Consider the following 56,682-nt stretch of genomic DNA (forward strand, 5'->3'; position numbering starts at 1 on the left):
TTGAGCTAGAAACCCTTTGGCAGGCATAATAATGCTGAATGCATGGATATATCTAGTTTACCATTTATGCAATTGAAATGTGGAACAGCTTATCTCACCCAGCAACCATCTTTACTGATGGTTTCGTGGTCTTTAACGGTTCTATCCGCTACTTTTAGATACGCAGCCGGGAGAATGATTGATTTATCGCCGTAGATTCCCTTGCCAAATCCTGCGCCAGCGTCTTTACCAGAAATTAGAGTTGACAGAGCCAGAAAATGGTTCTCTGGGTGCTTATTATTGGTTCCGAATAACGTTGCGGTCATATTTTTAGTAATTGTTGGGTAGTTTGTAAGGTTGTTGCCAGAAATTGGTTTGGTGAAACTAAGTTTTCTGGCAGTTGTTAGCCGTTTTTTGGCTAGTAATTTCTTTTACCCGGCTTCTTCCATGTCACTTTCGTAATCAAAAACTTGGGTTACTGAAAAATCACGAAAACCTCTGTTTAAGATCGTGGTGACAAAAGCGCCAGGGGACATTCCATGCTCTTTTGAGAGTGCTTTTATCCACAGTTGGTGACGTTTCTTGATTGAAATTTGAAGTCCCTCTTTCTCAAGGATCGTTACTGATTCTTGAGAGATGCTTAATTTCCAGTCAAAGATGATTGCATCTAACAGCAGGTTTACGGTATCTGAAGTTGATTGGTGCAAAGCGAAGGCGGCTCCAAACAGGATGTCAGTTAAGGATGGGTCTAATTTGATTTTCATTAGTAATTCGTAGTTGCTTTAGTTATTAGCTAGTAGCTGCCTAAGCCTTAGCGTGTAAGGGTTTAAGGCAGTTGCTAGCCGTTGGATTGGGCTAGTAATTGTCAGCTATCTTGAGGGTTCTTTACCTGGGCTTGCCTTGTGCTATGCCCCCTACTCGCCGAACAGTCTTGAGTTACTGCTGGAACTTTGCGTTTTTGGGTTGATATCTATACTGTAATCGAAATACACTGAATTAGCAATACATTAGCAATACAATATTTTATTGCTTGATTGAAAACGATAAAATAACTGTATGTACAATGTATTGCTAATACTTTTGCATTGGTTGTACAATGCTGGAGTATGAAATATAAATATAAGGAGAGAGAAAAAAATGTTTTGTGAAGCCGTAATGACAGAAAGAAGACGCTTATCTACTACTTACAGGCTTGATAGCTGGGTTACAGACCAACTTGTAGACTTAGCCGCTCAAGCAGACGAAAGCGTAAATGCTTATGTGGAAAAAATCTTATATGCACACTGCATAAAAAATTTACCCGAAGATCGACATATAGAACCGTTAGGAGATTTAAGACGCACCGCTACTAAAAGAGGAGATAAGGAAGCTAAATGATATTCAACTTCTCTCCGCAGAGATCGGTTTCACTATAAAACTAGAACTTAGAAAAAAATTTTATAGCAATTTTCCAAATTGGTGTAAGATAAAACCTATTCCAGAAAACAGCTATCATTCAGCTATTTCTCTTAAGTATTCTTTTTTAATCTGTATCATCACGTAACTCAACTAGGGCGAAGAATTGTTCCAGCTAATGTTTTATATGAAGATGAAACAGGTTTTGTACGTCACAATCCGCAGAAACTAGCACGAGTGTTATTGCGGTGGTACGGTAGAGGTCAGCCCCTTCGGGGAATTCAAAATTCAAAATTAAGGAAGATGACTAATGACTAAATTATGAAAATTTTTCTTGCAGATGCAGAAGCGACGCTACGCTTAGGTATTACTCTTGGTGAATCCCTAACCCCTGGAAGTGTAATTTTACTAGAAGGTGATTTAGGGGCTGGCAAAACTACCCTAGTTCAAGGTATTGGCAAAGGTTTGGGAATTGTTGAACCTATTGTCAGTCCTACTTTCACGGTGATTAATGAGTACACAGAAGGACGGCTCCCCCTTTACCACCTGGATTTATATCGTTTAGAACCACAAGAAGTTACAGCCCTGAATTTAGAAAGTTACTGGGAAGGTGTTGAATTCATACCAGGAATTGTGGCAATTGAATGGGCTGAACGATTACCCTACAAGCCAGATAGTTATCTGAGTGTGAGTTTGACCTATGGAGATGGGGGTACTCGTCAAGTCGAACTCGTACCATTCAATTATGATATTAGCAAAGTCATTACTGTGATTTAAGCTTATAGCGCAATACGGTTCTCATTCACGTGAGGAACACCCGTAGGGGCAATACCCTGCGGGAAGCCGCAACTCTTGGAGACGCTTTTCTCTACGAGAGGCTTGTCTGCGACACGCTCCGCGAACGCCAACGCGAACGCGTCTACATGAATTGCCCCTACACCACTTTCGCACTATGGTAAAAGCCCCGCCCGAAGTCAAGCGGAATCTTTTAATGTGGGAGAAGGTTGATACCCTAACTCAGCACGGGCTAAACGCCCCGCTACCGCTAACGGAACTCAGCACTCTTCATACTCCTCCTATCTGCCACTACCACGTTCACCACTGTAAGTTATTAACATTGTTATCTCAACTAAAAAATCTCAAATTGACTTTTCTTCAATCGACAATTGGTAGTCAGAAAAACTGACGCCAGTTACTATAAGTTTGGAAAAGTTCGTAACGCATTGGCTCTCTTTCAAAAGGGAGACTATTTTTCCCTTCATAACCTTAAAAAGCGAGTCAATCTAGGCTGAAGTATCTTATCCGAATAGTATTGAACCTACAGGATTCTTAACTGAACGGGATATATATTCAGGATTTGGCATCTAATAGCTTTATTGCTGTAATAGGAGCAGTTAAAAGCTGATTTAGATAGGTGTACGAATCAAGCAAGCGTAAATAAACTGTTGTTGGGGTAAATGAGAGTTTTTACAGAATTTAGTCAGTTTCGTTGAACCAGATTAGTTCCTGACTGTCATTCAAAGAAGCAATCTGAATTCATCTAGCAACGAAATCTAGTAGAGAAAAATTAGACAATAATAAAGTTCTGTATACATCGCTTAATTTTCCTTACACTTAGTATTCCCAAGTTAAGTTCACAATCTATACATAAAAGAGACTAATTTGTAATTTGTTAAATTAGTTTGAATACTTATAACTAGCAAGAAAATACTATATTCACATCTGTAATTAGCACTTATGTCAAGAAAATATTAACTAAAACATCTCGTATTTCTACGATAATTCCTGTAGAAATACGAGATGTTTTATCCTAAATTAGTTGAGGTTAATATACCTACGTGAATGCACTGTAGTCTGTCAAGTTGAAATTATTGATAGTCAACAGGTTTGTAGTAATGACTTTACTACAAAACCTCAAAGCCAACTTGACAAATTACTAGTTATCTCTAATGAAAGAGGCGATCGCCTTTTTGACCGGAGAACCAGAGTCATCTCTGGTATAATACGTAAGACCTCGATCAATGAATGCAGAGGTAGTATCTATTAACTGCTGAAGAATCTCGGAATTAGTATTATCTATTTCTTCAGTGACTTTTTCTCCTGTAAATCGGTTTGTTCGATCTTCTGGAGGTAATACAATGCGAGGATCTCTATAAGTCTCTTCTGGCTTAGGTTTAAATGTCTCATTTAAATCAAACTGAAGACGTAAGTAACGTTTAGAATCATATCCACCCATAATTTGTCGGCAAATCGTACTACCAATCTCAGATGTAGGTTCCATAAAGATGTTAGTAAGATTTTTTACCCAGTCTAAACCTCTCCAGTTTTTTATTTGCTCATATTGATATGGTTCACCAGTTTGACCTGTTCCAATAGAAAGGATAGAAATATCTTCCAATCGCAGATTATCCAGTTTATATTGTTCCTTGATTGTTCGAGGGACTGAAGACTGACTGACCCTCATAACTAGACTTAAAGCGGCCAGAGAAGGGTTATTAGCAGAAACTCCTCCGTCAATGTGTGGGAATTCCCAATCACCAAATTTTTGTTTATCTACAGGTTCTAATTTATATGGTGGGAAAAAAGTGGGTGCTGATGCAGAAGCGGTACATATTTCCCATAAATAACAGTCATCGTACCATCGATCTCCTAAGTCGGGATGACAATTTGTAAAAAAGGTTGTGTTGCGATATAGGGTATCGTAAGCAAGAATCAAAATAATGGGTTTTTCAATATCCTTGATTCTTTTATAATTATATGCCTCTTTGAGGACGTTAGTAATTCCATCATGAGAATATTTCGATGCTGAAAAGACCTCAAGAATTGATCTGATGATAGACGGAAAGTTTTTATAGCGCTCTTTTCTATCCGGTGGGAATATATCTTTACCCCGATCTCTATACAGTTGAATTAGTTCATCACTCGTCTTACCGACAGCAATTCCTCCTGTTAGTATTGAACCAGTAGAAGTGCCGGCAATCAGGTCAAAATATTCGTGTAAAAACTCTCCTTTACCCTGATTTCTAATTTCTTGTTCTACTTGTTGAAGGATTCGTGCTGCAACGATTCCACGAACACCACCGCCGTCTAAAGTCAAAATTCTGAAGGACATAGCAATTCTCCTTGATGATTTCTACGGTTATGTTTCCGGGCATAGTTTCTGGGGAATACATTACCTGGATTAAATGAGATTAATTGCAATACAATCTCATTTTGTTTACTTCTATCCGACTGAAAAAATACCTAAGCTTTTTTACGAACCACCTTCTCTACGAGAGGCTGACGCCAACGCGCAACGTCTCGTCAGAGAAGGACGCCAAGCAGGGGAAAGAAAAATAGGTAATCTTAAATAGTGGAAAGAGAGTAATTATTGAAGATTTGACTTGAAACACTTATAAATAAACTCAGTGTTTCAAGTTGCAATTTTTGATACAGGGACAAGTCAATACCCTTTGGTTAAAAGGGTAAAGGGGGAAAAACAAGGATTTTCGCCTTTTGGTTTTAACCAAACCACATTGGTTTAGTCTTGACTCTGGATAGATGAAAATCTTGCCAGTTCAAGTATGACTTTGATGTAAAATTATTTGTCTACTACGTAAGCTTAAATAAATATTTGCTATAAGAAAGTTAAAGCTTGACCCCGTACTTGCGTATTTACCTGGCCTTTGTCATAAACTATTTCACCGCCGACGATGGTGGTTTTAGCCCAGCCGGTGAGGTTCCAGGCTTCAAAAGGACTCCAATGGCATTTGGTTAAAAGTTCTTCGCGCCGGACTGGGCGGTATGTGTTTAAATCTACAAGTACTAAATCGGCATCATAGCCAGGTGCGATCGCTCCCTTATTGGGAATACCATAAGCCACAGCTACAGCTTTAGACATCCAGTTCACAACTTGAGCTACAGTACACTTTCCTTGCATCGCCGCAGTTAACATCAAAGCGAGGGAAGTTTCTACCCCAGGCATTCCTGAAGGAGTATTGGGGTATTCTTGAGCTTTTTCTTCTAAGGTATGGGGTGCGTGATCTGTGGCGATGAAATCAATCACACCATCGCGCAAAGCTTGCCAGAGAACTTCGTTATCGTGGGGCGATCGCAAAGGTGGATTCATTTGTGCTAATGTACCAATCTCCTCATAAGCGCTAGTATTCAACAACAAATGTTGTGGTGTTACCTCTGCTGTCACCCAGCTTGGCTTCTCCTGACGCAGCAAATCTGCTTCCAACGCCGTTGACAAATGGAGAATATGCAGCCGACGTTGATATTTTTGAGAAAGTTTTAATGCGAGTTGGGTTGCCAGCAACGCCGCTTGATCGTCTTGAATTTGCGAGTGAACGGCTGGATCGTGAATGTTGGCAAATTCTTGGCGGCGTTGGTTAATTCTAGCTTGGTCTTCGGCATGAACAGCAATCAAGCGATCGCCTTTCGCAAATATCGCCTCCAATGCTGTTTCACCATCAATTAGCAACTGACCATGCATCGACCCCATGAAAATCTTAATTCCCGGTGTTGGCTTTGCTAAAAGCAAATCTGGTAGATTCTCTGCTGTTGCCCCAATAAAAAAGCCATAATTAACCAAGGACTTCTGTGAGGCACGTTCTAGCTTGTCGTCTAAAGCCTGCTGTGTGGTTGTCAGAGGGCGCGTATTGGGCATTTCCAAAAAAGAAGTGACTCCCCCTTTCGCACAGGCACAACTGGCAGTAAATAAATCTTCCTTGTGTTCTAGTCCAGGTTCCCGGAAATGTACCTGCGGATCGATAACTCCTGGCAACAAAGTTAAGCCTTCTGCGTCAACTTCAGTGACTAGTGCTGTTTGGGATATTTCTGGCGCAACTTCGACTATTTGGCGATCGCGCGTCAACACATCCCCAACCATCAGTTCACCATTAGGTAAGATGATGCGAGCGCGGCGAATTAGTAAACTTTTTGGAGATGACATAGTGTTAACAATTCAAAATTCAAAATTCAAAATTAAAGAAATTTCAGACGAATAGAAGTGCCTTGCACGGGTTAAGAGCGTTGTGGCAACTGACGCTCCTCCGTCGCTCATAGCGTTGCCATACCGTTCGCGTTAGCGTCTCTGAAAGAGAAGGCTTTACGCTAACGGGGGATTTAAACTCCGACTGAAATGGATGCTACATGTAGATTGCAGGTTCTTAAACCCTTTAATTTACGATAACCAAGTTTAGACAGGAGGCTATATATTACAGAGAACCATGCTTTTAGGTTAAACTTATTCGCGATCGCAGTAACAAATTTTTGCCGCGCTTTAAAAAAAAGTTTATTTTTAACAAGAGAGGTATGTTGCGCTAGCTTCCCGAAGGGTACGAGAACCACTTAACTCTTATTGGGAAACGTAAGAACATGTTTCCCGCTTCATTCCAACGCAGGAGGGTCATTTCCCCCCGCTCCCTGCCTCCTACCTCCTACCTCCTTCAAAATCTAAAATTGGTAGTCAACATGCAAATATGACTAGGAAATTAAAAATTTCCCGTTAAGATTAACAGATAAAGTCTCACTAGGCGAGTTAATTACCTACATCTTTCGTTAAGTTAAGTAATTTCATGCATAATCAAGTGTCTGATAACAACTCTAGTCAACAACCTGATAATTCCTGGATCGCAGAGCTAGGTAGAACAATTGTATTGAGCATTGTTCTAGCTCTGGGAATTCGTACCTTTGTTGCGGAAGCACGCTGGATTCCTTCTGGATCAATGGAACCGACTCTGCATGGTACACCAAACCAGTGGGAAGCAGACAAAATTATTGTCGATAAGTTGAAGTATAAATTTGCTGACCCGCAACGGGGCGATATAGTAGTATTTTCACCTACAAAAGAGCTACAAAAAGAACAATATCAAGATGCTTTTATTAAACGTATAATTGCCCTACCTGGAGAAAAAATACAACTTAAGGATGGCAAAGTTTATATCAATGACAAACCCCTCCCAGAAGGCAATTACCTCAGTTCTGGACAAACTACAGTTATTGATGTTTGCCAATCAGGGCCACAGCCGCCTTTTTTAGCAAAACCCCAGACCATACCAGCTGATTCATATTTAGTACTAGGTGATAATCGTAACAGTAGTTACGACGGCCGTTGTTGGGGTCTTGTCCCCCGCCAGAATATTATTGGACGTGCTGTAGTTCGCTTCTGGCCTCTAAATCATGTTGGCGGAATCGATAAATCGCCAGTATATCCATAATTCAGAAGTCAGAATTCAGAATTCAGAATTCTGACACCAATCTTTAATCCAAAATCAAAATTGCGCTGGAAGCGCAACAAAGATTTGACCTAAAATCCAAAATTGCTATGACGCCTTACCTAGCAAAAATTTTATTGTATCCAGTTAAGTCATTAGATGGTGTTGAAGTTGAGAACGCTAGAGTTCTTGCCAGTGGGGCACTACAGTATGACCGAGAGTTTGCCATTGTTGACGAACAGGATAGATTTGTCAATGGCAAGCGTCATCCTAAAATTCTTTTACTAAGGGCACAATTTGCACTATTAGATAGAACTATCTCGTTGCAAATTCCAGGTGGTGACTCGCAACAAACTTTTCATCTGGATGAAGAACGGCAAGCATTAGAAGCAACTTTGAGTGATTTTTTTGAGTTTTCTGTCACATTGAGACAAAACTCTCTGATGGGTTTTCCTGATGATAAAAACTCACTTGGCCCAACGGTAATTAGTACGGCAACGTTGACAGAAGTCGCTTCTTGGTTTCCCGGTTTAAGTGTAGATGAAATGCGCCGTCGGATGCGTGCCAATATCGAAATTAGTGGTGTGCCAGCATTTTGGGAAGATCAGCTATTTAGTGAACCAGGTGATTTAGTCTCCTTTCAAGTGGGAGATGTACATTTTTTTGGGGTTAACCCATGTCAGCGTTGTATAGTCCCAACACGCGATTCGTTCTTAGGGGAAGCTTACCCAAACTTTCAAAAAATCTTTGCAACCCAACGACAAGCAACTCTGCCAAATTGGGTTTCTCCAACGCCTTTTAAGAACTTTTACAGCTTGAGTGTCAACACCCAATTACCCCCGTCGTCAGCCGGAAAAATTTTACAAATTGGCGATGAGGTTGACATACTTCCACAACAAAGTTAACATTTCTTAAAAATAGAAAATACAAAGTAAATTTTTTTGGATTTTTTTGTTTTTACTGTGTATTTGCATGACAATTTTAAAATTGTTGTAGTAAAAGATAAGTTTTTGCACAAGCCCAGAGGTTTTGATACCGGAAAATCAAGACATCAGCAATAAAAAATTCAATTTAGGATTGGGTGCTAATGGCGACCTGGATTTTAGAATGGCATACTGGAATCGGTTAAATCTCAGTTCATCTGAGAACATCTGTTGACACATTGCCAGATAAAAATGAATGAAGAGTGCTGAGATGAAAGACCGCCCACAAGGGGCGGGGTATCAACCTACTCCCAATTGTTGATTCCGCTTAACATCGGGCGGGGCTTTTACCATAGTGCAAAAGTACTGAGTATTCAATCTTCTTTACTCAGCACTCACTACTGAGTATGGTAAATTCAGGTGCGCGCGATCGCGTACCCGAATAACCTCGGCAGTCGCAAAGTTTGAAAATTAGGCATTGGAGGAACTCAGTTAGTAAAATAAGTACAATGTGTGCTTGTTTATACTTTTAGATGTTAGAATACACTATAGCTAAAGTGATAGTATGCCGTAATTATGCTGATACAAAATGTAGCTGATATGGCAGAAACCCCCTGGATATGCTAGGGAAGAATTAAACAACAATGTTATCCAAACTTCAGCCCGTCAAATCTATTAATTGCTTAGTTGGCAAAGTTTATGCCAAGATGCCCCTGCGGTATGTTCTGATTGTGCCCTTTATACTACAAATTTGTGGGGCGGTGGGACTTGTAGGCTATCTTTCATATCAAAATGGCCAAAAAGCTGTAAATGAGCTTGCTAATCAATTAGAAAATGAAATCTGCGATCGCATTGAACAGCATCTTGATAGCTATTTAACAACCCCGAAGCAAATCAATCAAATCAACTTAGATGCAGTTGAGCTAGGTTTGCTCAACCTTTCGGACTTTAAAACCACCGGCAATTACTTTTGGAAACAAATGCAGGTTTTCAATGTTGGCTACAACAGTTTTGCCAATCCTAAAGGTGAATTTATCGGTGTTGAACGTCTAGATAATGGCAAGCTCTTGATTAATGAAGTTAGTCAAAAGGGTGGTATAGGCAAACTTTATATTTATCCTACAGACAAGCAAGGAAATCGTCGCCATTTGCAGCAAGTCAAAAATTACGATCCTCGCCTAGAAGCTTGGTATACAGATCCAGTCAAGAGCGGCAAACGAGTTTGGAGTCAAATTTATCAATGGGAAGATAAACCAGAAATTTTATCCATATCTTCCAGCTATCCTGTTTACGATAAAAATCGCAAATTTGTTGGGGTGATTAGTGTTGATTTACTTTTATCACAAATCGGCAAATTTTTAGCCAACTTAAAAATCAAAGAGTCGGGTAAAACTTTTATTTTAGAGCGTTCTGGGTATATGGTGGCTTCTTCTACAAGCGAACCACCGTATACCATCATAAATGGTAAAGGAAAACGGCTATCAGCATTAAATAGTCAAAATTCTTTAATTAGACTTACAACACAGTCTTTAATCAAACGTTTTGGCAATCTTGGGTTTATTGGGGGGAAGCACCAGCTAAGTTTTACCGCCGATGGAATGCGTTATTTTGTGCAGGTAAAAAGCTGGAAGGACGAACTGGGTTTGGATTGGCTAATTGTGGCGGTGATTCCCGAAGGCGAATTTATGGAGGAAATTAACGCTAACACCCGCATTACTATTTTGCTGTCCATAGTTGCTTTTTTAGTAGCGACAAGAATTGGGATTTTGACTGCTCGCTGGGTAATTAAACCGATTTTACAATTAAACGCATCAGCGAAGAAAATTGCTCAAGGTGAATGGAAGCAAACACCAGAAATTCAGCGTTCCGATGAACTGGGGGAACTCGCAAAGTCATTTGAAACGATGGCAAAACAACTCCAAGCATCCTTCAGTGCTTTGTCAACAAAGAATGCCGAGATGCAGGTTTTAAATGAGGCCTTATGTCACAGTCAGAGTCGGCTAACTCAATTTTTAGAAGCCATGCCAGTAGGTGTTTTTATTATTGATGCAGAAGGTGAACCTTATTATATAAATCAAATTGGGCAGCAAATTCTTGGTCAAGAAGGGTTAGCAGAAGTTAATACCGAAAAATTATCAGAGGTATATCAAGCTTACCTTGCTGGGACAAATCAACTTTACCCCAGCGATCGCCTACCAATTTCGCGAGCATTGCTTGGGGAAAGCACCAGGATTGACGATATGGAAATTCACCGTTGTGGCAAGATTACTCCCATTGAGATTTTAGGAAAGCCAATTTATGATGAATCTGGGAATCTGGCTTTTGCGATCGCTACATTTTTTGATATCACCCAACGCAGGCAAACAGAAAAGTTATTAGCAGAATACAATCGCAACTTAGAGGCTCAAGTCAAAAAACGTACTGAAGAGTTTCAACACGTGATTAAGCAACTGCAAATTACCCAAGAAGAACTGATTGAATCGCAAAAAATCGCTGCACAAGAGCAACAAGCCGCTGTTAGAGAAGCCGCACGAAGCGCCGCCGCCAACCTTGCCAAAAGTGAATTTTTGGCTAACATGAGCCACGAACTGCGTACTCCACTCAACGCCATTCTGGGTTTTACCCAGTTTATGAGCCGAGATTATTCACTATCTGGCGAACATCAAGAAAACTTGGCAATTATTAATCGGGCTGGCGAACATCTACTTAACTTAATTAACGACATTCTAGAAATGTCTAAAATCGAAGCTGGCAGAATCACTTTAAATCGCAGCAGCTTCGACTTAATTCATCTGTTGAAGAACTTAGAAGAAATGTTGCACTTGCGTGCTGCATCTAAAAATTTAGAATTATTGTTTAAATATACACCAAATATTCCTAAGTACATAGAAACAGATGAAAATAAACTCTGTCAAGTCTTGATCAATCTCTTAGGAAATGCTATCAAATTTACTGATTCGGGGAGCGTGACATTAAGTGTGAGACTGGGGACTGGGAAGTGGGGAGGGGGGACTGGGGAGCGGGGACTGGGGAGTAGGAAGCAGGAAGCAGGGGTAGAAGAATTAATAACCAATCCCCAATTCCCAATCCCTAATCCCCAGTCCCTAGTCCCCAGTCCCCACTCCCTAATCTTCGAGATCCAAGATACTGGCTGTGGTATTGCACCCCAAGAAATTGACTTGTTGTTTGAGGCTTTTGAGCAAACTGAAATCGGTAGAAAATCGCAACAAGGGACGGGATTAGGTTTGGCGATTAGCCGCAAATATGTACAACTGATGGGAGGAGATATTACGGTCAGCAGTATACCTGGTGTTGGTAGTACATTTGCCTTTAATATTCAGATTGCTCTCACTTGCCCCAGAGAAATCCCGACAAATCAAATTAAATCCAAAATTATAGCTTTAACCCTTAGTGAGAAAGCATACCGTATTTTAATAGTTGATGACTCCAAAGAAAGCCGTCTATTGCTAGTTAAAATTCTCACATCTCTAGGCTTTGAAGTCCGGGAAGCTACAGATGGCCGAGAAGCGATCGCAAATTGGGAATCTTGGCAACCACACTTGATTTTTATGGATATGCGAATGCCAGTTATGGACGGTTATGAAGCCACAAGAGTGATTAAAGCTAGAGAAATCGGGCATGGGGCAAATACGTTGCGGAGGTTCCCAAAATTCAAACAACTGGCATCATCGGGAAGCCATTGTCTGACCGGAGGGTTAACCGATTCAGCTAACTCCGAGACAATCAAAGTTGTACGCAAAGCATCTCCCGTAGACGAAACAACTGGTATATCCACGTTCGCAAAGTTGATGCCAACAGCCTTGGCTTCTCCTTACAACTTCTCTGAAGCAACGCCAGATCGCTCCAATACACACACGATCATTATTGCCCTAACTGCTAGTGCCTTTGAGGAAGAACGCCAGAAAATTTTATCCATTGGCTGCGATGATTTTATTCGCAAGCCATTCACACAGGAAGTATTATTGGAAAAACTGAGCCAACATCTGGGTTTAAAATATACCAACCAAGTAGAATCTACAAACACAGTGTTTATGGATCAATCTACACAGGTGTTTGTCAGTGCTGCCGAACTCCTGAGACATTTATCACAAATGTCACCTGAGTGGCTCCAACAGATCCACTACGCCGCAGCCAGCTGTAGCGATGAACTGATTTTAGAGTTACTTAAGCAAATTCCATCAGATAATGATCAAGTTTTCCAAGTTCTTAGGGATTTAGCAAATAACTACCAGTTTGAGAAAATCATGGAATTGACTAGAAGCAACGTAGAATGAATTACGAGCATTTAGACCCTGATAAAAAAGATATTTTGATCATTGATGATATGGCGGATAACCTCCGAGTTTTATCCTCCATATTGACAAGGGAAGGGTATAACGTTCGTAAAGCCTTAAACTGGCAAATGGCACTGACAGCAACTCAAACAGTATTACCGGATTTGATTCTACTCGATATTATGATGCCAGAAGTAGATGGCTATGAAATTTGTCAGACATTTAAAGCTTGGGAACTAACAGCCGATATTCCGGTGATTTTTATTAGCGCTTTAGATGATGTTTTTGATAAAGTTAAAGCCTTTAGGGTGGGTGGTGTAGACTACATTACCAAACCTTTTGAGTTTCAAGAAGTTTTGGTACGCGTGCAAAATCAACTGGCATTGAGATCGGCGCGATTAGAAATATTGAAACTAAATGTCGAACTAGAAGATCGGGTAAAAGAGCGGACTAGTGAGCTAGAAAAAACTCTCCAAAAACTTCAACAAGAAATCCATTCCCGCCAGAAATTGCAAAGCCAATTGCTAGATATAGCATTGCATGATTCACTGACTGGATTACCAAACCGAGTTTTATTTATTAGGCGACTAGAAAATGCTCTTAATCGGGCGAAGCAAGAATCTAGTTATCAGTTTGCAGTCCTGTTTTTGGACTGCGATCGCTTCAAAGTTGTCAATGATTCTCTCGGTCATTTGGTGGGAGATGAATTACTAATAGGCATCGCCCGCCGCCTGCAAGCATGTTTGATTCCAATTGATACTCTAGCACGATTGGGCGGTGACGAATTTGGCATCCTCCTAGAAAATATCACAGATATCAATATAGCAATCCAAGTTGCCGAACAGATTTTGCAACAGCTATCCCTTGCTTTTAAACTGTCAAGATATGAAGTATTTATGAATGCCAGTATTGGCATTAGTTGGGGCAATAAAAATTACGATCGCCCAGAGTATTTATTGCGAGATGCTGATACAGCAATGTATCGGGCTAAGGCTCAAGGAAGAGGTAAATATCACGTCTTCAATCCGGCCATGCATCAGGAAGCTATTCAGCTTTTAGAGTTAGAAAATGACCTGCGAAGGGCTGTTGAAAGGCAAGAATTCCTCGTTTATTATCAGCCAATTGTTTCTCTGAATACAGGTAGAATTTCTGGATTTGAAGCCTTGGTGCGCTGGCGACATCCAATTCGTGGTTTAGTTTCTCCCACAGAATTTATTCCTGTGGCTGAAGAAACGGGTTTGATTAATGCCATCAATACTTGGGTATTACAGTCAGCTTGTCATCAATTAAGCATCTGGCAACATTTTCCAGTGACACCAGAACCTCTAAGTATGAGTGTCAATTTGAGTGCTAGATTATTTTTACAGCCGAATTTTGTACAACAAATTGATCGAATAATTTATGAAAATAAAATAAATCCGGCATATTTAGAATTAGAAATTACCGAAAGTGTAATTATGGAAAATAGTCATGCAATTAAAATAATTCTGCAACAACTCAAGCAGCGAAAAATTAAGTTAATTATGGATGACTTTGGTACAGGATATTCATCTCTGAGTTACCTGCACAGCTTTCCTTTTAATGCACTTAAAATCGATCAATCTTTCGTCAAACGTATGCAGGAGAATAAAGAAAATATGGGTTTAGTACCAGCAATGATTGGTATTGCTAACTCAATGGGGATGAGTGCGATCGCAGAAGGTGTCGAAACAGAAGAACAGTTAGCGCAATTGAGAAGTTTAAATTGTAATTTTGCTCAAGGATATCTGTTCTCTCAACCCATAGAGCAACAACTAGTTCTGAAGTTGCTCGCCGCAGCGCCTCAATGGTAGATATTAAATGATCGGGGATAAGGTAGGAGGCAAACTCCATGAATCAATTCAAAATTCAATTGTCTTAAAAAGTTGCTCCCCCTTAAATAAAGCTCATAACTGGCTAATAGCTTTTATATGCGGCAAAACTCTCTAGTCACCGTAGGACTTAAACTATAAATATAAGTATTTTGGTGAAGTTGGTCAATAAATTTTAGGGTGATTTCAAATAAGCATTTACTATCCTCAATCATTATACGCATAACTTCTGATAATAATGCATTTTAATCAAACTAACAATTACAAAAAAAATATTTTGGTGGTAGATGATACCCCAGATAATTTACGGCTTTTATCGGCGATGTTGACTGCACAAGGTTTTGAAGTTCGCAAAGCCTTAAACGGGAAAATGGCACTGACTGCATGTCAAATGGTTTTGCCTGATGTAATTTTGCTGGATATCAACATGCCAGGGATGGATGGCTATGAAGTTTGTCAACAACTGAAAGCTGACGAGAAAACTTGCGAAGTTCCAGTAATTTTTATTAGCGCCCTAGATGATGTTGTAGATAAGGTAAAAGCTTTTGATGTTGGTGGTGTAGATTACATAGCCAAACCGTTTCATGGGGCAGAGGTAGTGTTGCGAATCGAAAATCAGATTAATTTACGTTTGCTCCAAGTTAAACTACAAGAAAAAAACTTTTTACTCCAACAGGCTTTAGATAATTTACAAGCCTCTCAAGTTAAACAAATTCAGAACGAAAAGATGGTGGCGTTGGGACAGTTAGTAGCTGGGCTGGCTCATGAGATTAACAATCCGATCAGTTTCATTTATGGGAATCTCCAATATGCTGGTCAATATGTAGAAGACCTAGTAAATATGATCGAGGTCTATCAACAGGAGTATCCCAAACCCACACGAAAAATTCAGGAAATAGCCAAAGATATAGACCTGAATTTTATCATTAAGGATCTACAAAAACTGATAGGTGCAATGTATAGAGGCTCCGATCGGATTCGGGAAATTGTACTGGCGCTACAACACTTCTCTCGGCATGATGAAGCAGAGATGAAGCGAGTAAATATCCATGAAGACATTGAAAATACTTTAGTGATGTTACAACATCGGCTCAGAGAAACAGCCGATCGTTCGGCAATTATTATAGTGAAAGATTATGGTAATTTGCCTCTAGTAACTTGTTACGCGAGTGAACTAAATCAAGTATTTATGCATTTGTTGAATAATGCTATTGATGCAATAGAAGAGGGAGTGGAAAATAAATCTTCTACTCCCTATTCCCTACTTTCTACTCCCCAAATTCGGATTCATACAGAGGTGACAGACTTAAATATGGTCAAAATTGCGATCGCAGATAATGGTCTTGGTATTGAAGAATCATTGCGATCGCGTTTATTTGACCCATTTTTTACCACAAAACCTGTGGGTAAAGGTAGTGGGCTAGGATTATCCATTAGCTATCAGATTATCGTCCAAAAACACCGAGGAAATATTACCTGTAACTCATCTGTTGGCAAAGGAGCAGAATTTGCGATCGAAATTCCCATAGAGCAACCGGAGGTTTCATTACAGGTTTAAAGGGATTGGGGACTTTCCCCGATAAAATCTAATTAATCAACAATTCTGGTGCGACTAATCCTTTTTGGATAGCTAAAACTGCGGCTTGAGTGCGATCGCGTACTTCTAGTTTCTGTAAAATAGCATGAACGTGAACCCGTACTGTACCAGGGGCAATGTAGAGAATTTCAGCAATTTCTTGATTGCTTTTGCCAGCTGCTACTAATGCCAAAATTTCTTGTTCGCGCTTTGTTAAGGGATTTTCTAAGGATTCCTCAGTTTTTGCGGACTGTATCGCCATCGAATTGCCCTCAAAAGCGGCTCTAATTTCTGTGGTTGCCGTTTGATCCCACCAAGAAGCGCCCGCCGCAACCGATCGCACCGCCAATATCAGAGACTCAGCAGGAATACCTTTTAGACAATAACCTTGGGCCCCAGCGGCAATTAACCGCGAAATCAGGGGCTTTTCAGAACGAGATGTTAAAACGAGAATTGGTAAACTTGGGTGCTTCTGCTTGATTTGGCGACAAGCCTCAATCCCGCCAATTCCTGGTAAACCTATATCCAGCAAGACCAAATCCAGAGGATAGCGATTTGCTAATTCTACAGCTTGTTCCCCATCTTCTGCTTCTGCGACAATCTCCAAACTGGTTTCTTGTTGCAACCGCATCCGCAAACCAAGCCGAAATAATTCATCATCTTCAACGAGTAAGATTTTTGTCATTAGTAATTGGGCACAAGAGGCAGAAGGCAGGAGGCAGAAGGCAGAAGTTCTTTAATTTTGAATTTTGAATTTTGAATTTTGAATTGATTTCTCCCCTCAACTCCCCGGTGGTGGACAAGCAGGGAGTCGGAAACCAAAGAGTGCGCCGCGTGGTGAGCGATTCTCTGCCCAAATTGTACCCCCATGAGCAGTAATAATTTGCCTGGTCAAATAAAGTCCTAGTCCAGAACCGGAGACGTGGCGATCGCTATTTCCTTGATAAAATCTCTCAAATAAGTGGGGTAATTCTTTTTCGGTAATGCCGGAACCAGTATCGAGTATTTTTACCACTTGATCGCTAGAATAACCTTCAAATACTACTTCTACTTTACCGCCACGAGGGGTATGGTTAATACCATTACTCAGAAGATTGGTGAAGACTCGCCCAAGTTGCAAAGAATCGCCATTTACCCAGAGAAAGCTCCGAAAATCTGATTCACCATAGTGCAGAGAAATATAAACCTGACGTGTTCTCGCTAGTTCGCTCAGGGTAGCAATGATCTCCTCTGCTATTGTCACCAAGTTAACAGGTGATATCTGGAGTTTCAGCCCTTCGGCATCATTGCGGTAGACATCTAAAAGAGTTTGGACTAATTGTAGTGTACTCCGATGACTACGAGCCATTGTTTGCAAGACTTTTGCTTGCATAGGTGTGATTTCACCAAATTGCTCATTTTGAAAATATTTCAGCGTTTCAATTGCTCCTAATAGGGGTGTTTTCAAATCATGCGTTAGGGTAGAAACGAAATCTTCACGCATAATCGCTAGTTGTTCTTGAGAGCGTAATTGTGCTTGAGTATAAGCGATCGCTTCTTCATGACGGTGGTTGCGATCGCTTAACCAACCTGTTACTACCAATGCCAATACTGCAATCAACCGATTTGCCAACGTTGGCAGAGCAATTATTTCTCCTCCTGGGACAAACAAATTCAATAATGTTAATCCTGTAGCGGCAAGAGTGATCCCCAAAACTGCTTTCCGATTCAATCGGGAATCTGCTAACAAAATTGTCCCTGTGTAGAGATAGCCAAATACATACTCAGGGGGTGTCAAATATTCCAGCACTATGACAATCGCAAAGGCGATCGCTATTAGCCCATAAGTCTCCCCACGTTCATTGATAGCTTCTTTTATAATCAATAATCGACTTAACATTTATTAATTTTTAATTTTTAAGTCCGCTTGCGGTAATAGTAGTCTGTCAATAAATAATTGATGGATAAATTGTTTGTAGAGACGGCGATTTATCGCGTCTCTCTAACCGTCAAAATGAAGTTACTAGTTTGATTCAGGCTGCGGGAGTGTCAGAAATTGCCAAATTACCCATACTGCAAAAGTTGGTGCGCCAATTGTCGCTGCTATTAATAACGGCTCTAGTCCATTTAGTAAGGTAACGATGGGAAACAAATATAGCACGTCTTCAATATCAAACCCGGCGAAATTTGGTTGACGGTTAGCCTCTTTACCTGAACGCTGTTCTATTTGGTTTCGCAAATGGAAGATGCAGGCAACAGACACGCCAGAGACTATCCCCATCAGCAATGCCCACCAACCAAATCTTCCTTCCCTAAGACCATATCCAATACACACAAACAAAAGAATATGGATGATGGCATCACTAGCAAGGTCATACTGATGTCCCCATTTGCTGCTTTTTCCACTCAAACGGGCTAATTCACCGTCTGTATGATCTAGAAAGTTGGATAAAGCAAACAGTGCTGCTCCAATGTTAGCCCAGATGACATTGCTAACTGCGTAGGTGTAGCCGGTTGTAGACATCGCGATGGCAGCTGCTAACCCAGTTACAAGTCTGACTGTGGTGAGATGATTAGGGTTTACCCAACTATCTTTTAAAGGTTTAACTAGCCTGTAAGCAAGTTGAGCATCCCAAGGCTTTGTGGTCATAGATAAACTTAGATTTGATTTGGCCTTGAAATATCATAGCGGTTCTCATTTGGATGAAACACACCGTAGGAGCGCTTGAAAATTACTGACCGAAAATGAAGGCTTGTGTCATCTCGTTCCCAGTCTGAAGACTGGGAATGTATTCTCAGAGGCTCTGCCTCTGGTCAAGCCACTGGAGGCGGAGCCTGCCAAAATCGGTTCCCAGCCTCCAGGCTGGGAACCAGTCAGTCTAAGGGCTGTGTCTTAAATTAGTGCCATTAGATACAGAGCAACTAAATTTATTTATAGAGATCATTAATTTTTAATTCGGAGCAAAGCGACGTGACTGGTGCTGAAACTACACTCTTCGCCTCTAACGCAGCTGCAACCCGTAAAATTAATGCTTCATTATATGGTGCTGCAATCAATTGCACACCTAAAGGTAAGGCATTTTGGCGCTTAATTGGTACTGATAAAACAGGTAAACCAATGAAAGATAATGGTTGAGTAAATAACCCTAAATGAGGACGGACAAGAATTTCTTCGCCATCCAAAATCATGGTTTGTTGACCCATTAGCGGTGCTGCAATTGGTGTAGTTGGGGCAAGAATGACATCGACATTTTGAAAAACTTCCCGCACGCGATCGCGATACCATTGTCTAAATCGTTGTGCTTGGATATACCAGCTACTTGGAATTAACGCCCCAGCCAAAAAGCGATCGCGTGTTGCTGGATCAAAATCTTCAGGACGACATTGCAACTGATGCAAATGCAGATTTGCACCCTCGCTGGCTGTAATCACAAAGGCTGCTGCACGGGCGCGGTGCGTTTCTGGTATAGTTACGTATTCAGTGACATTTAAAGCATCAGCTACTTTTTGCACTGCTGCTAAAGCTTCGGTTTCTGCACCTTTAACAAAGTAATCAGCTGCAATGGCAATTCTGATATTAGAAATATCTGGTTTAAGTCGTGGTAGAACCAATTCAGGCGGACGCTTTGTACAAACTGGATCGCGATCGTCTTCTCCCTGAAGCACATCAAACACCGTAGCAATATCTTGCACCGAACGCGCAAAAGGGCCAATGTGGTCAAAACTGCTAGAAAATAAAGCTACCCCAGCACGAGATAACCTTCCATAAGTCGGCTTGAAACCAAAAACGCCACACAACGCCGCCGGAACCCGAATTGAACCATTAGTATCAGAACCCAATGTCAATGGTACTAACCCAGCCGCAACCGCCGCCGCCGAACCACCCGATGAACCACCAGCAACTCGCTGTAAATCATGGGGGTTGTGAGTAGCACCGTAATAAGAGTTTTCCGTGACAAACCCATAGGCGTACTCATCCATATTCAAAGCGCCAATTAGTATTGCACCCGCTTGTTTCAGCTTGGCTACTGCGGTTGCGTCAAGGCTTGCTACTGGATTTTCTGCATTGATTTTCGATCCCGCCAGAGTCGTTAACCCAGCAATATCAAAGAGATTTTTCACTGCAAAAGGCACACCAGCAAGGATTCCAGGATGATTACCTTGGGCAATTTCTCTATCAATACGTGCTGCATCTGTTAAAGCTGTGTCAGCAGTCACAGCCGTAAAACAGTTGAGTTGATGATCCCGCGCGGCGATTCGTGCTAACGCCGCCTGAGTAACTTCCACCGCACTAACTTTGCCTTCACGCACAGCAGCAGCTATTGATACAGCATCATTCATGGTTCAAAAACTGGTGCAACTTCAATATCCTCTGGTATAGGGAAAGAATTTACAAGATTAGCGATCGCCCTAATTCTCTCAAAATTTGCCACCACACCATCACGATACTCATCCCTTATCTCTAAATCCAACAACAACGCCATTTGATCAACATACTCACCTACATTAAACTCTTCTGTTCTCATCTCTCCTCCTCCGTCCCCTCTGCATTCAGTATATTCTCTGATGCACTTGAATAAGCAGGTGAATGATAGTATAATTTTCAATTATTGCTATTTAAAAATCCAGTAAAAATCAGAATAGCTTAGTTCAGGAAATGTTACCCTGGTTTAGGGACTAGCTGATTAGCCTCTGTCCTTTTCTAATTACAAAGCTTTTCCCATAAAGTAGCTTTCACAGTATCAATTACAATCTTTCCAAACTTATCATTAGGAATTTGACGAGATTGAATTAGTTTTCCGTTGCGAGTGTAAGACTCATATCCAGTTATTCTAGTTGCTCTTTCGCTGCATAACATCTGTTCTTGAACAACTAAATATTTATTCTGACTTTCACTAATCAACATTTCTGAATATTGATATCCTCCATTTATTTCCCTTATTGATTCATCATCAATGTAAAATGACGTTTCGCTTTCATTGTCACCGATATGTTGCCACTCTGCTGCTGCCGGCAACGCCGCAGACATAGCAATCATTAAACCTAATATCAAACTTTTCATAACACACCAAAGAAATTCATCATCTCTTAGGCGTTAGCCTTTAGTCATCAGGAACTTTAGGGATATTATATGAAGTTCTTGTATGGCAACCGTAACTCACTCATAGTAAAAGTAACTGTCCTTGAATTACTGAACCTAAATGTTGTTGTATTTTCTTCCACCTTTTAGCTTAAATATTTTAGAAAAACCTGTATAAAACAAAAAGCTTTAAGATACCTTAAAGCTTTTTGTCTCTTATTATTTATTTGATTTAAAATTTGTCTGTTGGACTAAATAGCGATGTAATTGAGTCCCTGTTCTTTGCTTTTGCAAAATTTACCGAATCCATTTGGTTTAGCACCAAAACACAAAAAGCGTATAACATTGCGACATACAGCATAAACTCAAAAACAAGGAGTTCTATTTTGACAGAACTTATTTTGACCCTTTCTGCCTTTATCTCAGCATCCGATATATCCGTCCAATTTTCTAGCCACTCTCCATCAACGTCCTTAACAAATTGGTATATGGCATCAACTCCCATAAGCCTTTTAGAGCGTCTTAACTCTCTGGCGCTCTCTAGAGCAACTCTTGCTCTAGTAACTTTCTGTTCTTTGGGAATTTCAACTTGATAGGACATCATGGCTTCTAACTTGCTTATCTGTCTATATCAATTTTAGAATAACAGTTTTTCGGGATTTCGTCACTACACTGGAATGCTTCTTGTCCAATTCTTGACTCAATTTGATGGACTGTTGGGTTGTAACTTACAAACAAACCCCGATCAATTCCCCAATATTGTAAAGTATCTAACCATTTTTGCTGCTTTGGTTGAGAAAGTGTACCTTGAATAGTAGTTATTTGAACAGAAAGAGGTAAATTGGTTAGTCCAGAAGCGAATAAATCTGTTGCCATTGATAGATCCGCAATATAAGAATGAAATGTATCACCTCCAAGAAATTCTATTACTTGGCATATCTTCTCAACTAAAGGAGTATCGTTTCCTTGGAATTTACCAGCCATTAATTCTTTTTTCCAGGTTTCTTTTTTTGGATCTCTCTCATTAATCCAAAGGGGGAATAAATATTCGTACCAATACATCTCTATTGGTGTCAGTGAGGACAGTTCAGCCTCCTTGTCCTCTTTAGGTATTAATTGTAGTTCTAACCAAAATGTTGCATCTTCTATCAACTCTTCCAAAAGAAGCATTACGTGTTTTTTAGATACCAGTTGTCCAGATTTTTTATCAGCAATCCATCTACTCATTTCCCTTAGCCTTGATGCCAAATTTGGATAATTATCTTGAGAATCTTGAATTAATCTTACTAAGTTAGACCTGATTTCATCTGGAGATTTTTGCACGCTAAATTTACTACCTAAATAAATAATCGATTTGCCCCGGTGACAGCTATGCTAGTTGAGCGCCAATCGTAAGGATTCGGTTTTGATAACCATACCGTAATTGCACAAGCTTGAGTAGAAAGAGCGCAATCACCCTCTCGCAACAGTAATTATATTTAAGGATAATGTCATGACCAATGTCTTTGAGTCCATTCTTCGCTTTTGGTGATGTGTAAAATAGTGTTCATAGTAATTAATTAACAAATGCGATTAATTTTATACAGTAAACCCGGCTGTCATTTATGTGAAGGCTTGCAAGAAAAGCTAGAACAAATCCAAAATTTCAGTTTCGAGTTGGAAGTTAGGGATATTACGACTCGTGAAGATTGGTTTGCTGCGTATGAGTATGAAGTGCCGGTACTTTATTTATCAAACCACAGAGGCGCAGAGGACACAGAGGAGGGGAGTGAGAAATTATTGCCGCGTCCTTCTCCTCGTGTTAGTGTGCAACAGTTGGAGCAAATGTTACGTAAGTATTTAGCCAATTAGAAAAAAATAATGCAAAATAAGCGCAAGATTAAGAATGTGGCGAGGTTCACAAGATGAAATTGCGGGAATTACTAAGAGCAGTAGACAGTGTTGAGCAATTGCCTAGCCATGCGACTTTAGAGGATGTGGAAGTTAGGGGTTTGAAAACGAATTCCCATGCTTGTCGTGTGGGAGATTTGTTTATTGGGATGCCAGGAACGCGAGTTGATGGTGGGGAATTTTGGCAAAGTGCGATCGCATCTGGTGCTGTTGCTGCGATCGTCTCTCCTGAAGCGGCACAAAAAAATCCTCCCACAAATGAGGCTGTAGTTATCAGTGCCAGTAACATAACTCAAGCTTGTGCCCAAATAGCTAGTGCTTTTTACGGTTATCCAGGACGCAAACTCAAGCTGGTGGGCGTGACTGGTACAAATGGTAAAACTACAACTACTCATCTAATCGAATTTTTGCTCATCAAAGCGAATTTAGCGACAGCTTTGATGGGAACTCTCTACACTCGTTGGGCAGGTTTTGAGCAAACTGCTGCCCACACTACGCCCTTTGCAGTGGAATTGCAACAGCAGTTAGCAGAGGCCGTAAATGCTGGTAGTGAGTTCGGGGTGATGGAAGTCAGTTCTCACGCCTTGGCTCAAGGTAGAGTATTGGGCTGTGAATTTGAAGTAGGGGTGTTTAGTAATCTTACCCAAGACCATCTCGACTATCACAGCGATATGGAAGATTATTTTGCTGCCAAAGCGTTGTTGTTTAGCCCGAATTATCTCAAGGGACGGGCAATAATTAATGCTGATGATGCTTATGGCAAACGGTTACTTGCTTCGTTAGATTCTGAGCGTGTTTGGAGTTACAGCGTCAACGACAACAGTGCTGATTTATGGATGAGTGATTTAAATTACCAGCCCAATGGTGTCAGTGGGACATTACATACACCAAAAGGTGACGTAGCTTTTCGATCGCCCCTAGTCGGACAATATAATTTAGAAAATCTCCTCGCAGCCGTAGGAGCAGTTTTACACTTAGGGCTAGATTTACAGTTAGTGGCATCTGTAATACCTGAGTTTCCTGGAGTTCCCGGACGGATGGAACGGGTACAAATTAATACTGAGCAAGATATTAGCGTGATTGTGGATTATGCCCACACACCCGATAGCCTAGAAAACTTACTGAAAGCTGCACGTCCATTTATACCTGGCAAGGTAATTTGTGTATTTGGTTGTGGAGGCGATCGCGATCGCACCAAGCGCCCAAAAATGGGTAAAATTGCTGCTGAGTTAGCTGATGTAGCAGTGGTGACCTCAGATAATCCCCGAACTGAAGATCCAGAAAGGATTTTGCAAGATATTTTAGCGGGAATAGCTGACACAGTGCAGCCAACTGTAATTTGCGATCGCGCGATCGCAATTCGTACTGCTATTTTACAAGCACAACCCGGTGATGGAGTATTGCTTGCTGGTAAAGGTCACGAAGATTATCAAATTCTCGGCACTGAAAAAATCCATTTTGACGACCGAGAACACGGACGCGACGCTTTACACGAAAGACTGAAAATACATTAATTTGGGCATGGGGCATTGGGCATTGGTAACTCTTCCCCAATCCCCAATCCCCAATTTTCCATAGTTCATATTTATTTCCGTGGGGATTTTGTAAAAAATGCACACATAAAGGTGAAAATCGAAGACAGAATTATTTCTTGCTTCATCCTTTTTGTGCTTGACTCATGAATGTTTCTCTAGCTAAGGATCTGTCTGTTTATCAACTGGTGATGGGAGTGCAAGCGCCTCCTAAACCATTGTCCCTCAGTCCTGCTACTCTGCTATCACTAGTGAGAGCGCAAATTGATTTACTAATTGAGGAGCAAATTGCAGCTACTTTATGGGTGAAGCTACCACCAGAAAAAATTTGGCAATCAGAATTAGCGCGTTATCAATCTTCGGTAGGTGCGTCTAGTTTCATCTATACTTGCCAGATTCAGGAAAGAGTAGGGGGAGATGGGGAAGATGAGGCAGAAGGAAGAGTAAATACCCCCTCATCTCCCTCATCCCCCAATTATGTCCCCGTTCATCTACCACCCGATAGCCAACTGCGACGGGAAAACTTTCTGATGGTGTTATCGCCCCAGTTTTGCAGTTTAATTTTGGCTCATCGGCCACTTAAAAAAACCAAAAATCGGACATCGGGCAAGGTAAAGACTAATAAAAACCAGCCGTTGCTGATTATAAATACTGTTGAGGGGAGAGTAATTCAGCAAGTATTTGATGGTATCCAACAATCAATTACGCCAGAATCATCCCCAATTTTACCTGCTAGTTTTATTTGCCCAGCTGTCCCCCAAGCTTTACTCATGAATCAATTGTTCGCAAAACAACTCCTGCGGCAAGATGAGATTAATCGTCAAATCATTAAAGTACGCGCTACTAAATTGCAACAGCAAAATAAAGAACTGCACAACAAAGAGCAACTCAAAGATGAATATTTGAAAAATGTGTGTCAGGAATTGCGTACACCCCTAACGCACATGAAGACAGCACTTTCGTTATTAAATTCCCCCAATCTCAAACCCCCCCAGCGACAACGTTATTTACAGATGTTAAATACCCAGTGCGATCAGCAAAATTCCCTGATTACTGGTTTGTTGGAATTGGTGCAGTTAGAACACAACTTAGAAGGGACTACTTTGGAGTCGGTGCGTCTCTCAGAGATTGTACCTGGAGTAGTTAGCACCTATCAACCTCTAGCCCAAGAAAAAGGGATTATGTTAGCCTACACCGTACCTACTGAACTCCCATCTGTTTGGTGTGTGAGTGGTGGGCTGAGGCAAATTGTGATTAATTTACTGCACAACAGCATCAAGTTTACTTCTCATGGAGGAGAAGTATGGGTGCGTGCCCGTACTCAAGGCAATTATGTCCAATTAGAATTCCGAGATACAGGTATCGGTATTGCTGAAAACGAAATTCCCAAAATCTTTGATCGGTTTTATCGTGTGCGTACAGCAGCAACAGAAGATTATGGTGGTGCTGGGTTGGGTTTGACAATTGTACAGCAATTGCTGCTGCGCTGTGGCGGATCTATTTCTGTAAAAAGTAAATTATATGAAGGTTCTACCTTTACAGTGCAATTGGCAAGTGTTGGCAATATCCCAAAAGCGATCGCTACAGAAAATGAGTTATAACCCAATACAGTTCAGAATGAGCAACAAAACACTTGTAGAGACGGCGATTTATCGCGTCTCGAAAACTTGTGAGTGCTGAGTGATGAGTGCTGAGTTATTATTCTCCCCCCAGTCCCCAATCCCCAACCATTGATGAAACAAATCTTTTCACAAAATGCTTGATTCTTCTAGCTGCCTGTGATAAGTTACTTTTTACTTCTGTAAAGTACTGCAAGTTTATCGAAATACCGTAGTTTATGGATTTCGTTAACCTAGTTCCAGGAATTTGCAGTTAAGAATCAATAGCGAATCTATCTATTACACACTATACAGACAATACATTGCGAACCAACAAACTAGAAATTAATCTCTAAGCCAGGGCAACCTTATGAGCAAAATACGTGCTGTGATTGTTGATCCCAATGTGCCGGGGCGTTTGGCACTGAGCGAAGTGACTGCACCAAAGCCAGCCCCAGATGAAGCTCTAGTGCGGGTAGCAGCAATTTCCCTCAATCGGGGAGAGGTGAAACGTTCAACCACTGCTGAAGCTGGTTGGCAGCCTGGTTGGGACTTGGCAGGTGTAGTGGAAATCCCCGCCGCAGATGGATCGGGGCCTTCTCAAGGGGCGCGTGTAGTAGGCTTGCGCCGCGCCGGTGCTTGGGCAGAACTCGTATCTGTTCCCACCAACGCCTTAGCAGAAGTGCCGCCATCTGTATCTTTTGCTCAAGCTGCAACACTGCCTGTAGCGGGTTTAACTGCATACCATGCACTGTTAAAAGGTGGTTCACTTTTGGGTCGGACAGTTCTGGTTACAGGCGCATCAGGAGGCGTAGGTTACTTCGCTATTCAATTGGCGCAACTGTCAGGAGCGCAAGTTGTAGCACATATTCGTCAAGCTGGCTATGAAACTCTAGTTAGAGAAGCGGGGGCGCAATCGGTGGTGATTGGCGAAGACCTCTCACCCGCTAGTGAGTATGGGCCCTATCATCTAATTGTAGAGTCAGTAGGTGGCAAGACTTTGGGGATAGCCCTTGGCTTACTGGCACAGGATGGAAAAACTGTGCTGTATGGAGTATCTGGGGGATCTGAAGTCACATTCAACGCGGCTCAATTTTTTGGGACTGGTAGCGTCAGCCTGTATGGTTTACGTCTGTTTGATGAATTGAGATTTGAATCAGCAGCAGTCGGTCTAAAACGGCTTTTAAGTCTAGTAGAAGCAGGTGAGTTACATCCTCACATCGATTTAGAAGCTTCTTGGACAGAAATAGCTGACGTGGCCCAACAACTACTCGATAGGCGTTTTCCTGGCAAAGCTGTATTGCACATTTCCAATTGAGCGATCGCAGATGGTATGAGGGATAGTACTGACTTCTGGTTCAAACTAGATCAGCTTGTAGCCATTAGTAATGTCAAGATAGATCGCCCAAAAGGGACATCACATCCACGTTATCCATCCTTTATTTATCCGTTGGACTATGGATATTTGGAAAATACTCGCTCTGGAGATGGAGCCGATATTGATGTCTGGATAGGTAGTTTGTCTCGCAAAAAAGTTACCGCCGTAATTTGTAGTGTTGACTTGGAAAAACGGGATACAGAAATCAAAATACTTCTGGGCTGCACTTCTGAGGAAAATCAAGCCATCTTGGACATCCAGAATATAGGCTCTCAATCAGCAATATTATTGGTTCGCAAATAAATTAATTACATTTTCGAGGGTAAGTTTGTATGAGCTTAGAACTAAAACTATCAGGTAAAACAGCGATCGTTACTGGAGGAAGTGCGGGAATTGGTTTAGCTACTGCCAAAGCACTTTATAGTGAGGGTGTGAATGTGGCGATCGCAGCCCGCAATCAAGAACGCTTAGATCGGGCTGTAGCTGAAATCCAGTCTTTACCCACCCCAGGCGCGAAAGTTATTGCCATCAGCGCCGATTTAACGAAAGCAGAAGATATTGAGAAAGTTGTCTCCACAACATTGGCCCAGTTTAATCAGATTGATATCTTGATTAACAATGCCGGATCAGCCCGTGCTGGGTCTTTCCTAGAATCCACTGATGATTTATTTTTGGATGCTTGGAACTTAAAATTATTAGGCTATATCCGCTTAGTTAGAGCCGTCGTTCCCCATCAAAAAAGTCGCGGTGATGGGCGGATTGTCAATATAATCGGCGGTGCAGGACGGACACCTCGTCCGAACTTCCTAGCTGGTGGTACAAGCAATGCTGCTTTGCTGAACTTCACAAAGGGCATTTCTAAAGAGCTAGCCGAGTACAAGATTCGCATTAACGCTATCTCCCCTGGTGCTACAGCTACCGATCGTGCTGAGACTTTAGCGCGACAAAATGCCCAAGCGCAAGGCATCACCGTCGAGGAAGTGAAGGCACAAAATATCCAAAGTATTCCTTTAAAAAGAATCGCCCAGCCAGAAGAAATTGCCGCGCTGGCGCTATTTTTGGTGTCCGATCTTGCTGCATCGATTACAGGAACAGAGATTATCGTTGATGGCGGATCTACCCCTGGTGTTTAGGGACTTCCAAGAAAGAAATTATCCATCTTGTGGGGTGGGTATCTTGCCCGCCCTAAATCTGGGATGGGTGTCCCCACCCATCCCACAAAAAAATTGGGATGTTTTTTTATTTGGAAGTCCCTTAAAGACGCGATTCATCGCGTCTCTACATCTTGTAAAAACATAAACTTCTTGGAGATAAAAACATGGGTTCTCAATACTTTGACATCAAACCAGTTGCAGGACGTATTGGTGCTGAAATTATTGGTGTTAATCTGAGTTCTAACCTCAGCGATGACATCATCAGTGATATTCGCAAGACTCTAGTCAAATACAAAGTGATCTTTTTCCGTGGTCAGCAACAGCTTGATGCTGATGGACAGGTAGCCTTCGCTCGTCGTTTTGGTGAAGTCACTACAGCCCACCCCACTGTACCATCGCTGCCAGAAAATCCAGAAGTCTTAGACCTGAACTATGGCCGCACTACTTCCCGCGCCAATAACTGGCATACCGATGTAACATTCGTAGATCGTCCTCCTCTCGGCTCTATCTTACGAGCGCTTGACATTCCCCCAACTGGTGGCGATACAATCTGGGCAAACTCCGTGACTGCTTACCAAGATTTGCCTGCCCATCTGCGTAATCTTGCTGATCAACTTTGGGCAGTACACAGCAACGCCTACGACTATGCAACTGGATTCGACCTACCTGAAGATGTCAAGGCTCATCGGGCTATCTTCACCTCGACTGTATACGAGACTCTGCACCCAGTTGTACGCGTCCATCCTGAATCTGGGGAGCGGGGGCTATTCATCGGCGGATTTGTGCGCCAGTTCCGTGGCTTATCAACAACTGAATCCGATGACATTCTGCGGCTGTTGCAAGCATACATCACACGTCCTGAGAACACAGTGCGGTGGCGTTGGCAAGTTGGTGACGTAGCTTTTTGGGATAATCGGGCTACTCAACATTATGCGATCGCAGATTATGGCGACCAGCCCCGCCACGTTCAACGCGTGACAATTGTCGGCGATCTCCCAGTGGGCATCGATGGTAAACAAAGTGAGGCGATCAAGGGAGATGCTTCTGAGTACAACCGTCGTCAGGCGGTGACTGCATAATAGAGACTCGCGTCAAAAGTATTAGTCCCAAAAGTTTTGAGAGGTTAGTGGTGTTCAGATCCCCGACTTCTTGAAGAAGTCGAGGATCTAGCAGCCCCACAAAATTAATGGGACAGACCAGTCGTACTTTGTCAAGCTAGTTTTGAGGATTTGTTGTAAGGACTTTAGTGCTTAGAAAATAAGGACTAAAGTCCTTACTATGAACTTGCTTACTCATCAATTTAAACTTGACAGACTAGTAAATATTACTGAAAGATATTTCCTAATTTATTTACTAGATTTTTTCAAATGTTAAAACGATAGACATTTGAACCCAGTATCTAATGACGATCGCACTTTTTTATGAAACTCTTCTATACACCTAACTCACCCTATGCACGCATTGTACGGGTGGCAAGACTAGAACTGAATCTGTGCGATCGCATCGAAACGCAAAAAGTCATTGCACGAGATCCAAACAGCGACCTATTGAATTACAACCCTACGGGTAAAGTACCAACCCTAGCGACTGACGACGGATTTATTTTGAGTGAAACACGTATAATTTGCGTCTATCTGAATCACTTAAATCCTGAGATAAAATTAGTTGCTGACATTTCTAATGGCTTTTTACAGCAACTTGAAGGTATGACTGGTGGGTTCATAGATGGCATTGCTGTCTGGGTGCGGGAGTTAAGGCGTCCCCACAGCGAACAGTCTCCTGGGGTGATTGAGTTTGAGCGTGAGCGGGCGTTGAGAATTTTGGACTACTTCGAGAAGATATCAGATAAACTCGACCAAACTCCAAAACTTGCTCATATAACCCTCGCCTCTGCACTGGGACTAGAGATCCGTATTCCTGATCTGCAATGGCGGCAGAAATATCCAAAACTTGCTAATTGGTATGATGAATTCTCTAAACTACCCTCCATGCAAGCAACAAGACCAGAGTCTTAATAACTAACATTTTCTCGTTCCAAACAAGAGAACGAAAAAAGTATAAGTACGCCCTCGCAAATACAAACATGAGTACGAAAAAACAACTTAAACTCGGAGCATTTTTACCCGGTAGTGGTCATCACGTCGCGGCATGGCGACATCCCAATACCCCGGCTGATGGAGGTCTAAACTTCCAACATTACAAGCAGCTGGCACAAACGGCTGAACGGGGTAAATTTGATATGCTTTTCCTCGCAGATGGTTTAGCCGTCTGGGATCGAGGGCAAGGGACTGAGGCATTTAGCCGTTCGGGACAATTCAGCGTCCACTTTGAACCTTTAACCTTATTGTCGGCTCTGTCTGCGGTTACAGAAAATATTGGATTGGTGGCGACATCATCAACGACTTATGATGAACCTTTTCATCTCGCCCGCAAGTTTGCATCACTGGATTATCTCAGTGGTGGTCGTGCCGGATGGAATCTTGTCACCTCTGCTGCTGAAGCCGCAGCGCAGAATTTCAGCCAAGAAAACCACCTAGAACACTCGCTACGCTATGAACGGGCGAGGGAATTTGTGGATGTTGTCACCAAACTTTGGGACAGTTGGGAAGACGATGCTTTCCTCCACAATAAGGAGTCAGGTATTTACTTCGATGCAGAAAAGCTGCATATTCCCCACCACAAGGGCAAATATTTCTCGGTGCGCGGCCCGCTCAATGTGGCGCGTCCACCGCAAGGATATCCAGTAATCGTACAAGCTGGATCTTCCGAGGCTGGACAGGATTTAGCTGCCCAAACAGCAGAGGCGATTTTCACTGCACAACAGACATTGGCAGAAGCTCAAGCCTTTTATGCCAGCGTCAAGGGGAGATTGGCTAAATACGGACGTTCACCTGACCATCTTAAGATTATGCCAGGGGTATTCCCGGTAATTGGTAAGACTGAGCAAGAAGCTAAGGATAAATATGAGCAACTTCAGGAGTTGATCCATCCCCTGGTCGGATTAGGGCTGCTTTCTGGTCTAGTGGGTGGCCATGATTTATCTAAATATCCCCTAGATGGGCCGCTGCCGGATCTGCCAGATACCAACGGTGGCAAAAGCCGCTTGCAGTTGATCACCGATCTTGCCCGCAGAGAGAATTTAACAATCCGACAACTGTATTTGTGGATTGCAGGAGCGCGGGGACATCGAACGATTCTCGGAACACCAGAACATATTGCCGATCAGTTAGAAGATTGGTTTGTTAATGGTGGGGCTGATGGATTTAACATCATGCCGCCCTGGCTACCTGGAGGTTTAGAGGAATTTGTAGACTTGGTAATTCCCGAACTGCAACGCCGAGGAATATTTCGTACTGAGTATGAAGGTAGTACCTTACGTGAAAATCTTGGTTTGCCTCGTCCGGTGAACCAGTTCATTACAAAAACTGCTCCTGAACCTGTGAGCCCCGGTTCCTTGGCATAGTAATAATTGATCGATAAATTCCTTGTAGAGACGGCGATTTATCGTAAATTACAGGGTTTAAGACCCCTACATCTATATGTAGCAACCATTTCAGTCGGGGTTTGTCTTGAGAAATCGCTCCACTTGGGCAAAGCCCAAGACCGCGTTTCTCGCTAAATCCCCATCTGAAATGTCTTTAATTTTGAATTTTGTTAGCGAGTCTGCGAGCGTCATTTTAAATTTTGAATTGTTAACGTGTTGGGCATCCTGACGGTTCTTCTATCCTCCTTTGTTTTAACGTTTCACAACGTTACAGTCCGAGTTTTGTTTTCAGAACATCTCGTACTAGGTTTATTTTTACTCGGTGGATACGTTAAACCGGATTTGCAGAATTCCTTCTTGCTGATGTTCATGCGAATGCTGCTGGTGGTTCCACTCATGGCATCTCTATCATTCAAGCTATATCCATCTGCTTGGACAGAACTCCAAGACTTGTTCACCCGCAAGCGCAGGGATGTTCTAATCCAAGCTCTTGGCTGTGGGGTGCTGATGTTTGTGTATATTGCCTCACTCTACATTGCTATTGGCTTGATTCCCACAGGCATTGCCTTGACCCTCTTTTTCACCTACCCCGTATTTACAGCGCTGTTATCTTGGAAGTTTTTTGGCGATCGCCCCACGTTGTTCCGTTGGCTGGTAATGGCTATTATTCTGGTAGGAAGCGCTCTCACCATTCCCCAATCTTCTGCCACCTATAGCAGTCATACCATTGCGATCGGTATTTTCGCTAGTTTTGCTGCTGGGATTGTTTACGCCTTTTATTGCATCATTGCTCAAAAATGTTTAGAAAAATTCCATCCAATTCCCTTTACCTGGATCAGTTTTGCCTCTACTCTACTGCTTGCCGGTATTAGCTTACTGTTTTGGCCAGGTAAAAGCGCCCAACTTGATTGGACACCTCTATGGATTGGTAGCATCTTTTCCGGTCTGGTAAGCTTTGTGGGACACACTTTAAACAATGTGGGGATTCGGATAGTTGGCGCATCTACCGCTTCCATAATTGGCTCTAGCAGTCCAGCATTGACGGCGCTAGTGGCATGGATAACCATTAACGAAACTTTAAACGTGATTCAGAGTGTAGGGATTGGTGTTGTCACACTGGGGATCGCCTTACTTAGTGCAGAAGGCTTTGTGAAATCGCTCAAAATTAGAAGTTGAAAAAGAGGCAGGGGAGCAGGGAGTGGGGAGCAAGGGGGATAGAAAAGAATTGGGATTCAACCCATTCCTGTTCGAGAACCACTGGTGGAGAAGTGGAGGACGCAAGAACATGTTCCACTCCGCTAAATGGCAGGAGTCAGGGATCATTTCTCCCCGCTCCCTTCGCCCTGCGCCCTACCTCTTCGTTGAACAGATCAACGCTACAATCTATCAGAAAAGCCAAGAAATAGTTAAATCTAGAGTGCCTATATGACAGCTGATTTGACAATTTATCTTGCATTGTCAGAGAAGTATATGCTACTATTGGTAATTGTGTGGTTAAGGACGTATAGCTCAGTTGGTTAGAGCGCTACGTTGACATCGTAGAGGTCACTGGTTCGAATCCAGTTACGTCCATTTCTTGTTGTACAGTGACTAATTATTTGTCATCGGTGACAGATTAGTGTCGTTTGGACTAATTAACTGTCGTCGGGACAAATTGATGTCGTTTAAGCGCCAGTGACAGATTAATGTCATTTATTTACAGAGGCTATAGCGATAATGTCAACGTAGCGCTCTCTTTCAACCCTCCCTAATAGAAATTATGATAACCCACCTAGTACCTGGCGGGTTATTACAATATTTTTGCGTGCGTAATAGTTTTAGATTTGGCTTTCAACCCACCCAGTACCTGGAGGGTTGTTGTCACATAAGTCAAGTAGAATCAGTAATTGCTTTTCAATTCTTTCAACCCACCCAGTACCTGGAGGGTTGTTGTCACTGTTGCTGCAAGAAGCGCCCTTTCTAATCGCACAACTTTCAACCCACCCAGTACCTGGAGGGTTGTTGTCACACAAGAGTGCGATCGCCTACAACAGCAGGTCAACACTTTCAACCCACCCAGTACCTGGAGGGTTGTTGTCACGATTGAGAGTTCACGATACGCTGCTTTTATTAAACTTTCAACCCACCCAGTACCTGGAGGGTTGTTGTCACAGCAATCATACAAGTTTCATCCCTGAAGATTGTTCTTTCAACCCACCCAGTACCTGGAGGGTTGTTGTCACGTGGGGAAGTCACCCATATAGCTATTATCATTCCGCTTTCAACCCACCCAGTACCTGGAGGGTTGTTGTCACTACGGCTTACTCAGAGTCTAAGCAATTAGTTCTACTTTCAACCCACCCAGTACCTGGAGGGTTGTTGTCACCCACTCAGTTTCAAAATATTGTAGGGCAACGTTTCTAGATTTCCTCAGCGCGTATGTCTCCCAATTTCCTATTTGAGCCTCAGTCACAAGAATCATATCTGGATGGAAAAACGATAAATTCAGATGGGGCAGGGTATTTGGAACTTGCGCGGAACTCTTAGAAATTTTGCCTTGATTTTAGTCCTTCAAATGAAGAATTGGGGAGGGTTCCCCCTTGATCGGGGGTGATTCAGTAGCCACTACAGCAGTACATCCGCGCCCTTATTGCTGGGAGCGCACCTATCCTGTCCGAAGACAGCAGCATCAGGGTGAGCAGCTACTAGGGTCAGAAAGCAAGACAGTATTGCTACAGTCAAACTAACCCTCATTTAACACAGTTCAGAGGCTGCAAGCAGCATTAACTGCGGCGCTATTTATTATTTTATTGTCAAGGTTCAGATATTTGTCAACTTCGCCTAGCTAGGCGGAGATGGTAAGCAGAAAAGGCTAATTCTTTTGCTTTTTCATTGGGACTGCCGCGAATAGGTTGTTTTCCCCCTTCAATCATTATTCCTGCCTGAGCAGCTTTGCTTTGAATGCTTTGAATTAGTCTGCCGTAGCTCCAGGAATGGACGTTAACTCGATACTGTTTGGCGTATTTTTGCTGAACTTCTACGGAGCCTGGACATTTTGCTTCGGCTATGGCTTGAATTTCACTTTGGATAATCTCTCGCATATCCCCTAGCTCAGGCAAAACTATACTGCCAGCTTTATAGGTTTGTGCGATCGCAATAATTTCTTTAGCCAATAGTCTGTCTATATACTGCCCTAACTCAGATGCCCCAAATTGATTAGGAGAGAAGTTTTTCTGTGCCTTGTGGCGATCGTGAGATAAGGATCGCTGTTGTCGTCTCTGGCGATTGAGGAGTTCGTAATTTTCACCTAGTAATTGCCTGATGCTGCGGTAAGCTAAGACTTTGTTTGCGATCGCATCAACTACGGCGACAGTTGCAGGTTTTTCTAGTCCCAGGCTGACTCCAACCAAAATGTGTGATTGACCTTGGTAAAGGAGTTTACTAGGACGCTCAAAGGATTTGTTAATTCGAGTTAGCGTTGATTCTTTACGTTTAATAAAAGCAAGCTGTGTTTCCTTGAGGTCACTTTTATCCTTCATGTTGGTGATGAATTTGGTAATCTCATCAGTTTTTTCCTGGCGAACCTGTTCTGTTCCTTCAGCAGTCCAGAGGCGATTGTCAACACAGCAATAGAGACTCAAGTGATTAAGATTCCAAGGTTCGCCTTTACCTTCACCTTCTTGCCAAGCTACACGACCATTTCTGAGGGTGAACAAACCACTTGAATGCTGATTTTTGCTTTGGCGTTTTGTTTGTTGATCTTCTAAGAAGCGTTTAAACCAGTGCAGTTGACGACTATCACAGTACACCTCAAAAGTTAAATCGCTTAAGCCATTGAAGTGAACACATAACCTACCTTTTTCGTTTGTTGACCAAACTAGGTCTTCGTTCGTTTCATAAACTAGAGGAAAAGGGACAGAACTAGATCGGGTTAAAAGAATATCCTGCCAGCGTTTGGCTTCAGCATTGTCTTCTGGAACAGTGGTTGTAGCAGTGAGCAGTGTCTCCAACCATCTACCATTAGTTAAATCTCGACCTTTGGGAATTCGACTTGTTAGCTTTTCAGTTAGCCTTTGAATTTGGATTTCTAGCTTACGACGGCGTTTAGCAAATTTTTCTGGATCTTCTTCTTTTTCATTGAGTTTGCAGCCATTTTTCAGCAAATAGCTGATGGCGCTACGGCTGAGTATATCGTCAGTTTCTTGGTAAGTGTCAAATAATTTATGAGATAAGCTTCGATTGGCATCGGAAGCGGATGATTTTTTAGTCTTTCTTCTTTTAGTTAAAGGAGCATTAGATTCAGATTCTGGCGTAGCCATTGCCAAAATTTCAGCAGCTTTGGTACGAATTACTTCTAAGCTACAATCGCTCATTTCTACTAATTCAGTATCGCTGTTGAGCATTTCTAGCCAACGTGTTTTGCCATCTAGCTGTTGCTGTAGACGTTTCTGAATCGCTAACCAAGATTTGTATATGTAATCTACAACATGAATTGCTGATAGATAGAAGCGGCTGGGCTGACCTGTAAATCTAGGGTCAGTTTTCAGGGGTTGGCAAAGTTGACTAACAACAGTTGACGGAAGTTTGCCATTTTTTCGCCATTCCTCAAAATCTTGGTGTTTACTAAGCTGTTGAAGTAGTTCGTTAATTAGGGGTGTGTTTAATTCTGCCATTAACTTCCAGAGTTTTTGGCGGGTAGATTCACTGGCAATTAGGCGACATTGAATAGTAATTTGGCTCATAAAAACAAAGTACCACAAAAACACATTATGTTCTACAAAAAACTAATGTGTTTTAGGAAATGCTTCTATAGGATGATTCTTATGGAAGGAAAGTTTTACACAAGCACAGAAGCAGCAGAAATTACTCATTGCTCTCGCCGCCAGTTGCAGTATTGGCGGGAGAAGGGAGTTATAGTACCTACGGTTAACAGTACTGGCAAAGGTCGTAATGTTTACTATTCCAAAGCTGATTTGTTGGTGTTAACAGTAATGGAGCAGTTGCTGTCAATTGGGTTAAATTTTGAGGTTTGCCATGCAGCTTTGGAAACACTGCGCGAACAGGAACCTTGGTTATTTAATGAGTCTGTCCCCGAAGAAAAGATGAAGCGGCTAATGTTATTAACCACGCGATCGCCTGAACAACCTTTGCAATTGGCAGAGTTTGACAAGCAAGTAGCGCTAGAAGCTCTTTGTCAAGGGCAGACTGTAATTCCTTTTTGGTGCGATCGCATTCATCAACAATTAAGGGACAATCTCAAGAGCTTCAGTAGCTAATTTGACTTTGAATATATAGGTTTTGTGGTTGCTACATAGCACAATGCTAGTTTTCACACTTAACATCAGGCAAAATTGGAGTGTAGAATTATACTAAAATTCCTCTTAACCGAAAGCCGACCCTTTTATGTCAGAAGCAATTGACAAGAAATCTTTGAGTGAACGTGATATTTGTACAAAGTACATTACACCTGCTCTAACTAATCGGGCATGGGATATCAACACTCAGATTCGTGAGGAAGTGACGCTGACAAAAGGTAGGGTGATTGTTAGGGGTAAGCTTGCTAGTCGAGGTGAGCAGAAACGCGCTGATTATGTGCTGTATCACAAACCCGGTGTACCACTGGCTGTAATTGAAGCTAAAGATAATAATCACAGTGTCAGTGCGGGGATGCAGCAAGCGATCGCAACTGGTGAACTAATTGATGTACCATTCATTTTTAGCTCCAATGGCGACGCTTTTATGATGTGCGATTGCACGATTTCGGAAGGACAGCGAGAGCGAGAAATCCCCCTTAAGGAGTTTCCGACACCGCAGGAACTTTGGCAAAAATACTGTGATTGGAAGGGAATTGACTCGGAGATTCAACCGATTGTTGCTCAAGACTACTATCCTAGCCCTGATAAAAAACAGCCACGCTATTATCAACAGATTGCCATTAACCGCACAATTGAGGCGATCGTAAAAGGAGAAAATCGCATTCTGTTAGTGATGGCGACGGGTACAGGTAAGACTTTTACCGCTTTTCAGATTATCTGGCGGTTGTGGAAGTCGGGGGCGAAAAAGCGTATCCTGTTTTTGGCAGATCGGAATATTTTGGTTGACCAAACTAGAGTTAATGACTTTAAACCCTTTGGCTCAAAAATGACCAAAATTCAGAAGCGACAGATAGATAAATCTTATGAAATTTATCTATGCCTCTATCAGGCAGTAACGGGAAATGAAGAGGCGAAAAACATTTATCGCCAATTTTCGCCAGATTTTTTTGACTTAATTATCATAGATGAGTGCCATAGAGGAAGTGCTAATGAGGATTCCGCATGGCGAGAAATTTTGGAATATTTTAGAAATGCTACGCAGATTGGCTTGACAGCTACCCCAAGGGAAACAGAAGAAGCTTCTAACAGCCTTTATTTTGGTGAGTCACTTTTTACCTATTCGCTCAAACAAGGGATTGAAGATGGTTTTTTAGCTCCTTACAAAGTGATTCGTATTGATTTAGATAAAGACTTGAGTGGATGGAAACCGAAGCCAGGTCAACGGGATAAGTATGGTAAACAAATTCCCGACCAGGTGTATAATCAACAAGATTTTGATAGAACTCTGGTGTTAGAGAAGCGCACTGAGTTAGTTGCACGGATTATTTCTGATTATCTTAAATCAAGCGATCGCTTTGCCAAAACTATCATTTTTTGTGAGACGACTGACCACGCAGAACGGATGCGGGTGGCGTTGGTAAATGAGAATGCTGATTTGGTGGCGGGGAATAGCCGCTATATTATGCGAATTACTGGGGATGATACTCAGGGTAAGGCAGAATTGGATAATTTCATCGATCCAGAAAGTAAATATCCCACGATTGTTACTACCTCTGAGTTGCTGACGACGGGTGTTGATGCTAAAACCTGCAAATTGATTGTTTTGGATCAGCGCATCCTGTCCATGACCAAATTTAAGCAAATTATTGGTCGCGGGACTCGCATTGATGAAGACTATGGCAAAATGTTCTTCACAATTATGGACTTTAAAAAAGCGACAGAGTTATTTGCTGACCCTGATTTTGATGGCGATCCTGTACAAATTTATCAGCCTCAGCCAGCTGATCCCATTGTTCCGCCTGATGCTGGAGATGATGAGGTAGTTATAGATGATGGCGAAATTAGCCGCAAGCAAACGCGGGATAGGTATGTAATTGCAGACGAAGAGGTGTCTATTGCTTTTATTCGAGAGCAATACTACGGCAAGGAGGGTAAGCTGATTACGGAATCGATTAAAGACTATACTCGCAAAACAGTTAGTCAGGAGTATGCCTCATTAGATGCTTTCTTGAAGAAATGGCACTCTACGGAGCAGAAGCAGGCTATTATCCAAGAGTTACAAGAGTTGGGTGTACCTTTGGAAGCTTTAGAAAAAGAGATTGGTAAGGATTTTGACCCTTTAGATTTAATTTGTCATGTTGTCTTTGACCAACCGCCACTAACACGCAAAGAAAGGGCGAACAATGTCCGCAAGCGTAATTACTTTAGCAACTATGGCGAACAAGCTAGAACGGTTCTTAATGCTTTGTTGGATAAATATGCTGATGAGGGGATTGAAGATATTGAAAGTTTGGATGTGTTGAAAGTAAAACCCATCAGCGATTTAGGCACTCCGTTAGAGATAATTAAAATTTTTGGTGGTAAGCAAGCTTATTTACAAGCTTTGTCGGTTCTGAAGTCAGAACTATATCGAGTATCTTGATAACCTTAAATCAATACAGTTCAGTTAAGGCTAAAACTCTGTTACCAAAGTCAATTTTTGAACGAACCGCTTTCGCGCAGCGTCTCGTAGAGAAGGCGCGGAGAACGCAGAGAGAAGAAAGAAATGCTTAACTGAACCGTATTGAACCTTAAATTAAATTTACAATATTCAGAATTATACTGAAATAAATATCTAAAAATAAATGAATGTCTTGCTGTTTTACATTATTAATAATTAAAATATAGTTACTAAAAACATCTGAATACAAAATTGTTATGCACCAGTATTTGATTGATACAGAATATGCAACTACAAATATTTTTAATTTAATAATGCACGATGAACGAGAACTTGAACAAGCAAAAGAAAAATATCATCAAGTGCAGAAAGATTTAAAATTCTATCAGCAGCAGTTTTATGCAGCAGATATGTCAGATGATCTAAGCCCGATGCAACTCCAATATGAATACTTGCAATATAATAAGCGAACAGAGAATTTAAGTAAGCAAGAAGAATTTCTAATTTCACAAATAGAAGAATTTAAAAATTTAATAGATGCTAAATCTGTTGCTGTATCCTCTCTTTGCGGTGCTTTACTCCAAATAGCGAAACAAGGCATCTCTATTGTGCATAAAAAAAACTTGATATCTTGCCCTGACGGAAAAAATATAGGCAGTGAAGTACTAAAAAATGTAATTTGGCAGGGACGCAATCAATCAATGCACTATGAAGATGGTAAATTTCAACCACCAGTTACAAATTGTTTTCAAAAGTTAGAAGCTTCTTTTGGTAATGAATTTTCATTAAGCCTACACTCTGGTGAAAATTTTGCACAAAAAATAGTTATAAAACTTTTTGGTTGGAATGACTATCAAGTGTATAAACAGGATATGATTTCTCTTCTAGGTTAATTCTGCCAATCGGCGATTGCGCTTCACGCAGTGCCGGAGGCAATCGCACTCATTTATTATTATGTCAATCAGCACTACAATTAAGACTATTCAAGATATCATGCGGAAGGATGCGGGCGTTGATGGTGACGCGCAACGCATTAACCAGTTAGTTTGGATGATATTCCTCAAGGTTTTTGATGCCCGTGAAGAAGAATATGAACTACTAGAAGATAATTATCAATCTCCGATTCCTGAAGGGTTGCGTTGGCGGAATTGGGCAGCAGATTCCGAAGGTATTACTGGAGATGCTTTACTAGATTTTGTAGATAATGCTTTATTTAAAACTCTCAAAGAACTGAGAACCAAGGCAACTGATGCGCGTGGGCAGATGATTGGTAAGGTGTTTGAGGATGCCTACAACTATATGAAAAATGGTACTCTCATCCGCCAAGTAATTAATAAGCTCAACGAAGTTGATTTTAATAAAAAAGACCAGAAAAAACAGTTTAGCGAAATTTACGAGAAAATTCTCAAAGATTTGCAGAGTGCGGGAAATGCCGGAGAATATTATACTCCCCGTGCGGTGACAAAGTTTATTGTAGATAGAATCAAGCCGCAATTAGGCGAAATTGTATTTGACCCAGCTTGCGGTACAGGTGGCTTTTTAACAGCAGCAATTGATTACATTCGCCAACATTTTCAAAGTGCTGATGTCCCAGAAATTCTGCAACGGACGATTCGCGGAACTGAGAAAAAGCCTTTACCTTTTAACCTTTGTGTAACGAATCTGATTTTACATAATATTGATGTACCAGAAGCAGAACATGATAATACTTTGTCACGACCATTGCGTGATTATAGTCCTCACGAACGAGTGGATATAATTATCACTAATCCGCCTTTTGGTGGGATGGAAGAAGATGGAATTGAAAACAATTTCCCTGCTACTTTCCGCACGCGAGAAACGGCAGATTTATTTCTGGTGCTGATTGCTCATTTACTCAAAGAAGGCGGTAGAGGGGCAATAGTTCTGCCAGATGGTACGCTGTTTGGGGAAGGTGTGAAGACGCGGATTAAAGAAAAACTGCTGCAAGATTGCAATCTGCATACAATTGTCCGTTTACCAAATGGCATATTTAGTCCCTACACAGGTATTAAAACTAATCTGCTATTTTTCACTAAAGGTGAACCGACAGAAACGATTTGGTATTATGAACACCCTTACCCAGCAGGTTATAAGTCATACTCGAAAACTAAGCCGATTCGCTTTGAGGAGTTTGCACCGGAGCAAGAATGGTGGGATAACCGCGAGGAGAATGAATTTGCTTGGCAGGTTTCAATTGCAGATTTAAAAGCAAATAATTACAACCTAGATATTAAAAATCCTCACAAAGTTGATGTAGAACACGCTGATTTAGATGAGATGTTAGCAGAGCATCAAAAACTCATGGCAGAGTTGGGTGATATGCGGAGTAAGTTGAAATTTGAGTTGATGGAAGCATTGGAAAGAGATGAAGCTTAAAACTGTTTTTGAAAATTTTGAATTGTTGACTGATGCGCCAAATGCAGTTGCAAAGTTAAGGGAAATAATTTTGCAATTGGCTATTAGAGGTAAGCTTGTTGCTCAACATCCTAATGATGAACCTGCTTTAGCTCTTTTAGAAAGGATAAAATCTAAAAAGAAACAATTAATCTTTAGTAATAAAACACAAAAACTTGATTTCAATTTATCGGATGAAGAAGATGTAATTTTAGAGAGTCTTCCGGTTAACTGGTACTGGACTAATTTAGAAACAATTGGCTGGATTAATCCAAGAAATAATTTACCAGATGATTTGGATGTAGCATTTATTCCTATGAACTTAATACCACAAAAATATGGTGTTGTAGTTCAGTGGGAAACTAAAAAATGGGGAGACGTTAAAAAAGGATTTACACATTTTGCTGAAGGTGATGTTGCTCTTGCGAAGATTACCCCATGCTTTCAAAATGGAAAGTCTTGTGTTATGCGAGGTTTAAAAAATCAGTTTGGAGCAGGGACAACTGAATTGCATATTTTTAGACCTATTGATAATCTGACATACCCAGAGTATGTATTGATTTATTTTAACTCTGTATCATTTATCAAAAACGCAATCCCTATTATGACAGGAACCGCAGGTCAAAAGCGAGTTCCTAACAGCTACGTAGCTCAAAATCCATTTCCATTAGCACCCCTTGCAGAACAAAAACGGATTGTAGAGAAGTGCGATCGCCTGCTTTCCATCTGCGACGAAATCGAAAAACGGCAGCAGCAAAGGCAAGAGAGCATTGTGAGGATGAATGAGAGTGCGATCGCTCAACTCCTCTCCTCCCAAAATCCCGACGACTTCCGCCAACACTGGCAGCGCATTTGCAATAATTTTGACCTACTCTACAGCATTCCTGAAACGATTCCTAAACTGCGTCAGACAATTTTGCAATTAGCAGTACAGGGTAAACTTGTACGTCAAGATCCAAATGATGAAGCTGCTTCAGTTTTACTGAAAAAAATTAACGCCGAAAAAGCAAAGTTAGAGATAAATAAGAAAAATAGAGCATCTAAAGAACAAATACTAACTGAATATGGTAATGCTCCATTTGAAATACCATCTAATTGGTTATGGTTGAAGGTTGATGATTTATACGATGTTTCTGGTGGTATCCAAAAGACACCTAAAAGAACTCCTATCTCTAACTTCTTTCCTTACTTACGTGTAGCTAATGTTCATAGAAGAAGATTAGATTTATCACAATTAGAATATTTTGAGCTTGTTGAAGGTGAGTTAGAAAGATGGAAACTACAATCAGGTGACTTACTTATCGTTGAAGGCAATGGTAGTGAGAACGAAATTGGTAGATGTGCTATTTGGAATGCTGAAATAGATAACTGTGTCCATCAGAATCATATTATTCGTGCAAGACCTATTGGGCATAACAGCCAACTATTTACACTCCTTTTTCTTAATTCTCCTAGTGGTATGGCAGAGATGAGAAATTTAGCCATAACTACAAGTGGTTTGTTTAGCTTGAGTGTTGGCAAGATTCGAGAAATTCTAGTTCCCCTTCCACCACTTGCCGAACAAAAACGCATTGTAGAGAAGTGCGATCGCCTGATGTCTCTCTGCGATACCCTAGAAGCCAAATTGAAACAAGGGCGAGACAGCAGCGAGAAGCTGATGGAAGTTGCAGCAAAGCATCTGCTAACAGCTTAATAGCAAGTTTTACCGAGAGTTAGAGTATATTTGTACTTTGTATCTAAAATTATGAGATTTAGGATCACCCCGTGTCCTTTGTTGCTAACACTTCACTGACAATCACGCTCAAAGTCCCAACCCTCAACGATGGCAAAGCAGATTTCATTCGGATGTTTGGACTTTGGCAGCAAATTAGAGAAATCGATACACCAAAAATTATCTTTGATTTTTCAGGTTGTTGCTTTCTTCGCCCAAACGCTGTAGCGTTTTTAGGTGGTTTAGCTCACCTCATTGAAGCTCGTGGTGGTCAAGCTACCTTTGCGTGGGATACACTTCAAGACGATATTAAAGGTAATCTCACTCAAAACGGCTTTCTATATGCCTTTGGAGAAAATCAGCAAGGGTGGAAAGGAAATTCCGTTGCTTACAGGGAAGATCCTAATGACAACCTTGAGAGTATTCTAAATTACCTTGACGAGCAATGGCTTGGACGTGGTTGGGTAGACATTAACCAAACTTTTAAGGATGAAATTATCCAGAATGCCCTTGAAATCTATAGCAATGCTTTTGAACACGGCCGATCTAATGTCGGTGTATTCACTTGTGGACAGCGTTATCCTAACTTAAATAAACTAAAGCTGACTGTGATTGACTTTGGCGTTGGCATTCCAGCTAATGTGCGCCACTTCCTTCAAGACAGTCAGAAATTAGCTGAAGAAACCTTACGTTGGGCATTTCAACGTGGTAAGACAACCCGACCCAGTAGAATATGCGGAGGTACTGGACTGGATTCACTAAAAAAATTTGTAAAGAGTAAACAGGGTAAAATAGAGGTCTACAGCCATGACGCTTACGGTTTAATTGACGAAACTCAAGAGATTTACCAAAGCGCACCCACCTTCTTTGAGGGAACTTTAATAAATATCACTATTAAATGCGACGTAAATTACCATAACTTTACAGAAAATGAAGTATTATTTTAGTACAAAGGTTCTAATAGAGGTTTTAGAGCCATGAAATACAAAGTCTATGAGCTAATTGGCGAAAACTGCATGAGCCAGCAGTCCGGGCAACAAATCTATGATTTAATTTATCCTCAACTGCAAGCAGGAAAGTTAGTAGAGCTAGACTTTGCTGACGTTAGAAGATTTTTGACTGTGTTTTTCAATTTTGCTATTGGTCAGTTATTGCGTGATATCAAAGCTGAAGACCTGGATCGGCTTCTAGTTTTGTCTAACCTCAGTCCTCTTGGTCAACAGACTTATGATGATGTGATTGAGGATGCAAAGCGTTATTACTCAGATGAGCAGTATCATAAAGCCGTAGATGAAATGGTTCTTGAACAATCTGCCTGTTAGTCATGACAGTTAACTACACCATAAAAGCAGATGTCATTGACATCGCCACTGATTCCCCCCAAAAAGGGGATATTTTTTTAGTTGATACAAATGTCTGGTACTGGCTAACATATCCTCCAGCAAGTTTGTCTCTGACTGCGTATCAGAGCAACTATTCAAACTACATCACAGACACTTTTACAGCAGGTGCCACTCTCTGCTGTTCTGGCTTATCGCTGGCCGAACTAGCTCATATTATTGAAAGAGAAGAAAAAAGGCTATCATCTTATCGTTCCAGCAGTATTAACAATAAAGAATACCGCCACAACTACCCTTCAGAACGAACTAAGGTTGTTTCTAGAGTAAAAGCTGCATGGAATCGAGTCAAGAACATCTATGCTCTTCAAATTAGTGTCGAACTCGATGAAAACACTGTAAATAATGCCTTAACTCAGTTCAGTACTCAGTGTTTGGATGGCTATGACCTGTTCATTCTGGAATCTATGAAACAGGAGTCAGTAAACAAAATTATTACTGATGATGGCGATTATGTGACAGTGCCAGGAATTCAGGTATTTACAGCTAATCCAGGAGCGATCGCCGCAGCTACAAATCAAGGCAAACTTATAACTAGGTAAGCATTGCCCTAACAAACTGCCAGCAATTACACAGTTGTTACTCGCCTCTTCAAATCCGACTGGGTACGGTGTAGTACGATGTGCGATCGCTTCGTTAACAAATTACGATTTTGGTGGAATTTTCCCGTCATTCTGAGCTTGTTTAATCGCTCGTTTCACAATTAACACCGCCATTTGAGACAAAGAACGCTCCTCTGCATCAGCCAAAAATTGCAGGGCTTCTTTGTCTTCTTCTTCCATATAAAGAGTTACAGTTACTTTTCCCATTTCATCATCATAAGCGATTTAGTGTGTTTTTATGTTAAACACACTAAAATACACTGTTTAACATAAAAACACTTTATTTTAGCGTATAATTACTGATAAGTCAAAAGCCAGCCATCAACTTTCTCAGGGCGGATGCTGGCTTTTGGCCCCCATATCACAGGAGACATTTTCCATGTTAAAGCCTGTTAGCTACAAAACAGATCAACACAGAGCTTATCAACAAGCTTTAGATGATTTCGGCATCACAGAATTACTGGCAAAGCTCAACAACTACTCTGATGCTGACTTTGATAGTGCCTGGATACAACTCCAGCAGCAAGAAATAGAAAGTCTAGCTGCGATTCTGATTTCTCAATTAACTTACAGCCTCAATGGTAAGTTGATTGCCGCTTATCTCAATCTCATTCGGCACAGTAACCAAGATATAGTCCCAAGCTTGATTAACCTGAAATGCCCAGACGCATCTATTGAGCTTCCCGCTAACTTTCCCGATGTAGCCAAGACACCCAGATTTTTATATGGCGATCGCTTGCGTTGGCTTTCTACCCAAAGCGATACTGACTGGGGTATTGTCATTGGTCGATTTTATAGCTTTGCTTGCGATCGCTGCTGTTGGAGTTGGTGCTACCTAATTTGGTTGAGCAAAGATTGCCCCAGTGCTGCTTGGACATCTGCCGATATTGCTTGGGAAGAGGATTTAGAACCAATCAGCGAGGAAACAGACTTATGAATCCTCATCCATTCAAGCAGCGAGAACAAGATTTGATGCAACTCTACAGTTACTGTCAGATGGGTATGACTCCCAAGCAGTTTTACACCAAGTGGCAGGTAAACTACGAACAAATGGCTCAGATTTGCGATCGTTCTCTTTCCACCGTTCGGCGCTGGTTTGCTAGAGGCAAAAACTACCGCCGTCCAATGCCTAGCGATTTACGCCACCTGGCGCTAATGAACTTTTTACTGGAACACTTTGAGGATATACCCGAAGAAGTGTTGCAGAAGCTTTGTTTTCCAGACAAGAGTGAGTAGGAATTGAATCTAATTTCAATATCAATTTGATATTTCTTGCCAGCCACCGTCACAGTAGGCTGGCTTTTGTCTTGGAAATTACAGATTTTACGAGGAGAATTCGATGACTTACCTTGAAAAGCTCAGTCCTTGGTGTATAGTCCGACTTAAACCTAATATGCAGAACCAGATTGTAGCTCATTTTCGTCGCCGCAGCGATGCCGAAGCTCATTTACAAGTTTTGCGCCGACTCATCCCTGGTGCAAGTTTTACAATTATTTTCAATTTGGGGTTAGAACAGCAAGATTTGGCTGCTGTAGATGCTGTAGAGTAAGTAGCGATCGCATCTGTCACCTGAAACTGTCACTCAATCCGGTGACAAGGTGCTTCAACTGGGCGATCGCGTGCATCAACAATTAAGGGACAATCTTGAAAAGTATCATAAATAAGTAGTGATGCTATAATTTTGATACTAGTGTAAATTTTTATACCTATATTCAGACCAAGCAAAGACCATCTTATAATTGAATTCTTTGACATAAAATCTTCCATGATCAAGCCAGCTTGCAATCCAGGTTCAAGGGTTCGTTACAGAGCAAACATCAAATTATCTAAAGAGCTAGATGAAGAGCTTAATATTTCTTCATCTCTTGTGTCTGAAACTAATTCTTTACATGGTGCGCTTACAGCATCAAGAAATGATGTGCGTGTCGTGGAGCTTTTTGCTGGAGCCGGCGGAATGGGTGTTGGACTTCTGATGGCTGGGGATCAAAAAAAAGGATTTAGAATTATTAATTCTGCTGAAATCAACCCAATATATTTAAAAAGCCTCGAAACTAATTATAAATCATTTTACAAGAACTCAATCAACCGCATTGAAGACTGTATTCCTTCAGATTTTACTCCTATAGATTTAACTAAAAAACAAGATTTCCAACTTGTACATGAAGCTGTAAGAAAAGCAGATGGTGTGGATCTTGTTATTGGTGGAACTCCCTGTCAAGGATTTTCACAATCTAATCGAAGTAATTGGAATGCTAAGAATACGTATAATCAACTGGTTGAATACTTTATTGAATGTTCTTTAGAACTAGCACCGAAAGCAATTCTTTTGGAAAATGTGCAAGGTATTCTATGGACACCTCGTTCTAATAAAAGTAAGAATAAGCGCAAATTAACAGTAGTTGATTATATTGCCAAAAAATTTACAGATGCTGGGTATGTTCTTTTTCCCGCAGTTCTAGATGCTGCTTGGTATGGAGTTCCACAACACCGAAATAGATTTTTCTTATTGGCATTACACCAAGATTTAGGTTATACAGTTGATCACTTTGGGGAATGGGGAGCATTTCCGTTACCTACACATGGAGCAATGGGTAAATATAACTATACAACGGTAAAAGAAGCAATTTCCGATTTACCTGTGATTGACAATGGCGAAGTCCGAGTTATTCAGGAGTATGACGAACCTATAGAGGAACGAGCAATCTCGAATCTGTTTTTGCGCCAAATGCGCCAAATGGCAACTCCAGATATCATTGAAGGTCACATTGTTTCAAAACAAGCGGATTATGTAATTGATAGGTATAGACATATTCCGGCTGGTGGCAACTGGCAAAATATTCGACACATGATGACTAACTATTCTGATATAGAAAATACGCACAGTAATATCTACAGGCGATTAAAGTGGGATGAACCTTCAATCACAATTGGCAATTACCGCAAAAGCATGATAATTCATCCAGAGCAAAATAGAGGATTATCATTGCGAGAAGCTAGTCGTTTACAGTCTCTTCCTGATTGGTTTACTTTTTGTGGTACTACAGATAATTCTAAAACTTTAGGCATAATGCACAAGCAACAGCAGTTAGCTAATACTGTCAGTTTTCTTTTAACACTAGCAATAGCACAACACATACTAAAACTATAATTTTTATTTTTGATATTTTTAATAGCTTGAGGAAATAAAAACATGGCACAAATAAATACCTTGAATGGAGATAACATTACCAATCTTAGAGAGTATTTAAATGATGAAGAGAACATCTCATACGATGATTTTGAGCAAATTCTTCAACCTGCATCTGAAGTATTAGAAAGATGTTTAGGAACTACAGAAATTGGCTCTGTCAAGGGATTAATTTATGGTCACATACAAAGTGGAAAAACATCTATTATTCTGACAACTATGGCTTTAGCGGCAGATAATGGCTTTAATAACTTTGTAGTGATGACATCTAATCTAAATGACATTTATGAGCAAACACTTGAAAGAATCAAAGGGGCATTAGATAGTTTTCAAGTTTTTGGTAAGAAAGAAATTATAAATAATCCAGGGACTACTCGCGGTTTACCACTAGCTTTAGTTTGTTCTAAACATTCAGGTCGATTGGGGAATGTTTTAGATATTTTTCAAAATTCAAATTGGCAAAATGAACCAGTCATCATTATTGATGATGAAGCAGATCAAGCTAGTTTAGATACAAATATTAATGTTCAGAACAAACCTACAAGTGCAGTAAATACAGCAATTGTAGATTTAAGAAATTATCTGAATTCTCATACATACTTGCAAACTACTGCTACTCCTCAAGCATTACTATTACAAGATAGTCAAAGTGCTTTCAGACCAGATTTTGTTGTTATTACTAGACCTGGAACAGGTTATGTTGGCGGCAACTACTTTTTTGATAACAATAACTTTAGTAATTCTGCTCATATTCGTACAGTTCCTGACATAGATTTGAATAGATTGAGGACTAGCAGCCGTATTCCTGATACTGTTATACGTTCAATGTTGGTATTTTTTCTAGGGGCAGCAATATTGAGGATACAGGTAAATTCTAGAAAATATACATATCTTCTCCATACTAGCTTTAGACAGGGAGATCATCATTTAGCAGCAGTATTAGTTGATAATTTTAAGAATGAATTGACGAACCAGCTTAGGCAAAATCCTAATAACCCAATTATGGGTTTGTCTCCTGATCTCAGAATAGAATTACAAAATGCTTACGATGATTTACAACAAACTTTTGTAGTTATTCCATCATTTCATGATGTTTTAGTAGAAACAGCAAGACGAATTACCTCTACAGAAGTTGTAGAAATTAACTCTGATAGTGGTGAAGGAATTGGATCTCTAACAAGAAAACATACCCTTTATATAGGTGGTACAAAACTAGGTCGCGGTGTCACTGTCAAGAATCTTCTAGTTACTTACTATGGTAGAGACGCTCAACAACCACAGATGGATACAGTTTTGCAACACGCAAGAATGTACGGTTATCGTCAAAATGAATTACCAGCTATTCGTATTTATTTGCCAACTCGTTTAGCTCAAAGATTTGTTGATATTCATGTCAGCGATAATTTAGTTAGAGAACAGTGCCAAGCAAGTCATCTACCTATTCAGGTTATTCCTTTGATGGGTAGAGGAATTAGGGCGAGTCGCCGCAATGTATTAAACGAAAATACGGTTACTCTATTAACTTATCAAGGAGGAAGGCAGTATTTCCCTCAGTTACCAATATCTGATCCTAATATTTTGGGAAATCAAACCCAAGAACTTAATAATTTGCTGTCTGACACCAAATATCCAAATTTAAAACAACCATACACAATAACAATTGATGATCTTTTGGAGATTGTTAGTTTTCAGTATGGGACACCCGGAGCAAGTGGCGCGTGGAAAGATGATTTGATCCTGCAAGCTGTTAATGCCCTAAAAGATCAGCCGAGATACCAAAATACAGCTACATTAGTAATTGTCAATTTAGATTCTAATCTGAAGAAAAGCGTTAGTAGAAACTATACTCAGCTTGGCAGTGTTTTACCTGGTGATGCGGGAACAATACCTTATGGAGTTGACCGCAACTATCCCGCGTTATTAATGACTAGATTAAAAGGTGAGGTTGATTCTCAAGGTGGTTGGGATGGAGTGCCTTTCTGGGTTCCAATTATCCGATTTCCAGATGGTAACTACGCCTTTTCTGTAAATGAAAGCTAATTTAAATTTCTTCAAATACCCTAGATAAAGAACTTTTGAGCAGTTACCATCTCCTCAAACTGAAAGCGGCAGCGATCGCAACCCCCCTGCTCCCATAAGGCAGGAATTTTAAACCTAGCCCCATACCTAGCATATTTGGAAAGTAAACGCAAATTGTAGCGATTTCGGTCACATAACATCAACATTAGGAATAATTCTACTGTGCGATCGCGCAAATTTTTAGAAAATCAGAAAAATTCACCTAGAGACTTGTTTAACTTCACACCTTTTTTTGAGATTTTTACTAGCCTTTCTGTTGCTTTGCCATTTCCGCAAATGGCATTCTACATTTATGACAACACCCATCCTCCCACAAAGCAGGCATTTTGAAAGGTGCTTCACAATTGGGACACTTCGCTAAAATCTTGAGTTGATGGCGATCGCATTTCCACACCGATGTATATTGCCACTCAATGCGATGGCAGGGATTTTCCCCATAACAAGCCCCACACAAGCGAATTGGCTCATGCTGCATTCCCACTCCAGCAGGTGGTAACATCTGGGCTAACCTTTGGGCATCCACTTCTACTACAGATGCGATCGTTTCCAATTCTTGCTGACTAGGGCGAGGGTTAAAATGAAATCTTTCCCACCGTGCCACTACAGCACCAATCCCAGCTAAATGACCCAACCCACCAGGAGATAAATGGTTAGCACGTCTAAAGCGACCGAGAAAATGACTCAGGCTTTCCCCTAGATAGGGTTCTATAATAAAAAGCCAAGGCTTAACATCTGGTGCTGTCATTATTTATACTCTTTTGCCACTTCTTGTAAAACAGCCTTATCAATCTTCTTAAATCCCTTAGATAAAGAACGAATTGCCGCCTCCCGAAGAATCTCATCCAGCCGCCCGATGTAACCTTCTGTTGCCGATGTGAGAATCCGCAGCATATCCTTGCTATTTAAATTAGAAGAAACAGGCAACTTCAAAACCCTATCTTCCCAGGCTTGCACAGTATCTTGGAAATCTTTACCTGATAACTTGCCGAAGCGATGACAAGCCCGAAAGCGGTTATAAACTTGTTCATCCCGCTTGATCACTGCCTCCAAGCGGTCAGTTCCCACTAAAACTACAGCAATTCCTAACTTGTCATAAATATCTCGTACCTCAGCAAATGTCTCAGGTTTGAGGCGATCAGCTTCATCAATAATCAGCATTTCTACCCCACACCCCTTGAGTACCTCCATCGCCCTCCCACGAAAATCAGAAACAGTCCCTTTTGTTGCCCGAAACTTGAGGTACTCAATCATCTCTTTGAATAAATCCTTAGAGCCGCATTTTTGCGGAGGTTGAATATAAACTACAGGCACAATCGGAGGTCTGCCAACTTCCTGCTGTGGCTTTTGCCTGTATCTATAAGCATCACAGGCAACCGTCTTGCCAGTCCGTGATTCCCCAACTACTCGACAAGATTGCCTCGCTTTGCGCTTGCCATCCAACCAATCATGGAGAGTTTTTACCTGCTGTAACGGCACAATACTTTTACCCTTGAGACGAGCAATTTCAGCTTGCAACCACTCATCATCAGGTTTTACCCCACCCAACTGCTTGGCGATCGCTTGAGCTTCTGTCATTGTTTAAAACCCATATTCTTCACGAAGTTGTTCATAGTCCCACACCTCAACGTCTTCGTATTGAGAGTGAACCGTTTCTGTAGATTCCACTTCATCTGGTTCAACTACTTGGGAAGGCAAGGATTCTGTTTTACTTTCATCAACCGCAACAGAACGTAAAACAGCCTGTTCCAATTTTTGACGCTCTTTACGACTTTTCTTGGTAGCTACAAGAGCATCGCGGTCAACAACTTCTTGCAATAATGATTGGTTACTAATAGTTTTCCCTGCGGTACGGAGTCTGCGACTTGCTGCCTCAGCTTCATCGAATGCCAGTTGCTCTGTTTCTAAACCTTGAGCGTGAGCGCGAGTTAGAAATACTTCCTGATTGTTTTCCTGGCGATAAACCAAAATTGTTGTAATGTCTCTGGGGTCAAACCTTAAGTTGACAGTTTCCCCTGCATAACCTGCCAGATATTCTCCTCGATACATCAAGTTCTGGAACTGTAAGCAACCACCTCTTTGCACAGTGCGCCGTGACTGCTTCATTAAACAGATATCCAAATCTCGTTCTGGTATTGGTACTGGTACTGTGGGCAATCCCGCTTCCCAACGCTCAAAGCGAGTTTGGTCGCCCATCCGCGCATCAATACTTTGGTTATAGCGGTCAACGATGTAGCGAACAATTAACTGTTCTAGTTCTCGCAAAGTAAGTCTTGCGTCCTTCTCAGCATCTTCTGGGCGTTCCTGCACATTAGATCCGGTGTACCCAGGAAGCGTTGAAAATAGTTGGTCATTCAATGTTTTGAAGGGACGTTCCACTACTCCACCTTCTGAAGGGCGATCGCGTAAATGACAGACAAACCCTAATTGCGCCCCAATCTGATTCAAGTGGTTAGAGCGAAAGTCTTTACCGCCATCAGTATAAAAGTGTTCGGGTTTTCCATAGGTTCCCCACTCACAATGCAGTTTGTACTCGAAACCGTACTGTTTGGGTAGAATTGCATGGCGTAACGCTAATGCTACTACCCCAGAACTGGGTGCATCAAAGCCCAAGTTAATACCCATAATGCAACGAGAGTAAGTATCAATTACTGTTGTTAGCCAAGGACGACTGAGCAATTCTCCATGTTGATCCACCAGCAATACATCCACGCGGGTATGATCGCATTGCCAAACATGGTTGCTGTAATCAACGGATAAATCTTTTCCTTCACGAGTTTTAACTGAAAGCGTTGTCCCTCTCCATCCAGGGCTACGAATACTTTTAGTTTTTTCTTGTTTTTCCAAGATAGGCGCTAATACCCGTAACACGGTTTTGTAATTGGGCGGCTTAGAGTCCTTTAATTCACGGGCTTTAGCCTCGACTCTGAGAGCAACTTGTTTAGGGGTCATACGTTTACTACCCTTGTTACCCTCGTTGTAGGTTTTGGTAATGAATTTTTCCCAAAACTCACCAATACGATGTTTTCCTTTATCAGCTCTACCTGTTTGAGTGAGTCCGACTAAACCATCTTGTTCCCAGTTTTTTACCAACCTTTGTACCGTTCGCAACGATACATTTAGTTTCTCTGCTGCTTCCCGCAACTTTTGTCCATAAGTTGTGCGATCGCAGGGTTCCAGTAAACTTTGGATTACCTCTAGCTTGAGTTGGGCTGACTCTGAGAGTTGTGTCACAATTACATTCTTCTCAAGAGTTGTACCACTTTCTCCTAGTAAGCCTTCCATAGGAATTGCCGAGGTATGAACAGCTAAATCAGGGTTTTGCTGACTGTTCATAATACATAAATTTTTTATAAAAACATATTGTTATTCTAATTTAACAGAAAGCGACAGTCAATTTGTCATTATGAAAATACACAAAAGCTTTTTTATCTCTGATGAAGCGACAGCTAATTTGTCACTATTACCCAAAATGACAGCTAATCTGTCACTGTCAAGATGTTATCCTAATACTGTCAAATCGCTATAACCTATACTGAACAAAGATTTCATCGATGACATTAATTTGTCTCGACGACAGATAATTAGTCACTGTACACTTGTACATTAACTAATTATTTGTCATGCTGTCACTTAAAGGATAATGTGGCCGTTTTTAAAGGATAAAGTGGCCGCAGAACAGAGCCTACGATATAAGAGGATTTGAGAGAATTGAGTGCGATCGCTTGTAAAGTATGGTGAAAGTATGGCAACGCAAAAATAAGCATTCCAGGATTTAAAAGCGGCCACTTTATCCTTTAATTCCGGCCACTTTATCCCTTAAGTGACAATCTTGCTCAACTATTGGTTGTCACCTTGGACAACTTATGGTTGTTGTCGCAAATGGGTAGTAGGTAATGCTTTGATTCTATTCCCCATTCCCTGGTTCAAGGGTTAAACCGCGATAGACTTGTTCAATAGGGAAATTGAGGTTAATGCTTTTGAGTTCGATTGTGTCGCCTGGTTTGTAGTTGATAATCAACCAGTCGCCTGCGTCGTTTTTGTGATATAAATCCATTTCGATGCTGGTGGAACTGACTAGTAGGTAATCGATTAAGGCTGGGTTTTGGCGGTACATTCGGAATTTGCCGCCTCTGTCGTAGGCTTCGGTGCTGGTAGAGAGAACTTCAACGATTAAGCAGGGGTAGGTAATATATTGGGTTGTGGTTTTATCCCGATCGTCGCAGGTAACGCTGGCATCTGGGTAGGTATAGTTATTACTGCCAAAGATATTGACTTTGACATCAGAATTTCCAGTAATGCAACCTGTATTTTCTAAGTGGCTGTCGAACATGGCGGTGAAGCGGATGGCGATACGACCGTGATTGACGCTGCCGCCGCTCATGGCGTAAACTTCGCCGTTGATATACTCGTGCTTTTCCAGTTGGGTTGCTTCCCAGGTAAAGTACTCGTCTGGGGTGAGGTGGGGGGCGTTGTCTTTGGCTGCGATCATTGTGGGGAAACTCCTGGATTGGATGACTCGCACACTTTCATATAGAAAAATCCCTGCTGCACTTTATTTTACACAAATAGATTTATTCGTAATGCCCTACTCTTCGTCTAACAATGCTTGTTCATCAAGGAAGGCTTGTAGCCGGATTTCATAATCTTCATATAAAAGGGTGTGCAGTCCTTGGCTATAAAGTAGTTTTCCGTCTAAGGGATATTCTTCGTCGAGGAGATCATTAAATTCTGGGTTATCTTCATATCTAATTACATCTTCTTCAATTTCAAAATCTTCTTTTGACTTCTTTTCCAATGCAAAACTGAAAAATGAAGATATGAGATAACGGGATAGGCTTTCTGTTATTTCTCTCAGTAGCCGCGGTAAATCTTGATCGTTAAGCAGTTCTTTAGGTATTTGTTTTCCGTGAGATAAATCACCTCTCGCATTTCTTAATTCATTAATATGTTTTCCTATCTGTGAGAGTTTACTAATAAAATCTCTCTCGTATACATCATCATTTTTTTGAAGTAACTTGGCTGCCTCAGAGATAAGATTATTAGTTTCGCTTTTCGCTCCTTTATTTAAACTTTTTACTTCTATCTTTGAATCAATTTGAGTAATAATTGTCTTACAAATACTTTGAAGAAGAGAGTTACAACAATCTAAACCCGGATTTCTCACAAACTCAGAAAAAACCGGAGCGTAAAACTGATAAAATGTATACATAGCAAGCATTTCAGCAGTTTTAACCGATGAATCGA

The 56,682-nt window shown here is 41.2% G+C and carries 50 protein-coding genes, 1 tRNA gene, 1 pseudogene and 1 CRISPR repeat array; of the genes and pseudogenes, 32 read left to right on the forward strand and 20 right to left on the reverse strand.

What is annotated here, in order from left to right; all coding sequences use genetic code 11:
• Positions 1-89: 89 nt before the first annotated feature.
• Positions 90-305 carry a hypothetical protein gene (locus V7L07_RS14030; protein WP_335058714.1) on the reverse strand — a complete coding sequence of 72 codons (216 nt, stop codon included), beginning with the start codon at positions 303-305 and terminating at the stop codon, positions 90-92.
• A 105-nt stretch (positions 306-410) separates the two neighbouring features.
• Positions 411-743: a hypothetical protein gene (locus V7L07_RS14035; protein WP_335058716.1), complete on the reverse strand. Its 333-nt coding sequence runs from the start codon at positions 741-743 to the stop codon at positions 411-413.
• Between the two features lie 373 nt (positions 744-1,116).
• Between V7L07_RS14035 and V7L07_RS14040 the strand changes: the two genes are divergently transcribed.
• From V7L07_RS14040 to V7L07_RS14050, 3 genes are all read left to right on the forward strand, one after another.
• Complete coding sequence (locus V7L07_RS14040; protein ID WP_335058718.1) at positions 1,117-1,356, forward strand: hypothetical protein; 240 nt, start codon at positions 1,117-1,119, stop codon at positions 1,354-1,356.
• 339 nt (positions 1,357-1,695) lie between these two features.
• Complete coding sequence (tsaE, locus tag V7L07_RS14045; RefSeq protein WP_335058720.1) at positions 1,696-2,151, forward strand: tRNA (adenosine(37)-N6)-threonylcarbamoyltransferase complex ATPase subunit type 1 TsaE; 456 nt, start codon at positions 1,696-1,698, stop codon at positions 2,149-2,151.
• A 175-nt stretch (positions 2,152-2,326) separates the two neighbouring features.
• The gene (locus tag V7L07_RS14050) at positions 2,327-2,560 is read left to right on the forward strand and encodes a hypothetical protein (RefSeq protein WP_335058722.1); all 234 of its coding nucleotides are present in this window, start codon (positions 2,327-2,329) and stop codon (positions 2,558-2,560) included.
• Between the two features lie 750 nt (positions 2,561-3,310).
• On the opposite strand, the gene V7L07_RS14055 is transcribed toward V7L07_RS14050, so the two are convergent.
• Both V7L07_RS14055 and V7L07_RS14060 read right to left on the reverse strand, forming a co-directional pair.
• A complete protein-coding gene (locus V7L07_RS14055) occupies positions 3,311-4,486 on the reverse strand; it encodes a patatin-like phospholipase family protein (protein WP_335058724.1) in 1,176 nt (391 codons plus the stop codon).
• A gap of 504 nt (positions 4,487-4,990) precedes the next feature.
• Positions 4,991-6,310 (reverse strand): dihydroorotase, encoded by a 1,320-nt coding sequence (locus V7L07_RS14060; RefSeq protein ID WP_335058726.1) that lies wholly within the window; start codon positions 6,308-6,310, stop codon positions 4,991-4,993.
• Between the two features lie 625 nt (positions 6,311-6,935).
• Here V7L07_RS14060 and lepB point away from each other — a divergent pair.
• The 5 genes from lepB (at position 6,936) to V7L07_RS14085 (ending at position 16,200) form a co-directional block, all read left to right on the forward strand.
• Positions 6,936-7,577: a signal peptidase I gene (gene lepB / locus V7L07_RS14065; protein ID WP_335058728.1), complete on the forward strand. Its 642-nt coding sequence runs from the start codon at positions 6,936-6,938 to the stop codon at positions 7,575-7,577.
• Positions 7,578-7,684: 107 nt separating this feature from the next.
• Complete coding sequence (locus V7L07_RS14070) at positions 7,685-8,479, forward strand: MOSC domain-containing protein (RefSeq protein WP_335058730.1); 795 nt, start codon at positions 7,685-7,687, stop codon at positions 8,477-8,479.
• A 662-nt stretch (positions 8,480-9,141) separates the two neighbouring features.
• Positions 9,142-12,792, forward strand: coding sequence for an ATP-binding protein (locus tag V7L07_RS14075; RefSeq protein ID WP_335058732.1), 3,651 nt, complete (start codon positions 9,142-9,144; stop codon positions 12,790-12,792).
• Entirely contained in the window at positions 12,789-14,624 is a 1,836-nt protein-coding gene (locus tag V7L07_RS14080) for a two-component system response regulator (protein ID WP_335058733.1), read from the forward strand. The genes V7L07_RS14075 and V7L07_RS14080 overlap by 4 nt, the downstream gene beginning before the upstream one ends.
• A 256-nt stretch (positions 14,625-14,880) precedes the next feature.
• Positions 14,881-16,200 carry a hybrid sensor histidine kinase/response regulator gene (locus tag V7L07_RS14085; RefSeq protein WP_335058735.1) on the forward strand — a complete coding sequence of 440 codons (1,320 nt, stop codon included), beginning with the start codon at positions 14,881-14,883 and terminating at the stop codon, positions 16,198-16,200.
• A 28-nt stretch (positions 16,201-16,228) separates the two neighbouring features.
• On the opposite strand, the gene V7L07_RS14090 is transcribed toward V7L07_RS14085, so the two are convergent.
• From V7L07_RS14090 to V7L07_RS14125, 8 genes are all read right to left on the reverse strand, one after another.
• Positions 16,229-16,903 (reverse strand): response regulator transcription factor, encoded by a 675-nt coding sequence (locus V7L07_RS14090; protein ID WP_335058737.1) that lies wholly within the window; start codon positions 16,901-16,903, stop codon positions 16,229-16,231.
• A gap of 96 nt (positions 16,904-16,999) precedes the next feature.
• Entirely contained in the window at positions 17,000-18,097 is a 1,098-nt protein-coding gene (locus tag V7L07_RS14095) for a sensor histidine kinase (protein ID WP_335058739.1), read from the reverse strand.
• 123 nt (positions 18,098-18,220) lie between these two features.
• Entirely contained in the window at positions 18,221-18,847 is a 627-nt protein-coding gene (locus V7L07_RS14100; protein ID WP_334779914.1) for a CDP-alcohol phosphatidyltransferase family protein, read from the reverse strand.
• A 278-nt stretch (positions 18,848-19,125) separates the two neighbouring features.
• Entirely contained in the window at positions 19,126-20,538 is a 1,413-nt protein-coding gene (locus V7L07_RS14105; RefSeq protein ID WP_335058741.1) for an AtzE family amidohydrolase, read from the reverse strand.
• Positions 20,535-20,723, reverse strand: a complete 189-nt coding sequence (locus V7L07_RS14110) for a DUF4089 domain-containing protein (RefSeq protein WP_335058743.1) — start codon at positions 20,721-20,723, stop codon at positions 20,535-20,537. The genes V7L07_RS14105 and V7L07_RS14110 overlap by 4 nt, the downstream gene beginning before the upstream one ends.
• A 176-nt stretch (positions 20,724-20,899) precedes the next feature.
• Entirely contained in the window at positions 20,900-21,259 is a 360-nt protein-coding gene (locus tag V7L07_RS14115) for a surface-adhesin E family protein (protein WP_335058745.1), read from the reverse strand.
• A gap of 250 nt (positions 21,260-21,509) precedes the next feature.
• On the reverse strand, positions 21,510-21,881 hold the full coding sequence (locus V7L07_RS14120; RefSeq protein WP_335058747.1) for a hypothetical protein: 372 nt from the start codon (positions 21,879-21,881) through the stop codon (positions 21,510-21,512).
• Positions 21,882-21,895: 14 nt separating this feature from the next.
• The gene (locus V7L07_RS14125) at positions 21,896-22,600 is read right to left on the reverse strand and encodes a hypothetical protein (RefSeq protein ID WP_335058749.1); all 705 of its coding nucleotides are present in this window, start codon (positions 22,598-22,600) and stop codon (positions 21,896-21,898) included.
• A 243-nt stretch (positions 22,601-22,843) separates the two neighbouring features.
• Between V7L07_RS14125 and V7L07_RS14130 the strand changes: the two genes are divergently transcribed.
• From V7L07_RS14130 to V7L07_RS14180, 11 genes are all read left to right on the forward strand, one after another.
• The gene (locus V7L07_RS14130) at positions 22,844-23,128 is read left to right on the forward strand and encodes a glutaredoxin family protein (protein ID WP_335058751.1); all 285 of its coding nucleotides are present in this window, start codon (positions 22,844-22,846) and stop codon (positions 23,126-23,128) included.
• Positions 23,129-23,181: 53 nt separating this feature from the next.
• Positions 23,182-24,681, forward strand: a complete 1,500-nt coding sequence (locus V7L07_RS14135) for a UDP-N-acetylmuramoyl-L-alanyl-D-glutamate--2,6-diaminopimelate ligase (protein ID WP_335058753.1) — start codon at positions 23,182-23,184, stop codon at positions 24,679-24,681.
• Positions 24,682-24,845: 164 nt separating this feature from the next.
• Entirely contained in the window at positions 24,846-26,300 is a 1,455-nt protein-coding gene (locus V7L07_RS14140) for a DICT sensory domain-containing protein (RefSeq protein WP_335058755.1), read from the forward strand.
• Between the two features lie 367 nt (positions 26,301-26,667).
• Positions 26,668-27,615: a zinc-binding dehydrogenase gene (locus tag V7L07_RS14145; protein ID WP_335058757.1), complete on the forward strand. Its 948-nt coding sequence runs from the start codon at positions 26,668-26,670 to the stop codon at positions 27,613-27,615.
• A 15-nt stretch (positions 27,616-27,630) separates the two neighbouring features.
• Positions 27,631-27,978, forward strand: coding sequence for a hypothetical protein (locus V7L07_RS14150; protein WP_335058759.1), 348 nt, complete (start codon positions 27,631-27,633; stop codon positions 27,976-27,978).
• A gap of 29 nt (positions 27,979-28,007) precedes the next feature.
• A complete protein-coding gene (locus tag V7L07_RS14155) occupies positions 28,008-28,808 on the forward strand; it encodes an SDR family oxidoreductase (protein WP_335058761.1) in 801 nt (266 codons plus the stop codon).
• Between the two features lie 185 nt (positions 28,809-28,993).
• Positions 28,994-29,908, forward strand: coding sequence for a TauD/TfdA dioxygenase family protein (locus tag V7L07_RS14160; RefSeq protein WP_335058763.1), 915 nt, complete (start codon positions 28,994-28,996; stop codon positions 29,906-29,908).
• Positions 29,909-30,250: 342 nt separating this feature from the next.
• Positions 30,251-30,844, forward strand: a complete 594-nt coding sequence (locus tag V7L07_RS14165) for a glutathione S-transferase family protein (RefSeq protein WP_335058765.1) — start codon at positions 30,251-30,253, stop codon at positions 30,842-30,844.
• Positions 30,845-30,912: 68 nt separating this feature from the next.
• Entirely contained in the window at positions 30,913-32,292 is a 1,380-nt protein-coding gene (locus tag V7L07_RS14170; protein WP_335058767.1) for an LLM class flavin-dependent oxidoreductase, read from the forward strand.
• A 303-nt stretch (positions 32,293-32,595) separates the two neighbouring features.
• Complete coding sequence (locus V7L07_RS14175; protein WP_335058769.1) at positions 32,596-33,489, forward strand: DMT family transporter; 894 nt, start codon at positions 32,596-32,598, stop codon at positions 33,487-33,489.
• A gap of 322 nt (positions 33,490-33,811) precedes the next feature.
• Positions 33,812-33,885: transfer RNA gene (locus V7L07_RS14180), tRNA-Val, on the forward strand.
• Between the two features lie 255 nt (positions 33,886-34,140).
• Positions 34,141-34,678: a CRISPR direct-repeat array (repeat unit 37 nt; unit sequence CTTTCAACCCACCCAGTACCTGGAGGGTTGTTGTCAC).
• A 445-nt stretch (positions 34,679-35,123) separates the two neighbouring features.
• Here the strand turns inward: V7L07_RS14180 and cas12k are convergent.
• A complete protein-coding gene (gene cas12k, locus V7L07_RS14185; protein WP_335058770.1) occupies positions 35,124-37,034 on the reverse strand; it encodes a type V CRISPR-associated protein Cas12k in 1,911 nt (636 codons plus the stop codon).
• A gap of 81 nt (positions 37,035-37,115) precedes the next feature.
• Between cas12k and V7L07_RS14190 the strand changes: the two genes are divergently transcribed.
• The 8 genes from V7L07_RS14190 to V7L07_RS14225 all read left to right on the forward strand — a co-directional run bounded on the left by V7L07_RS14190 (position 37,116) and on the right by V7L07_RS14225 (position 46,112).
• Positions 37,116-37,568, forward strand: coding sequence for a MerR family transcriptional regulator (locus tag V7L07_RS14190; RefSeq protein WP_335058772.1), 453 nt, complete (start codon positions 37,116-37,118; stop codon positions 37,566-37,568).
• A gap of 127 nt (positions 37,569-37,695) precedes the next feature.
• Positions 37,696-40,029 (forward strand): EcoAI/FtnUII family type I restriction enzme subunit R, encoded by a 2,334-nt coding sequence (gene hsdR / locus V7L07_RS14195; protein WP_335058775.1) that lies wholly within the window; start codon positions 37,696-37,698, stop codon positions 40,027-40,029.
• Positions 40,030-40,304: 275 nt separating this feature from the next.
• On the forward strand, positions 40,305-40,940 hold the full coding sequence (locus tag V7L07_RS14200; protein WP_335058777.1) for a hypothetical protein: 636 nt from the start codon (positions 40,305-40,307) through the stop codon (positions 40,938-40,940).
• Positions 40,941-41,001: 61 nt separating this feature from the next.
• Positions 41,002-42,444, forward strand: a complete 1,443-nt coding sequence (locus tag V7L07_RS14205; RefSeq protein WP_335058779.1) for a type I restriction-modification system subunit M — start codon at positions 41,002-41,004, stop codon at positions 42,442-42,444.
• Positions 42,434-44,155 carry a restriction endonuclease subunit S gene (locus V7L07_RS14210; RefSeq protein ID WP_335058782.1) on the forward strand — a complete coding sequence of 574 codons (1,722 nt, stop codon included), beginning with the start codon at positions 42,434-42,436 and terminating at the stop codon, positions 44,153-44,155. The genes V7L07_RS14205 and V7L07_RS14210 overlap by 11 nt, the downstream gene beginning before the upstream one ends.
• Positions 44,156-44,226: 71 nt before the next feature.
• Complete coding sequence (locus tag V7L07_RS14215; RefSeq protein WP_335058784.1) at positions 44,227-45,120, forward strand: hypothetical protein; 894 nt, start codon at positions 44,227-44,229, stop codon at positions 45,118-45,120.
• Positions 45,121-45,150: 30 nt separating this feature from the next.
• A complete protein-coding gene (locus tag V7L07_RS14220; protein WP_335058786.1) occupies positions 45,151-45,495 on the forward strand; it encodes an STAS-like domain-containing protein in 345 nt (114 codons plus the stop codon).
• 2 nt (positions 45,496-45,497) lie between these two features.
• A complete protein-coding gene (locus tag V7L07_RS14225) occupies positions 45,498-46,112 on the forward strand; it encodes a PIN domain-containing protein (protein ID WP_179068193.1) in 615 nt (204 codons plus the stop codon).
• A gap of 102 nt (positions 46,113-46,214) precedes the next feature.
• Here the strand turns inward: V7L07_RS14225 and V7L07_RS14230 are convergent, their stop codons facing one another.
• Positions 46,215-46,379 carry a ribbon-helix-helix domain-containing protein gene (locus tag V7L07_RS14230; protein ID WP_072022197.1) on the reverse strand — a complete coding sequence of 55 codons (165 nt, stop codon included), beginning with the start codon at positions 46,377-46,379 and terminating at the stop codon, positions 46,215-46,217.
• Positions 46,380-46,551: 172 nt separating this feature from the next.
• Between V7L07_RS14230 and V7L07_RS14235 the strand changes: the two genes are divergently transcribed.
• From V7L07_RS14235 to V7L07_RS14245, 3 genes are all read left to right on the forward strand, one after another.
• Entirely contained in the window at positions 46,552-47,109 is a 558-nt protein-coding gene (locus V7L07_RS14235; protein WP_335058789.1) for a hypothetical protein, read from the forward strand.
• Positions 47,106-47,408, forward strand: coding sequence for a helix-turn-helix domain-containing protein (locus V7L07_RS14240; RefSeq protein WP_335058791.1), 303 nt, complete (start codon positions 47,106-47,108; stop codon positions 47,406-47,408). Before V7L07_RS14235 ends, V7L07_RS14240 begins: the two co-directional genes overlap by 4 nt.
• A 103-nt stretch (positions 47,409-47,511) precedes the next feature.
• Positions 47,512-47,721, forward strand: a complete 210-nt coding sequence (locus V7L07_RS14245) for a hypothetical protein (RefSeq protein ID WP_335058793.1) — start codon at positions 47,512-47,514, stop codon at positions 47,719-47,721.
• A 29-nt stretch (positions 47,722-47,750) separates the two neighbouring features.
• On the opposite strand, the gene V7L07_RS14250 is transcribed toward V7L07_RS14245, so the two are convergent.
• Positions 47,751-47,927 (reverse strand): hypothetical protein, encoded by a 177-nt coding sequence (locus tag V7L07_RS14250; RefSeq protein ID WP_335058795.1) that lies wholly within the window; start codon positions 47,925-47,927, stop codon positions 47,751-47,753.
• A 10-nt stretch (positions 47,928-47,937) separates the two neighbouring features.
• On the opposite strand from V7L07_RS14250, the gene V7L07_RS14255 reads away from it, so the two are divergent.
• Together V7L07_RS14255 and V7L07_RS14260 are read left to right on the forward strand one after the other, a co-directional pair.
• On the forward strand, positions 47,938-49,320 hold the full coding sequence (locus tag V7L07_RS14255; protein WP_335058796.1) for a DNA cytosine methyltransferase: 1,383 nt from the start codon (positions 47,938-47,940) through the stop codon (positions 49,318-49,320).
• Between the two features lie 42 nt (positions 49,321-49,362).
• Entirely contained in the window at positions 49,363-51,399 is a 2,037-nt protein-coding gene (locus V7L07_RS14260) for a Z1 domain-containing protein (RefSeq protein ID WP_335058798.1), read from the forward strand.
• A gap of 283 nt (positions 51,400-51,682) precedes the next feature.
• Here the strand turns inward: V7L07_RS14260 and V7L07_RS14265 are convergent, their stop codons facing one another.
• The 5 genes and pseudogenes from V7L07_RS14265 to V7L07_RS14285 form a co-directional block, all read right to left on the reverse strand.
• Positions 51,683-52,183 carry a TniQ family protein gene (locus V7L07_RS14265; protein ID WP_335058800.1) on the reverse strand — a complete coding sequence of 167 codons (501 nt, stop codon included), beginning with the start codon at positions 52,181-52,183 and terminating at the stop codon, positions 51,683-51,685.
• Positions 52,183-53,013 (reverse strand): TniB family NTP-binding protein, encoded by an 831-nt coding sequence (locus V7L07_RS14270; RefSeq protein WP_335058802.1) that lies wholly within the window; start codon positions 53,011-53,013, stop codon positions 52,183-52,185. Before V7L07_RS14270 ends, V7L07_RS14265 begins: the two co-directional genes overlap by 1 nt.
• Positions 53,014-53,016: 3 nt before the next feature.
• The gene (locus V7L07_RS14275; RefSeq protein ID WP_335058805.1) at positions 53,017-54,771 is read right to left on the reverse strand and encodes a Mu transposase C-terminal domain-containing protein; all 1,755 of its coding nucleotides are present in this window, start codon (positions 54,769-54,771) and stop codon (positions 53,017-53,019) included.
• A 571-nt stretch (positions 54,772-55,342) separates the two neighbouring features.
• A complete protein-coding gene (locus V7L07_RS14280) occupies positions 55,343-55,927 on the reverse strand; it encodes a Uma2 family endonuclease (protein ID WP_335058807.1) in 585 nt (194 codons plus the stop codon).
• A 96-nt stretch (positions 55,928-56,023) separates the two neighbouring features.
• Positions 56,024-56,682, reverse strand: a pseudogene (locus V7L07_RS14285) (abortive infection family protein); the annotation flags it as partial.

Source organism: Nostoc sp. (assembly GCF_036916985.1).
Classification (GTDB): Bacteria; Cyanobacteriota; Cyanobacteriia; order Cyanobacteriales; family Nostocaceae; genus Nostoc.

Coding starts and splice junctions, on each gene's coding strand:
- V7L07_RS14190 (WP_335058772.1), top strand. CDS start 37,116: ATGGAAGGAAAGTTTTACACAAGCACAGAAGCAGCAGAAATTACTCAT.
- V7L07_RS14210 (WP_335058782.1), top strand. CDS start 42,434: ATGAAGCTTAAAACTGTTTTTGAAAATTTTGAATTGTTGACTGATGCG.
- V7L07_RS14085 (WP_335058735.1), top strand. CDS start 14,881: ATGCATTTTAATCAAACTAACAATTACAAAAAAAATATTTTGGTGGTA.
- lepB (WP_335058728.1), top strand. CDS start 6,936: ATGCATAATCAAGTGTCTGATAACAACTCTAGTCAACAACCTGATAAT.
- V7L07_RS14145 (WP_335058757.1), top strand. CDS start 26,668: ATGAGCAAAATACGTGCTGTGATTGTTGATCCCAATGTGCCGGGGCGT.
- V7L07_RS14070 (WP_335058730.1), top strand. CDS start 7,685: ATGACGCCTTACCTAGCAAAAATTTTATTGTATCCAGTTAAGTCATTA.
- V7L07_RS14140 (WP_335058755.1), top strand. CDS start 24,846: ATGAATGTTTCTCTAGCTAAGGATCTGTCTGTTTATCAACTGGTGATG.
- V7L07_RS14220 (WP_335058786.1), top strand. CDS start 45,151: ATGAAATACAAAGTCTATGAGCTAATTGGCGAAAACTGCATGAGCCAG.
- V7L07_RS14050 (WP_335058722.1), top strand. CDS start 2,327: ATGGTAAAAGCCCCGCCCGAAGTCAAGCGGAATCTTTTAATGTGGGAG.
- V7L07_RS14080 (WP_335058733.1), top strand. CDS start 12,789: ATGAATTACGAGCATTTAGACCCTGATAAAAAAGATATTTTGATCATT.
- V7L07_RS14135 (WP_335058753.1), top strand. CDS start 23,182: ATGAAATTGCGGGAATTACTAAGAGCAGTAGACAGTGTTGAGCAATTG.
- V7L07_RS14090 (WP_335058737.1), bottom strand. CDS start 16,903: ATGACAAAAATCTTACTCGTTGAAGATGATGAATTATTTCGGCTTGGT.
- V7L07_RS14255 (WP_335058796.1), top strand. CDS start 47,938: ATGATCAAGCCAGCTTGCAATCCAGGTTCAAGGGTTCGTTACAGAGCA.
- V7L07_RS14205 (WP_335058779.1), top strand. CDS start 41,002: ATGTCAATCAGCACTACAATTAAGACTATTCAAGATATCATGCGGAAG.
- V7L07_RS14170 (WP_335058767.1), top strand. CDS start 30,913: ATGAGTACGAAAAAACAACTTAAACTCGGAGCATTTTTACCCGGTAGT.
- V7L07_RS14060 (WP_335058726.1), bottom strand. CDS start 6,310: ATGTCATCTCCAAAAAGTTTACTAATTCGCCGCGCTCGCATCATCTTA.
- V7L07_RS14225 (WP_179068193.1), top strand. CDS start 45,498: ATGACAGTTAACTACACCATAAAAGCAGATGTCATTGACATCGCCACT.
- V7L07_RS14075 (WP_335058732.1), top strand. CDS start 9,142: ATGTTATCCAAACTTCAGCCCGTCAAATCTATTAATTGCTTAGTTGGC.
- V7L07_RS14040 (WP_335058718.1), top strand. CDS start 1,117: ATGTTTTGTGAAGCCGTAATGACAGAAAGAAGACGCTTATCTACTACT.
- V7L07_RS14250 (WP_335058795.1), bottom strand. CDS start 47,927: ATGTCAAAGAATTCAATTATAAGATGGTCTTTGCTTGGTCTGAATATA.
- V7L07_RS14275 (WP_335058805.1), bottom strand. CDS start 54,771: ATGAACAGTCAGCAAAACCCTGATTTAGCTGTTCATACCTCGGCAATT.
- V7L07_RS14110 (WP_335058743.1), bottom strand. CDS start 20,723: ATGAGAACAGAAGAGTTTAATGTAGGTGAGTATGTTGATCAAATGGCG.
- V7L07_RS14245 (WP_335058793.1), top strand. CDS start 47,512: ATGACTTACCTTGAAAAGCTCAGTCCTTGGTGTATAGTCCGACTTAAA.
- V7L07_RS14115 (WP_335058745.1), bottom strand. CDS start 21,259: ATGAAAAGTTTGATATTAGGTTTAATGATTGCTATGTCTGCGGCGTTG.
- tsaE (WP_335058720.1), top strand. CDS start 1,696: ATGAAAATTTTTCTTGCAGATGCAGAAGCGACGCTACGCTTAGGTATT.
- V7L07_RS14230 (WP_072022197.1), bottom strand. CDS start 46,379: ATGGGAAAAGTAACTGTAACTCTTTATATGGAAGAAGAAGACAAAGAA.
- V7L07_RS14280 (WP_335058807.1), bottom strand. CDS start 55,927: ATGATCGCAGCCAAAGACAACGCCCCCCACCTCACCCCAGACGAGTAC.
- V7L07_RS14165 (WP_335058765.1), top strand. CDS start 30,251: ATGAAACTCTTCTATACACCTAACTCACCCTATGCACGCATTGTACGG.
- V7L07_RS14260 (WP_335058798.1), top strand. CDS start 49,363: ATGGCACAAATAAATACCTTGAATGGAGATAACATTACCAATCTTAGA.
- V7L07_RS14105 (WP_335058741.1), bottom strand. CDS start 20,538: ATGAATGATGCTGTATCAATAGCTGCTGCTGTGCGTGAAGGCAAAGTT.
- V7L07_RS14160 (WP_335058763.1), top strand. CDS start 28,994: ATGGGTTCTCAATACTTTGACATCAAACCAGTTGCAGGACGTATTGGT.
- V7L07_RS14035 (WP_335058716.1), bottom strand. CDS start 743: ATGAAAATCAAATTAGACCCATCCTTAACTGACATCCTGTTTGGAGCC.
- V7L07_RS14095 (WP_335058739.1), bottom strand. CDS start 18,097: ATGTTAAGTCGATTATTGATTATAAAAGAAGCTATCAATGAACGTGGG.
- V7L07_RS14030 (WP_335058714.1), bottom strand. CDS start 305: ATGACCGCAACGTTATTCGGAACCAATAATAAGCACCCAGAGAACCAT.
- V7L07_RS14155 (WP_335058761.1), top strand. CDS start 28,008: ATGAGCTTAGAACTAAAACTATCAGGTAAAACAGCGATCGTTACTGGA.
- V7L07_RS14270 (WP_335058802.1), bottom strand. CDS start 53,013: ATGACAGAAGCTCAAGCGATCGCCAAGCAGTTGGGTGGGGTAAAACCT.
- V7L07_RS14130 (WP_335058751.1), top strand. CDS start 22,844: ATGCGATTAATTTTATACAGTAAACCCGGCTGTCATTTATGTGAAGGC.
- V7L07_RS14240 (WP_335058791.1), top strand. CDS start 47,106: ATGAATCCTCATCCATTCAAGCAGCGAGAACAAGATTTGATGCAACTC.
- V7L07_RS14055 (WP_335058724.1), bottom strand. CDS start 4,486: ATGTCCTTCAGAATTTTGACTTTAGACGGCGGTGGTGTTCGTGGAATC.
- V7L07_RS14100 (WP_334779914.1), bottom strand. CDS start 18,847: ATGACCACAAAGCCTTGGGATGCTCAACTTGCTTACAGGCTAGTTAAA.
- cas12k (WP_335058770.1), bottom strand. CDS start 37,034: ATGAGCCAAATTACTATTCAATGTCGCCTAATTGCCAGTGAATCTACC.
- V7L07_RS14265 (WP_335058800.1), bottom strand. CDS start 52,183: ATGACAGCACCAGATGTTAAGCCTTGGCTTTTTATTATAGAACCCTAT.
- hsdR (WP_335058775.1), top strand. CDS start 37,696: ATGTCAGAAGCAATTGACAAGAAATCTTTGAGTGAACGTGATATTTGT.
- V7L07_RS14235 (WP_335058789.1), top strand. CDS start 46,552: ATGTTAAAGCCTGTTAGCTACAAAACAGATCAACACAGAGCTTATCAA.
- V7L07_RS14150 (WP_335058759.1), top strand. CDS start 27,631: ATGAGGGATAGTACTGACTTCTGGTTCAAACTAGATCAGCTTGTAGCC.
- V7L07_RS14200 (WP_335058777.1), top strand. CDS start 40,305: ATGCACCAGTATTTGATTGATACAGAATATGCAACTACAAATATTTTT.
- V7L07_RS14120 (WP_335058747.1), bottom strand. CDS start 21,881: ATGATGTCCTATCAAGTTGAAATTCCCAAAGAACAGAAAGTTACTAGA.